Annotated in this window: 58 protein-coding genes, 10 tRNA genes, 2 rRNA genes and 1 riboswitch (1 of these 71 running past the window's edge); of the genes, 10 read left to right on the top strand and 60 right to left on the bottom strand. The window is 34.2% G+C overall.

Annotation, left to right across the window (positions count from 1 at the left end; translation table 11 throughout):
• From BLP68_RS18035 to BLP68_RS18020, 4 genes are all read right to left on the bottom strand, one after another.
• Nucleotides 1-94: part of a transposase coding region (locus tag BLP68_RS18035; RefSeq protein WP_176759101.1), annotated on the bottom strand (this coding region is incomplete at its 3' end). Its footprint begins 134 nt before the window's first position; the window shows 94 of its 228 annotated nt.
• A 320-nt stretch (nucleotides 95-414) separates the two neighbouring features.
• On the bottom strand, nucleotides 415-1,122 hold the full coding sequence (locus BLP68_RS18030) for a hypothetical protein (protein ID WP_091546634.1): 708 nt from the start codon (nucleotides 1,120-1,122) through the stop codon (nucleotides 415-417).
• A gap of 32 nt (nucleotides 1,123-1,154) precedes the next feature.
• Nucleotides 1,155-1,421 carry a hypothetical protein gene (locus tag BLP68_RS18025; protein WP_091546633.1) on the bottom strand — a complete coding sequence of 89 codons (267 nt, stop codon included), beginning with the start codon at nucleotides 1,419-1,421 and terminating at the stop codon, nucleotides 1,155-1,157.
• A 27-nt stretch (nucleotides 1,422-1,448) separates the two neighbouring features.
• Nucleotides 1,449-2,822 carry an MATE family efflux transporter gene (locus BLP68_RS18020; RefSeq protein WP_091546630.1) on the bottom strand — a complete coding sequence of 458 codons (1,374 nt, stop codon included), beginning with the start codon at nucleotides 2,820-2,822 and terminating at the stop codon, nucleotides 1,449-1,451.
• Nucleotides 2,823-3,140: 318 nt separating this feature from the next.
• Between BLP68_RS18020 and BLP68_RS18015 the strand changes: the two genes are divergently transcribed.
• From BLP68_RS18015 to BLP68_RS18000, 4 genes are read left to right on the top strand one after another with little or no spacing between them, the layout of a single operon-like run.
• Complete coding sequence (locus BLP68_RS18015; RefSeq protein WP_091546627.1) at nucleotides 3,141-3,788, top strand: accessory gene regulator ArgB-like protein; 648 nt, start codon at nucleotides 3,141-3,143, stop codon at nucleotides 3,786-3,788.
• On the top strand, nucleotides 3,788-3,910 hold the full coding sequence (locus BLP68_RS18010) for a cyclic lactone autoinducer peptide (protein WP_091546626.1): 123 nt from the start codon (nucleotides 3,788-3,790) through the stop codon (nucleotides 3,908-3,910). Before BLP68_RS18015 ends, BLP68_RS18010 begins: the two co-directional genes overlap by 1 nt.
• A gap of 41 nt (nucleotides 3,911-3,951) precedes the next feature.
• Complete coding sequence (locus tag BLP68_RS18005) at nucleotides 3,952-4,461, top strand: hypothetical protein (protein WP_091546623.1); 510 nt, start codon at nucleotides 3,952-3,954, stop codon at nucleotides 4,459-4,461.
• Entirely contained in the window at nucleotides 4,445-5,290 is an 846-nt protein-coding gene (locus BLP68_RS18000; protein ID WP_091546622.1) for a sensor histidine kinase, read from the top strand. The genes BLP68_RS18005 and BLP68_RS18000 overlap by 17 nt, the downstream gene beginning before the upstream one ends.
• 470 nt (nucleotides 5,291-5,760) lie before the next feature.
• Here BLP68_RS18000 and manA read toward each other — a convergent pair whose 3' ends face one another.
• The 3 genes from manA to chrA all read right to left on the bottom strand — a co-directional run bounded on the left by manA (nucleotide 5,761) and on the right by chrA (nucleotide 8,975).
• Complete coding sequence (gene manA / locus BLP68_RS17990) at nucleotides 5,761-6,648, bottom strand: mannose-6-phosphate isomerase, class I (RefSeq protein ID WP_091546618.1); 888 nt, start codon at nucleotides 6,646-6,648, stop codon at nucleotides 5,761-5,763.
• Complete coding sequence (locus BLP68_RS17985) at nucleotides 6,649-7,575, bottom strand: ROK family protein (protein ID WP_091546614.1); 927 nt, start codon at nucleotides 7,573-7,575, stop codon at nucleotides 6,649-6,651.
• A gap of 305 nt (nucleotides 7,576-7,880) precedes the next feature.
• Nucleotides 7,881-8,975, bottom strand: a complete 1,095-nt coding sequence (chrA, locus tag BLP68_RS17980) for a chromate efflux transporter (RefSeq protein ID WP_091546611.1) — start codon at nucleotides 8,973-8,975, stop codon at nucleotides 7,881-7,883.
• Between the two features lie 220 nt (nucleotides 8,976-9,195).
• Here chrA and BLP68_RS17975 point away from each other — a divergent pair, with 220 nt between their 5' ends.
• From BLP68_RS17975 to BLP68_RS17965, 3 genes are read left to right on the top strand one after another with little or no spacing between them, the layout of a single operon-like run.
• A complete protein-coding gene (locus BLP68_RS17975) occupies nucleotides 9,196-9,891 on the top strand; it encodes a Crp/Fnr family transcriptional regulator (protein WP_176759100.1) in 696 nt (231 codons plus the stop codon).
• Nucleotides 9,884-10,333 carry a DMT family transporter gene (locus BLP68_RS17970; protein WP_091546607.1) on the top strand — a complete coding sequence of 150 codons (450 nt, stop codon included), beginning with the start codon at nucleotides 9,884-9,886 and terminating at the stop codon, nucleotides 10,331-10,333. The genes BLP68_RS17975 and BLP68_RS17970 overlap by 8 nt, the downstream gene beginning before the upstream one ends.
• Before the next feature lie 10 nt (nucleotides 10,334-10,343).
• Nucleotides 10,344-10,820: a DMT family transporter gene (locus BLP68_RS17965; protein WP_091546605.1), complete on the top strand. Its 477-nt coding sequence runs from the start codon at nucleotides 10,344-10,346 to the stop codon at nucleotides 10,818-10,820.
• 44 nt (nucleotides 10,821-10,864) lie between these two features.
• Here BLP68_RS17965 and BLP68_RS17960 read toward each other — a convergent pair whose 3' ends face one another.
• From BLP68_RS17960 to BLP68_RS17910, 11 genes are all read right to left on the bottom strand, one after another.
• Complete coding sequence (locus tag BLP68_RS17960) at nucleotides 10,865-11,314, bottom strand: GyrI-like domain-containing protein (RefSeq protein ID WP_091546602.1); 450 nt, start codon at nucleotides 11,312-11,314, stop codon at nucleotides 10,865-10,867.
• A gap of 70 nt (nucleotides 11,315-11,384) precedes the next feature.
• The gene (locus BLP68_RS17955; RefSeq protein ID WP_091546599.1) at nucleotides 11,385-12,356 is read right to left on the bottom strand and encodes a helix-turn-helix transcriptional regulator; all 972 of its coding nucleotides are present in this window, start codon (nucleotides 12,354-12,356) and stop codon (nucleotides 11,385-11,387) included.
• A gap of 252 nt (nucleotides 12,357-12,608) precedes the next feature.
• Nucleotides 12,609-13,631 (bottom strand): SIS domain-containing protein, encoded by a 1,023-nt coding sequence (locus BLP68_RS17950; protein ID WP_091546597.1) that lies wholly within the window; start codon nucleotides 13,629-13,631, stop codon nucleotides 12,609-12,611.
• Between the two features lie 39 nt (nucleotides 13,632-13,670).
• Nucleotides 13,671-14,453, bottom strand: a complete 783-nt coding sequence (gene frlD, locus BLP68_RS17945) for a fructoselysine 6-kinase (RefSeq protein WP_207647941.1) — start codon at nucleotides 14,451-14,453, stop codon at nucleotides 13,671-13,673.
• Nucleotides 14,450-15,667 carry a M20 metallopeptidase family protein gene (locus BLP68_RS17940; protein ID WP_091546595.1) on the bottom strand — a complete coding sequence of 406 codons (1,218 nt, stop codon included), beginning with the start codon at nucleotides 15,665-15,667 and terminating at the stop codon, nucleotides 14,450-14,452. The genes frlD and BLP68_RS17940 overlap by 4 nt, the downstream gene beginning before the upstream one ends.
• 107 nt (nucleotides 15,668-15,774) lie before the next feature.
• Complete coding sequence (locus BLP68_RS17935; RefSeq protein WP_207647940.1) at nucleotides 15,775-16,611, bottom strand: carbohydrate ABC transporter permease; 837 nt, start codon at nucleotides 16,609-16,611, stop codon at nucleotides 15,775-15,777.
• A 13-nt stretch (nucleotides 16,612-16,624) separates the two neighbouring features.
• Nucleotides 16,625-17,509: a carbohydrate ABC transporter permease gene (locus BLP68_RS17930; protein WP_091546592.1), complete on the bottom strand. Its 885-nt coding sequence runs from the start codon at nucleotides 17,507-17,509 to the stop codon at nucleotides 16,625-16,627.
• A gap of 45 nt (nucleotides 17,510-17,554) precedes the next feature.
• Complete coding sequence (locus BLP68_RS17925) at nucleotides 17,555-18,877, bottom strand: ABC transporter substrate-binding protein (RefSeq protein ID WP_176759099.1); 1,323 nt, start codon at nucleotides 18,875-18,877, stop codon at nucleotides 17,555-17,557.
• Nucleotides 18,878-19,282: 405 nt separating this feature from the next.
• Nucleotides 19,283-20,017 carry a GntR family transcriptional regulator gene (locus BLP68_RS17920; RefSeq protein ID WP_091546587.1) on the bottom strand — a complete coding sequence of 245 codons (735 nt, stop codon included), beginning with the start codon at nucleotides 20,015-20,017 and terminating at the stop codon, nucleotides 19,283-19,285.
• Nucleotides 20,018-20,331: 314 nt separating this feature from the next.
• Nucleotides 20,332-21,093, bottom strand: coding sequence for a dihydrofolate reductase family protein (locus BLP68_RS17915; protein ID WP_091546584.1), 762 nt, complete (start codon nucleotides 21,091-21,093; stop codon nucleotides 20,332-20,334).
• Nucleotides 21,094-21,166: 73 nt separating this feature from the next.
• Nucleotides 21,167-21,922, bottom strand: coding sequence for a MerR family transcriptional regulator (locus BLP68_RS17910; RefSeq protein WP_091546582.1), 756 nt, complete (start codon nucleotides 21,920-21,922; stop codon nucleotides 21,167-21,169).
• A gap of 485 nt (nucleotides 21,923-22,407) precedes the next feature.
• Here BLP68_RS17910 and BLP68_RS17905 point away from each other — a divergent pair, with 485 nt between their 5' ends.
• Nucleotides 22,408-22,719: a hypothetical protein gene (locus tag BLP68_RS17905; RefSeq protein ID WP_091546579.1), complete on the top strand. Its 312-nt coding sequence runs from the start codon at nucleotides 22,408-22,410 to the stop codon at nucleotides 22,717-22,719.
• A 218-nt stretch (nucleotides 22,720-22,937) separates the two neighbouring features.
• Here BLP68_RS17905 and BLP68_RS17900 read toward each other — a convergent pair whose 3' ends face one another.
• The 28 genes from BLP68_RS17900 to cdaA form a co-directional block, all read right to left on the bottom strand.
• A complete protein-coding gene (locus BLP68_RS17900; protein ID WP_091546577.1) occupies nucleotides 22,938-23,504 on the bottom strand; it encodes a TetR/AcrR family transcriptional regulator in 567 nt (188 codons plus the stop codon).
• Nucleotides 23,505-23,513: 9 nt separating this feature from the next.
• Nucleotides 23,514-24,488 carry an alpha/beta fold hydrolase gene (locus tag BLP68_RS17895; RefSeq protein WP_176759098.1) on the bottom strand — a complete coding sequence of 325 codons (975 nt, stop codon included), beginning with the start codon at nucleotides 24,486-24,488 and terminating at the stop codon, nucleotides 23,514-23,516.
• Nucleotides 24,489-24,726: 238 nt separating this feature from the next.
• Nucleotides 24,727-25,092, bottom strand: coding sequence for a DUF4180 domain-containing protein (locus tag BLP68_RS17890; protein ID WP_091546570.1), 366 nt, complete (start codon nucleotides 25,090-25,092; stop codon nucleotides 24,727-24,729).
• Nucleotides 25,093-25,125: 33 nt separating this feature from the next.
• On the bottom strand, nucleotides 25,126-25,806 hold the full coding sequence (locus tag BLP68_RS17885) for a formylglycine-generating enzyme family protein (protein ID WP_091546569.1): 681 nt from the start codon (nucleotides 25,804-25,806) through the stop codon (nucleotides 25,126-25,128).
• Nucleotides 25,807-25,854: 48 nt separating this feature from the next.
• Nucleotides 25,855-26,331, bottom strand: coding sequence for a helix-turn-helix domain-containing protein (locus BLP68_RS17880; RefSeq protein ID WP_091546565.1), 477 nt, complete (start codon nucleotides 26,329-26,331; stop codon nucleotides 25,855-25,857).
• Nucleotides 26,332-26,589: 258 nt separating this feature from the next.
• Nucleotides 26,590-27,711 (bottom strand): gluzincin family metallopeptidase, encoded by a 1,122-nt coding sequence (locus tag BLP68_RS17875; protein WP_143003121.1) that lies wholly within the window; start codon nucleotides 27,709-27,711, stop codon nucleotides 26,590-26,592.
• A gap of 195 nt (nucleotides 27,712-27,906) precedes the next feature.
• Nucleotides 27,907-28,449 carry a GNAT family N-acetyltransferase gene (locus tag BLP68_RS17870; RefSeq protein ID WP_091546560.1) on the bottom strand — a complete coding sequence of 181 codons (543 nt, stop codon included), beginning with the start codon at nucleotides 28,447-28,449 and terminating at the stop codon, nucleotides 27,907-27,909.
• Between the two features lie 165 nt (nucleotides 28,450-28,614).
• Nucleotides 28,615-30,114, bottom strand: a complete 1,500-nt coding sequence (locus BLP68_RS17865; protein WP_091546558.1) for a hypothetical protein — start codon at nucleotides 30,112-30,114, stop codon at nucleotides 28,615-28,617.
• A 95-nt stretch (nucleotides 30,115-30,209) separates the two neighbouring features.
• Nucleotides 30,210-30,647 (bottom strand): hypothetical protein, encoded by a 438-nt coding sequence (locus tag BLP68_RS17860; protein WP_091546557.1) that lies wholly within the window; start codon nucleotides 30,645-30,647, stop codon nucleotides 30,210-30,212.
• Between the two features lie 152 nt (nucleotides 30,648-30,799).
• Nucleotides 30,800-31,084: a hypothetical protein gene (locus BLP68_RS17855; protein ID WP_091546554.1), complete on the bottom strand. Its 285-nt coding sequence runs from the start codon at nucleotides 31,082-31,084 to the stop codon at nucleotides 30,800-30,802.
• 724 nt (nucleotides 31,085-31,808) lie between these two features.
• Entirely contained in the window at nucleotides 31,809-32,057 is a 249-nt protein-coding gene (locus tag BLP68_RS17850; protein WP_091546551.1) for a hypothetical protein, read from the bottom strand.
• 164 nt (nucleotides 32,058-32,221) lie between these two features.
• On the bottom strand, nucleotides 32,222-33,304 hold the full coding sequence (locus BLP68_RS17845) for a DUF1848 domain-containing protein (protein ID WP_091546548.1): 1,083 nt from the start codon (nucleotides 33,302-33,304) through the stop codon (nucleotides 32,222-32,224).
• A gap of 39 nt (nucleotides 33,305-33,343) precedes the next feature.
• On the bottom strand, nucleotides 33,344-33,472 hold the full coding sequence (locus BLP68_RS22290; protein WP_278278251.1) for a hypothetical protein: 129 nt from the start codon (nucleotides 33,470-33,472) through the stop codon (nucleotides 33,344-33,346).
• 176 nt (nucleotides 33,473-33,648) lie between these two features.
• Nucleotides 33,649-33,981 (bottom strand): hypothetical protein, encoded by a 333-nt coding sequence (locus tag BLP68_RS17840; RefSeq protein ID WP_091546545.1) that lies wholly within the window; start codon nucleotides 33,979-33,981, stop codon nucleotides 33,649-33,651.
• A gap of 759 nt (nucleotides 33,982-34,740) precedes the next feature.
• A complete protein-coding gene (locus BLP68_RS17835; RefSeq protein ID WP_176759097.1) occupies nucleotides 34,741-35,403 on the bottom strand; it encodes a sensor domain-containing diguanylate cyclase in 663 nt (220 codons plus the stop codon).
• Nucleotides 35,404-35,462: 59 nt separating this feature from the next.
• Nucleotides 35,463-35,550, bottom strand: a riboswitch (cyclic di-GMP riboswitch).
• Between the two features lie 825 nt (nucleotides 35,551-36,375).
• On the bottom strand, nucleotides 36,376-38,205 hold the full coding sequence (gene glmS / locus BLP68_RS17830; protein WP_091546539.1) for a glutamine--fructose-6-phosphate transaminase (isomerizing): 1,830 nt from the start codon (nucleotides 38,203-38,205) through the stop codon (nucleotides 36,376-36,378).
• Between the two features lie 412 nt (nucleotides 38,206-38,617).
• Nucleotides 38,618-39,964, bottom strand: a complete 1,347-nt coding sequence (gene glmM / locus BLP68_RS17825) for a phosphoglucosamine mutase (protein WP_091546536.1) — start codon at nucleotides 39,962-39,964, stop codon at nucleotides 38,618-38,620.
• A 200-nt stretch (nucleotides 39,965-40,164) separates the two neighbouring features.
• Nucleotides 40,165-40,707, bottom strand: coding sequence for a 2-oxoacid:acceptor oxidoreductase family protein (locus BLP68_RS17820; RefSeq protein WP_091546533.1), 543 nt, complete (start codon nucleotides 40,705-40,707; stop codon nucleotides 40,165-40,167).
• Nucleotide 40,708: 1 nt separating this feature from the next.
• Entirely contained in the window at nucleotides 40,709-41,455 is a 747-nt protein-coding gene (locus BLP68_RS17815) for a thiamine pyrophosphate-dependent enzyme (RefSeq protein WP_091546531.1), read from the bottom strand.
• Nucleotides 41,455-42,516: a 3-methyl-2-oxobutanoate dehydrogenase subunit VorB gene (locus BLP68_RS17810; RefSeq protein ID WP_091546528.1), complete on the bottom strand. Its 1,062-nt coding sequence runs from the start codon at nucleotides 42,514-42,516 to the stop codon at nucleotides 41,455-41,457. Before BLP68_RS17810 ends, BLP68_RS17815 begins: the two co-directional genes overlap by 1 nt.
• A 25-nt stretch (nucleotides 42,517-42,541) precedes the next feature.
• Nucleotides 42,542-42,775 (bottom strand): 4Fe-4S dicluster domain-containing protein, encoded by a 234-nt coding sequence (locus tag BLP68_RS17805; protein WP_091546526.1) that lies wholly within the window; start codon nucleotides 42,773-42,775, stop codon nucleotides 42,542-42,544.
• A 72-nt stretch (nucleotides 42,776-42,847) separates the two neighbouring features.
• The gene (locus BLP68_RS17800) at nucleotides 42,848-43,537 is read right to left on the bottom strand and encodes a nucleotide-binding protein (RefSeq protein WP_242877029.1); all 690 of its coding nucleotides are present in this window, start codon (nucleotides 43,535-43,537) and stop codon (nucleotides 42,848-42,850) included.
• Nucleotides 43,530-44,606 carry a butyrate kinase gene (buk, locus tag BLP68_RS17795; protein ID WP_091546523.1) on the bottom strand — a complete coding sequence of 359 codons (1,077 nt, stop codon included), beginning with the start codon at nucleotides 44,604-44,606 and terminating at the stop codon, nucleotides 43,530-43,532. Before buk (BLP68_RS17795) ends, BLP68_RS17800 begins: the two co-directional genes overlap by 8 nt.
• 24 nt (nucleotides 44,607-44,630) lie before the next feature.
• A complete protein-coding gene (ptb, locus tag BLP68_RS17790) occupies nucleotides 44,631-45,539 on the bottom strand; it encodes a phosphate butyryltransferase (RefSeq protein ID WP_176759096.1) in 909 nt (302 codons plus the stop codon).
• Nucleotides 45,532-46,620: a butyrate kinase gene (gene buk, locus BLP68_RS17785; RefSeq protein ID WP_091546520.1), complete on the bottom strand. Its 1,089-nt coding sequence runs from the start codon at nucleotides 46,618-46,620 to the stop codon at nucleotides 45,532-45,534. The genes ptb and buk (BLP68_RS17785) overlap by 8 nt, the downstream gene beginning before the upstream one ends.
• 388 nt (nucleotides 46,621-47,008) lie before the next feature.
• Complete coding sequence (locus tag BLP68_RS17780; protein ID WP_091546518.1) at nucleotides 47,009-48,736, bottom strand: sigma-54 interaction domain-containing protein; 1,728 nt, start codon at nucleotides 48,734-48,736, stop codon at nucleotides 47,009-47,011.
• A 57-nt stretch (nucleotides 48,737-48,793) separates the two neighbouring features.
• Nucleotides 48,794-50,014: a CdaR family protein gene (locus tag BLP68_RS17775; protein WP_091546515.1), complete on the bottom strand. Its 1,221-nt coding sequence runs from the start codon at nucleotides 50,012-50,014 to the stop codon at nucleotides 48,794-48,796.
• Nucleotides 50,007-50,834 (bottom strand): diadenylate cyclase CdaA, encoded by an 828-nt coding sequence (cdaA, locus tag BLP68_RS17770; protein ID WP_091546512.1) that lies wholly within the window; start codon nucleotides 50,832-50,834, stop codon nucleotides 50,007-50,009. Before cdaA ends, BLP68_RS17775 begins: the two co-directional genes overlap by 8 nt.
• A gap of 358 nt (nucleotides 50,835-51,192) precedes the next feature.
• Here cdaA and BLP68_RS17765 point away from each other — a divergent pair, with 358 nt between their 5' ends.
• The gene (locus tag BLP68_RS17765) at nucleotides 51,193-51,900 is read left to right on the top strand and encodes a BON domain-containing protein (RefSeq protein WP_176759095.1); all 708 of its coding nucleotides are present in this window, start codon (nucleotides 51,193-51,195) and stop codon (nucleotides 51,898-51,900) included.
• Nucleotides 51,901-52,208: 308 nt separating this feature from the next.
• Nucleotides 52,209-53,447 (top strand): argininosuccinate synthase, encoded by a 1,239-nt coding sequence (locus tag BLP68_RS17760; protein WP_091546506.1) that lies wholly within the window; start codon nucleotides 52,209-52,211, stop codon nucleotides 53,445-53,447.
• A 51-nt stretch (nucleotides 53,448-53,498) separates the two neighbouring features.
• On the opposite strand, the gene BLP68_RS17755 is transcribed toward BLP68_RS17760, so the two are convergent.
• The 14 genes from BLP68_RS17755 to BLP68_RS17690 all read right to left on the bottom strand — a co-directional run.
• Complete coding sequence (locus tag BLP68_RS17755; RefSeq protein ID WP_091546503.1) at nucleotides 53,499-54,587, bottom strand: polysaccharide biosynthesis protein; 1,089 nt, start codon at nucleotides 54,585-54,587, stop codon at nucleotides 53,499-53,501.
• Nucleotide 54,588: 1 nt separating this feature from the next.
• Entirely contained in the window at nucleotides 54,589-56,007 is a 1,419-nt protein-coding gene (locus BLP68_RS17750) for an aspartate aminotransferase family protein (protein WP_091546500.1), read from the bottom strand.
• A 181-nt stretch (nucleotides 56,008-56,188) separates the two neighbouring features.
• A tRNA-Phe gene (locus tag BLP68_RS17745) sits at nucleotides 56,189-56,264 on the bottom strand.
• A gap of 9 nt (nucleotides 56,265-56,273) precedes the next feature.
• Nucleotides 56,274-56,349, bottom strand: a tRNA-Lys gene (locus BLP68_RS17740).
• A gap of 11 nt (nucleotides 56,350-56,360) precedes the next feature.
• Nucleotides 56,361-56,435 (bottom strand) — tRNA-Gly (locus BLP68_RS17735).
• An 8-nt stretch (nucleotides 56,436-56,443) separates the two neighbouring features.
• Nucleotides 56,444-56,527, bottom strand: a tRNA-Leu gene (locus BLP68_RS17730).
• Between the two features lie 11 nt (nucleotides 56,528-56,538).
• Nucleotides 56,539-56,623: transfer RNA gene (locus tag BLP68_RS17725), tRNA-Tyr, on the bottom strand.
• A 9-nt stretch (nucleotides 56,624-56,632) separates the two neighbouring features.
• Nucleotides 56,633-56,708 (bottom strand) — tRNA-Thr (locus tag BLP68_RS17720).
• 26 nt (nucleotides 56,709-56,734) lie between these two features.
• Nucleotides 56,735-56,811, bottom strand: a tRNA-Asp gene (locus BLP68_RS17715).
• Nucleotides 56,812-56,859: 48 nt separating this feature from the next.
• Nucleotides 56,860-56,935, bottom strand: a tRNA-Val gene (locus tag BLP68_RS17710).
• Between the two features lie 14 nt (nucleotides 56,936-56,949).
• A tRNA-Glu gene (locus tag BLP68_RS17705) sits at nucleotides 56,950-57,024 on the bottom strand.
• A gap of 7 nt (nucleotides 57,025-57,031) precedes the next feature.
• Nucleotides 57,032-57,106, bottom strand: a tRNA-Asn gene (locus tag BLP68_RS17700).
• 5 nt (nucleotides 57,107-57,111) lie between these two features.
• Nucleotides 57,112-57,228: ribosomal RNA gene (rrf, locus tag BLP68_RS17695) — 5S ribosomal RNA — on the bottom strand.
• Nucleotides 57,229-57,438: 210 nt separating this feature from the next.
• Nucleotides 57,439-57,671: ribosomal RNA gene (locus BLP68_RS17690) — 23S ribosomal RNA — on the bottom strand; the annotation flags it as partial.

Below are 57,671 nucleotides of genomic sequence, written 5' to 3'. Positions count from 1 at the left end.
TATCTATTTTTCTTAGTAAATGGTCTTCTTTAACTAGCTCTTCGAGCATAACAAACTCATAAGAAGTTTGCTTATCTTTAGCTTTAGTAAGCATAATTCATCACCTCATTATACATATTCGACATCGATTGGATAAATCCTTTTTGAATAAAAAAAAATCCACCCTTTTCAGGTGGACTTTGTCAACAGTCTCGAGCGTCTACGACGCTTTCGCTAGGAAACCTAGGGTTTCCTTCGACAACAGCAAAGCTGTCTGAGCACCTTCCTGAAGGCGGGCAGAGGATTTCATCCCCTACAACCCCTTTTTTTATATAATAGGAAAGTAGAACTTTCCTATTATATAAAAAAGTTAGAAAATAGTTGCCAGCAGGCTATTTTCTAACTTTCTTTATTGAATAATAATCTTTCTATTACTTAATCACGATAATGTGTAGAAAATAAGTTTCCTACATGATCAAATTCTCTTGATGGGGTATTATTATAGAGAAGTTTGACACCATCCACCCACTGGCCTTCATATTCACGTTGTAGAAATGTTTCTATTAATCTTGTTGCGGTCATAGTTCCACCTGATGTCCCTTGGAAATAATGCCTGTCCCATGCAACAGTGCTGGATTCATCCTCAGGTTCTTGAATATTAACTACCACTATACTTTTATTATCAATTGTTTCAATTCCCTTAATTTCAATTGGTAAACTTCTGAAGCTAAATTTAGATAGCTTTTCTGCCAAAACGGTAATTTTTTCTTCAAGACTAATTTGTGAAGGAAGATAAATATAGTAGCTAATTTCCCTGTCATAGGTGTCCATATTGGCATTATAAATTGGAAGTATTATATATTCCTTGTTTTCTTCCTTTAATATGTTAAAAATATACACCTGCTCTTGAATAATTTCCTCCTTACTGATATTGGTTTCAGTGAACTGCTTAATTTGGAAAATTGCAAACTCCTTTTCCTGCTCTAATTGCATGATCTCCTTTCTAAGCTCAACAAGCTCAACAAGCTCAACTCTTAGTGTGCTCTTCTCTTCTTCTGGGGGTTCATTCTGATTTGAGCATCCAAAACCCACTATGGAAAATAATAAAATTAAAAACAAAAGCATCACTCGTCTTATCGTCATTTTAGTCCTCCTCAATCTCAATACATATATAATTAATTCATGAAAAATTCAATAATGGATTTAACAATGGCAAACTCCATTGATATTACAGCAATACAAGTAATTATGAAGAAGCTTAGCTTCATTTGGGCAAGTCTGTCTTTCCAATATTCACCCCTAAATAATGATATTATATCGGGGGTGAAGGTATACCTTACCGCCTCATTAAAATCCTCTCTGTTTGGAAAGAAGCCGTTGAATAGAAATTTGAATATTGGTATATTTAATAGAATTAAGACTACAATAATTATTGCTTCCATAAGATCCCCTCCCTATGTTGATTAATTCTATACTCTATTTGTCTCCCATTTTCCCATCCGATAGTTAATAATCATCACTAACATTTCTACAAATTCAGCAATCAAAAATGTCAACCATACCCACTCCACAGATACCTTTAATATTTTTACAATTAAAAACATTAGAGGTATCTGAACTGCCCACCTAGCTATTACACTTGCATATAGGTAGGGTCTGTTGTATCCTGACCCTGAAAACACGCTACCATATCCCATCACAACACCAGCTAAAATTAGACAAGGGAATATAATTCTTAACATAGGTACACCAATCTCTACTACAGTAGGGTCATTAATAAAAATTTTCATTATAGACTCAGGGAATATAAAGGTGATAACACAAACCAGTACCATTATAACAGAACCGAAAATTGCAGCAGTTCTTGCGGTGGCTTTGGCTCTATTCAGATTTTCAAAGCCTAAGCTTTGCCCTACAATAGTGCTACTTGCCATCGACAAGCCTAGTAAAGGCATAAAGGCGAATCCTATTAACCTATTTCCAATTCCCATAGCTGCAACAGTTTCAGTTCCATAATAGGTGATAAACTTGAGGGTGAAGATTCCCACAAGGTTCCTTAAAAAAGCTTCTATTCCATTGGGAAGTCCAATTGTAATCAATTTTTTATCAATCTCAAAATTTAGTTTAAGTAATCTTTTCAGCTTGATTTTTACCTTGGTTTTATTGGATAGTACATAGGCAAATCCGATTATAAATGTGACTGAGATTGAAATTACTGTTGCCAAAGCAGCTCCGAAAACGCCTAACCCAAGACCTGGAATTGATGTGCCTGGAATAGTATCAAATATAAAAATTGGATCTAAAACAATATTTAATATAGCAGCAGTAACCATTATGATCATTGGTCTTTTAGCATCACCAACACACCTAAAGGCTGTATTTACAGTATATGATGAAAACATAATGGGCAGAAAGAAAATTCTAATATATCCATAGCTGAGGGCAGCCTCAGAAACTACAGGATCCTGTGTAAAGAATCCTAATAAGGGTCTTAAAATAATGGAAAAAATAACCCCTGCAAGTACAGCAACCATTGCTTTAAAGGTTAAGGTTTGTTCTATACATAGGCTTGTTCTGTCCTGGTCACCTTTTCCATAGCTTTGAGATATCAAAGATATAGAGCTGGTGCCAATGATTTCATTAAGAATGTTGACAATCCAAAACATAGTAGAAAAAATTGTAATACCCGCTACAGCCTCTGCTGATATCCTTCCTATCCACATCATATCAACCAAATCATAGAACATTTGAAAGGTAAACCCTAGCATTGTTGGTGTTGCAATGGAGAGTAGATTCTTACTTATGCTCCCCTCCTGTAGGTCTAACGCAATATCCTTTTGCATATATTTCCCCCTTGTACTATAAGTATTAGGTATAGGTTGTCATCTTTACATTTAGATTATATATCAATTTTTCTTTAGTGAATATTGTTTTTATTGGTATTTATTAAAATACATATCTTGAAGGAATTTGCAATAAAATGTAGAAATAATACTAATTAGAAATATTACTCCGAAAGCACACACAAGTATGTTAAATAATATTGCATATGAATTCTCCCTACAAAACTAATCAAACACTAGAAAATTGAACTCTAGTGTTGAATTAAAAGCATTATATTATCAAACTATACTCAATTTATGTGAGAGGAGGGTTTAATAGTGAACAAAGCTTTTACCATCGATTATTACATTAATAAAGTCCTGGATTTTTTTAAAGGCTACATGGATATTGACAAAAAACAAAATGCTGTACTTTCATATGCTATACGCTTGGTAATTAACAGTATAATTGCATATTCCATGGCTTTAATACCAGCTTTGATTTTCGGCAACTTTAACAATGTACTGATTATCACGCTAACCTTTGCAGCTCTTCGTGTCTTTTCTGGAGGTGCCCACAATTCTTCCATACTAAATTGTTCTATTAATGGTGCTATAATTTCCAATATTCTGGGCTTTTTACCCAAATACTTGGTTTTAAATAAATCTATCATGTTTAGCATTATTATTTTCACTTTTTTATTTTCTCTATGGGCTATAGGCAAATATGCTCCTGCCGACACCCCTAGTAAACCAATCACAACAAAAGCAAAAAGGCAAGTATTACGAAGAAATTCCTTTGTTGTAGTTTGCATCTGGTGTTTCATAAGCATTGTTTGGTTTATAAAGGCTTCACATGTCACTACATATATTTATGCCTCAACACTGGGCATACTTTGGCAGTCCTTTACAGTGACAACATCTGGCTATAAGCTTTATAGCGTAGCAGATAAAGCCTTACTATACTTTAGAAGGGAGGAAATCTGATGAAAAAAAGATTATTGCAAGCAGCCATCACTTTACTTACATTCTTAGCCCTTTCAAATATTGCTTCTGCTACAAGTGTAATGGGTTATCAGCCTGAAATACCTCAGGAGCTGCTAGATTAATATTAAGTAAAAAAGGTAGTTATGATTAGGGGTGTATCTTATTGAAGATTATTGAAAGCTTAATTGCTTATTCATATGAAGGTTTCTTTATGGCAGGAGCAGGTCTTAGTTTACTAGGAATAAAGTTAAAGATTAACAAGCTATTATCGATTGCTTTTATATATGGCTTTTTTGTTTTTTCTATACGAAATATGTATTTTATATTGGGGATACCTTTAGGTACTCATGTATTTATTCTAATGACGGTTTTTACACTATTACTAAGAGGAATTGCAAAAACCAACCTTCTAACATCAATTATTGCTACTCTAATGTCCACGCTTCTTATTTTCTGGGGTGAAGGTGTATTTCTTTTTCCGGCAGTAATGATTTTAAAAATTGATCCTATTGTTTTTTCCAGTGCAAGACTTGGATATACTCTTTTGGGAATTGTACTTTCTGATATACTTTTAATTATAGCCTTTATTATTGGGTATTGCCTTAATAAACCCTTAATTAACTTAAGCGGTGATAAAAGTGATATAGGAGATAAACATGAAGCTACAAAATAAGGCCTATGTTTTAATATTATTAGTGCTTTTACAGAGCATTTCAATTTTTTTTATAATAACTAATGGATTTATTCAATCATATGCAAGCTCATTTATATATACTTATCCTTTATTGCTTATATTATTTCTTAATGTTTTAGGAGTTGCTGCAATTATAAATGTTTTCTATTTGTTTAGTTTCTTAAAAAAGGAAGAAGAGTCTATAAGAAAGCTTAATCATTCCATTGAAGTTATTGAGGCCTTAAGGGGACAAAAGCACGATTTTAATAATCATTTAAATGTTGTTGCCGGTATGATTAAATTAGATAAGTATGTTAAGGCCCTTGAATACATTTATGATATATGCGGCAAAACAGATGAGACATTTTCAATTTCTAAAATTGAAAATGTTGAAGTGGCGGCTATACTATATAGAAAAGCGGCTATTGCAGAAAATAAGGGGATTACAGTTGAGTTTGATATAAGCACTGATTTAAACTATTTGACAATTGAGCCCATCGAGTTGTCAAAGGTATTCTTCAATTTACTGGATAATGCAATTTATGAGTTGGATGCAGCTTTAGAGGAAGAGAAAATACTTACAATTGATATCAAAGAAGATAAGGAAAAGTATATTATAATGATTGGAAACTCTTATCCAGTTTTATCACCTGAATTATTTGATAGGATTTTTGAAGCAGGGTACACTACTAAGGCTGGGCCAGATCATGGTTTTGGACTGGATATAGTAAATAGAATTGTTAAAAAGAATAATGGTACAGTATCTGTTGAGAGCTATGAAAGTATAGGTACCTTATTTACAGTTTTTCTACCTAAATCTAAAAAGTAGTAAAGGATTATTCTATATTACAAGTTATAGAGTAGTCCTTTTTTATGCAGATATTATTTTTAGATTATTTTAAGAATCTAAAATAATATGACTATTACTACTTATAAAATGCTTATATTCAGGCCTTTAATAATCAGTACTCCAAAAATAATCGCTGGAACACCAAGTATGATCATTAGTACTAACCATAAAGCTGTAGGGATCAGATTTTTATAAGATTATAAAAGTCTGATCCCTTATGATTGGATTTTTTATATCTGTTTTAAATTATATATGTCTGCAAACTCAAAATGTATTTTCTCTACATTAGTTTGCTGTTTGAATTCTTTTTTTATTATTTCCTCTTCGGCAACCTTGTTTACAGGAATTTCGATAATAAATTCAGTTCCGTTACCATATTCGCTCTCAACAGAAATATTAAAAGAAACCACAAGTTTTGAACTGTGGTTTCGCCTTGAATTGACATTTTTTTATACAGTAGAAATGATAAGGTCAAGCTTTCCTTCTAATTGGAACTCTTTATAGCTGGCGGGTATTATAAAATGAAGTCCTTCTTCTATTTTTATACCATCGATTGTTCCTTCACCTTTTATAACACTAACCATCATAAAACTCCTGTCATTTTCAAACTGTTGGATGCCTTTTATTGTTATTTTATAAAGGGTAAAGTATTTATCTTTTACTAAAAGCTCTTTTTTAGCATTTTTAAATTCTTCTATTTTATTGCTAATTTTATAATCTACATGGGGAATAGTGGTTACATCAATACTCTCTTTTATATGTAGGTCCCTTAATCTACCTTTATCCAGTCTTCCATAATCATATAATCTGTAGGTAACATCACTGGACTGTTGGATTTCTAAAATCACTGTGCCCTTTTTAATTCCATGGATTGTTCCAGCAGGAATATAAAAAAAATCACCGGGATTTATTTTTACTCTTCGCAATAGATTCTCCCATTTTTCATCTTCAATCATATTCTTCATTTCTTCTTTAGTTTCAGCATTATGTCCCAATATTAGTTCTGCATCAGAATCACAGTCGATGATATACCAGCATTCAGTCTTTCCCAGCTCACCATTGGCATTTTCCTTTGCGTAAGTATCGTCAGGGTGTACTTGTATACTTAAGTCATCCTTAGCATTAATTATTTTTGTAAGAAGTGGAAATACCTCCCCTTCTAAATTACCAAACAATTCTCGTTTATTATGCCAAAGCCAGCTTAATGTCATCCCATAGTATCTTCCATTGCTTATTTTACAATCTCCATTACTGTGGGCACTTATAACCCAATCTTCACTTCCCCATATTTTAGGGTAGTGTAGTTTATTAAGAAATATCAATTCTTTTTCTTTCATTTATAATACCTCTTTGCTGTTAATATTTTTTACTTTTTGTTTTACTAAATACATGGCTCCTAACATTCCTGGCTCTGATAATTGTGAGGCCTTTACTTGAATTTTACCCCTCATTGTTGGGTAGATATATTGTTCAAATCTCTCCTTCATATTAGGAGCAAAGTTAGCCACAGAATTAGATACCCCTCCGCCTAATATAAATATATTAGGATCTATCACATGGGCAATGGCTGCCATTCCTCTAGCCAAATGGTCCATAACAGAGTCTATTATCTCTTTTGCTGCTTTGTTGTTTTCATCTGCCAGTCTAAATACTTCATGGGCGTGGTTTACATTTAACCCTTCTTTTTTAGCTAATTTTATAATACTTGTGCCACTAGCCATTCCTTCTAATGAGCCAGGGTTTAGGAAGCTATGTTTCACTGGCTTATCGCTGACTATGATGTTTGCTATTTCTCCAGCACTTCCTGATGCACCTGAAACTATTTCACCATTGATACACAACCCTCCACCTACACCAGTACTTACTGTAATATAAAACACTATATTAAGGCCCTTTCCTGCTCCTTCTAAGCTTTCTGCCAATGCAGCCACATTGCAGTCATTTTCAATATAGCATGGTACCTCAAAATATTTAGTTAGTATATCAGTCAATGGAATAGAATCCCAGCCTGGAAGATTAACTGGACTAAGGACTACCCCTTTATTTGGATCTATAGGCCCTGGCATACCAATACCAATGCCTTCTATATCATGTACTCCTTTAATGATCTGTATATTCTTTTTTATATTTTCTATAATATAATCAGGTCCCCTATCTGCTTCAGTCAAGAACTTATTCTCATGGATAAGCTTATCTTCTTTAAATAACCCTACCCGTATATTGGTTCCACCAAAATCTATGCCAATCCAGTATTTATTCTCCATAAGCTTTACTCCTCTCGGTTATAAATATTCATTTTAAATTTAACGGTCAATAGATGTATTGTCAAGTATTTTTATTAATTTATATATCTATCCCTTAATCTAAAAATGCTTGCTGCCCCAACAATAATCTTCTTAACTCTTTCCAATAAGCTCATTTGTTAGTCCTTCAATAACCTGAATTTCTCCTGCATACAATGTCATCATAGACCCAACTCCTAAAGCCGTTAGCATTCCGCCAGAAAACCATCTTTATCTATAACCAGTGCATTTACTCCATTTCTTGCAGCTTCTACAACTGCTTAACATTATATTAGATTAGTGATAATTATCCCTAAAGCTCCAGCAGCTCCCACACAATATAATGCATTGACTTTAAACCTCCACAAAGCAACAAATCCACCTAAAGCTATTAAAATAGTCCATATATCTGTTAAAGCATTTGGAATTAATGCCAGTATAGAAGCTAAAACACTTCCAATTACTGCTGCGTTAGTCCCCTTTAAAAATGCCTTTATCCAGGTTATATTCTTAACTCTATTTAGATAAGGTGCTGCAATCAAAATAAGAGCAAACGATGGAAGAAAAATGGCAAATGCTGCAATAAAGGCACCTAAAAGACCATACACCTTATATCCGATAAAAGCTGAAGTAATTACCACTGGCCCCGGTGTAATTTGACCGAAGGAGATCCCTGTTAGAAATTCTTGTTGAGTCATCCAGCCTAATCTCTCCACCACTTCCTGTTCAATGAAGGGTATAATTACTAAGCCACCTCCATAAATGAATGACCCTACCTTGAGAAAAAAGCCAAATAATTTTATAACAATTGTATCTGCTAAAAACAAAGGAATAACCATCATGTAATATTTTTTAGCTTTCTGCCATTTATAATAAATGAAAACTCCCAGTATTCCTCCTGTTATCAAAACTATTACTAGATTTACATTAAGTAGATATACTGCTATTGTGCTTGACCCAAGTATTAGTATTCCTTTAATATCAGCTATAGATTTCTTGCTCATTTTGTAAAGAGATGAACCAATAAGAGCTATCACCACTGCATTAACTCCATACAGTATTCCCTTCACCTGTGGTATTGCTCCATAATTAAAATATAAGTAGCTCAATAAAGTAATTAGTAGAAATGCTGGTAGAATGAATGCTATCCCTGCAAGAATCCCACCTTTGATCCCTCCCCTAATAAATCCCATATAGATACCTAATTGGGTAGATGCTGGTCCTGGTAGCATGTTACATACCGCTAAACCATCTAAGAACTCTTCCTTAGTTGCCCACTTTCTTTTCTCCACAAGCTCATTATCCATCATGGCAATATGGGCCATTGGCCCACCAAAACCTAGTAATCCTATTTTAAGAAAATATAAAATTATCTCCTTCATAAATACCTCCCTACAATTTGTATTTTTACTAATATGTTTTTATTTTACCTTGAAATATCTCTTATAATCACATGATGTGAAGTTTTAATTTGTTATCAATATTACTTCTATACGATTTACGCATTATTTTAATTATATTACCTTTTATTTTATTTTTAGACATATGTCCTATTCTTCATCTTCTCTCTAAGCTATACTACAAGTAGAGGTGATGTTATATATGAAGAAAATAAATGATAAGGAATTGCTGAATTATTATAAGGAAAAGTTCAATATAGATTCGATTTTCAGTGTTGATATGAATAAACATATGGAGCTTTTTAAATTTGAACGTGGTGAGTGTATTTGTAAGACCAATGATGAAATGAAATATTTCTATTTACATGTGAAGGGTAAATTGAAGGTATATACAATGTCCGATAGTGGCAAATCAGTGTTACTTAGATTTAATAAGCCATTAAGTATTTTAGGCGATGTAGAGCTATTAAATGAGCAACTGGTAAAGTGCTATGTAGATTCCTTAGATGAGTCCCTTCTTATAGGAATAAAGTTTGAGTATATACGTGAATATGCATATAATGACCCGGTTTTTTTGCGCTTCATTATTAGGAACCTAAGCTTTAAGCTATATACAGTGTCAAATGCCAGCTCAATTAATCTACTTTATCCTTTAGAAAATAGATTCGCAAGCTATCTATTATCGATATCCAGTGATGAGAATAATAGTAGAGTTAGTGAGATTAAGACAAACAACCTAGGCGAAATGGCTAATCTATTGGGGAGTAGTTATAGACATCTAAGCAGGGTAATTAAAAATTTAGAGATGGCAGGCATAATTAAAAATGATAAAAAGAGAATAGCAATACTAGATTTTGAAAAATTAAAGAAATTGGCGGGTGAGAATTTATATGAATAAAGGTAATTCGAAGCTTTTAATACTTTTGCTTTTTATGGGATTTATGAATAGTGGAATTGTACTGATAAATGGTTTACTGGCTCAATATACAGATTTGTATTTGGCAGGTCTTATAGTACATATAGTAGGTTTTTTTCCAGCCCTTATTTTCTTTCTTGCCTTCGATAAAGATAAACTTATATATTGGAGAAGCACTTTCAAGTCAGATAAAAAAATATTTTTTGCTGGTTTTATCGGCTCGTTAATTCTAGTAATCTCAGCATTTTGCATGGCGAGAATTGGAGTTTTTCTTACATCTATTGCTATGGTGGCAGGTCAATTTGTTTTATCTGTAATTGTTGATATAAATGGCTTTTTTGGATTTAAAAAGGTTAAGCTTGAATTAAGAAAAGTTAGTGCCATCTTTATTATTTTACTTGGCGTTATACTAATATCTGTTTAGGGGTGAGGTTATGGAGTTAATAGCAATAATACTTGCAGTTATAATGGGTGGTTTATTTATTATAATAAAATCTTTAAATATGATGCTGGGCAATAAAATAGGTATCTATGGATCAAATCTCGTTAACCACTTAACTGGAATAATAGGAAGCTCAATTATTTACTTTACAGTAACAATAATCGGTTTTCAAAAACTTTCATTTTACAATAACGTTCCACTTTATGCCTTTATTGGAGGCATTATAGGGTCAACCTTTGTCATATTGTCAAATTACTCGTTTTCTAAAACCACGGTTGTTACTTCTACAATTTTAATACTCTGTGGTCAATTTATTAGCTCAATAGTAATTGATATTTTTATCCTAAACCTACAAATAAAGCCCACAGCTATTGCAGGGGCAGTATTGATAGTTATTGGCACTATCTTGTACAGCGCTAAAAGCAGTGGGACAAGGAACAATTCCCAGTTGTCACATGAAAAAATTTAAAAGAAACCACGAGTTTATCCCGTGGTTTCAGCCTTCTTAATCTACTACTTTATTGGAATATATATGTCCAATTCTCCATTCTGCATAAATCTTTCATCGTATAATTCTAGCTGTGGCCTGTATTCTACTTCATGCCCTGAAGCGGGAATCCACTTTGCATATATGTCATTGTAAAAAAGACCCAAATCTTGTATTGACCCTCCATATGTATACACTATGTATTTTCCTGCAGGTACAACCTTTGTAATCATACCCTCAGGTACATCCTCAAAACTATCTACCTCTGCACATGCAGTATAGTGAAATCTTCCCTCAGAATCCATATCACCATCACATATACCGTAGAATAGCATAGATTTGCTTTTTTGCTTTATGTCTCTGTAGCGATTATTGAATGCCTCCCAAAGGTTAGGAATTTCTCCCTTTTCATTGTTGCCAAAATAAGTTAACCCAACGCCCTTGAAGCCTTCAATGTTTACTATTTTTCCTTCCATATAATTATCTCCCTTCATCATTTGATATCTGTATTATATCAAGTAATCCTTGCCAATATTATGTCAGGAATTATTGGACTTTATATAAATTTGATATTTTTTTTATTTTTTTTATTATATACTCTCTAAGTTCTTCTGGCTCCAAAACCTCAATTCTGTCACTCAAAGGAAAGATTACATTACAGGCTGTTTCAAAACTTATCATATCAATATCATATATCCATTTATCTTTTAGATTGATAGAAGAATGAATATGAAAGTCATCAAGAAGTCGTCCCTTTTCTTCATTCATTTCAATTTTTACAGGATATGCATTTTGAGCAGACTTAAGGGTCGCCTGTTTTGCAAACTGCTGTTTGCTATTGCTCCAGAACTCCTCCAAACAAAAACTCTCTGGCATGCTGAAGCCTTCATTCAAGACTTCGATATTTGCAATTCTACTACACTTGAAAATCCTAATATTTTTTTTCCCTTCGCACAAGGCTGCAACATACCATTCCGAATTTTTCACCACTGCACCATAGGGATTTATAATTCTTTCTGATACTTCCCCTGAATATTTTTTATAACCTATTTTTAACTTTTTCAAGTTAAATACAGATTTTTTAATTATATCTATATTTTGATTCTGTATTCTTTTCCCCCACCAAGGATCTGAGTCTATAAAAAATCTTTCCTTAGCCTTAATTATTTCTTCTCTATGCTCTGTAGAAACACTGTTTTCAAGCTTAATAACAGCATTGGTTAATTGTTGTGCCATTTCAGTGTTCTTTTCTGGCTTGATACCCATGCTGGAAAGTAAAAGATGAACAATATCGCCACTTCCAAGGGTATTTGAATTGATTCTATATCCCTCCATGAAGGAGTATCCTCCAGTAGGACCTGGAATCGACATAATAGGAATACCTGCCTCACATAATATATCAATATCTCTGTAAATGGTTCTTTCAGAGATTTCAAGTATTTTAGCTAAAGCACCAGCCTTCATTACCCCTCGTGAATCAAGCAGCATTATAATTCCTAAAAGTCTGTGAAGTCTCATACGTTCACACTCCTATCCCATAATACTTTATCTGATAATGTAATTGTTAGTACTATGAAAAAAACACTTCATAAAACTATTATAAAGAATTAAATTAGTAAATTGAAGAATTATTTCTTAGTATCATAGTAGTTTCACTCAAAGAACAAAAGCATTTCATTCTTTAACATAATGAAAAAATCGAGGAAGATTGATAAAATTATCTTCCTCGATTATACGATCCTACACCAATTTGCTATTAAATATCTTATTCTAGTATTTCACTATATTATAATACCTTCTATCATCAGGATTATGATCCCTCACTAAAGCAAAATAAAAACTAAACCATTCTAAGGGCACAAACATAATCATAGGTGCTAAATCGGCATGAAGTCCCATAGAAAAATCTTTATAATCAAAGACAATGCAGTCACCTTTATACCTTCGTACAAAATCTAATGCTCTTTCTGTAGTATGTCTTGATGCATCAGATCCCACTAGAAATATAAATGGCACATCTTCCTCTGTTATTTCAAGTGGCCCGTGCCTGAATTCGCCACTTTCAATGACTGACCCATGCCCCCACATAAATTCCATGTTTGTAATGATCCCTTCTTTATAAGCAAGTGACCTTAATGGACCTGCAGAAATTGTATAAAAGCCCTTCCAGTTTTTAGCTTTATTGGCTAATTCTATTGCCTTTTGTTCAAAGCTATCTATATGATGTCCAAGTACTTTTGAAATTTTAGGAATATCATTTAGAATTAATTCTATTTCGCTTTCCCATCCTGTTTTTTGTATATAATTGCAGGCTAATAAATATACTGCTAATAAATGACATTCCCACATTGCATGGGCATTATAATCTATACTCATCTTTGCTTGTTCCCCTAATGGATTGCCTTCCTTTTTGTCTACAATTCCAATTGTCAATGCTTCTAACTTATTAGCTATTTTAAGAGCCTCTACGATTTCTTCAGTTTTTCCAGAATGGGAGATTAAAACAACTGCAGCTTTCTTATTGACTGACTTTGGTGTATTATCTATGAATTCCCATCCAGTATATACATTAGTATCCATTTCACTATATTTATCAAATAGATATTTACCTGCATTACCTACTGCCATTGAACTACCGCATCCTACGAAATATATTTTCTTTATGCCATTCTTAATTATCTCATCAACAATTTCCATTATATTTTCGTTACTTTCATTTAAGAATTTATCCACTTCTCCTACCATACTTGATGTTACTAAAAAATCCACTTTGTTTTTATCTACATTTAACATTTTTTGTTCCTCCTTAAGTTATGTATTCAATCTATTTTTTCACCATGCACCGAAATATGTTATAGTTTTAGAAGCATATTCTGTTCCTATTTTTAAACATTCCTCAATACTATTATCTTTTAATATTCCATACATAAATCCAGCTATAAATGAATCTCCTGCTCCTAATGTATCTATAACCTTTGTTGGAATACTTGGGATATAGTACATTTTATTGCCGTCATAAGCAATACTACCATTTCTATTTAGTGTTGCAACAACAACTTTAGGTCCTTTGCTCTTTACTTTTTGTATGTAATCCCTAATGTACTCATCATGCCTCTGATAAGAAAAAAATGCATAGTCTACAAATGGCAAGGAGTCCTCAACTATTTGTGAATCTAACTTATCTGCATAATCAAAGGAAGTTATCATGCCACCAAACTTATGAAAATATTTATCTACCTTCCCCCAAATAGCTGAATGAATTAAGTCATGCTTTTGTATGTATGAAATATCTTCTTCACTTAAAGTAAATTCTTTAAAAACCCCTTCATCATACTCTCCTAATATTCTATCGTTATTAATTAATTCCACCTGTGTTATAGCTGTTCTGCCTTCCTTTCTATGAACTCTAGAAATATTTACACCCTGATTTTTCATTGAATCAATTATTATATCTCCATTATCATCATTTCCAACGACACCAACATAAGAAGAAGCTATCCCAAGCTTTTGCATATACACAGCAAAATTTACAGCATTTCCTCCTGGATACCCTTTATTGAGGATATTATAGAAATCTATACAATTATCTCCTACAGCAACCACCTTCATAGTCATTGTTCAACTCCCTCATTTAAACTGTTTTTCATTTTGTTTAGATATTGTAGCACACATCCAGCAAATACTGCAGAAGCTATAGGCAATATATCTTCATCAATATCAAAATAAGGGCTATGTAAAGGTTTATCTATACCTTTATGAGGATTATTTGTTCCAACTACAAAGAAAGCACCAGGTACCTTTTGCTGAAAATATGCAAAATCCTCTCCACCCATGGTTGGTTCTTGAATGTTTAGTACATTCTTCTCACCCAAAATACTTATACCAACCTCTTCAACAAGTTTTGTAATCTCTTCATCATTAATTACTGGTGAATAATCCTCATTATATTCCAAGCTATAACTTGCTCCATGGGCTTCTGTTATTCCTTTTATAATAGTCTCAATCATCTGGTGTATTTTTTTTCTTGACTCTTCTGTAGTTGTCCGAACAGTTCCCTCCATTATAACTTTATCTGGTATGACATTATGGGCTGCCCCTCCATGAAATTCACCAATGCTAATTACTGCTGGCTCAACAGGATTAATTCTTCTACTTATGATAGTCTGTAATGCCATATATATTTGACAAGAAACTGAGATAGGGTCTATACAAAAATGGGGTTCAGCCCCATGTCCGCCTTTTCCATAGACAGTAACTTTAAAATTATTAAGGGCTGCCATCATTGTCCCTGTTTTAATCCCTATTTTGCCCGATTCAATAGAAGGCCACACATGAGCTGCCAAAGCTATATCTACATCTGGATTTTTCAGAACTCCATCAGCAATCATTCTTTTGGCTCCACCATCGGTTTCTTCTGCCGGTTGAAATACAAACTTTACATTTCCATACAATTGATCTTTATATGATGCTAAAATCATTGCTGCACCTATGAGCCATGCTGTATGTGCATCATGACCACATGCATGCATTAGTCCATCATGTTTTGATTTGTATATATGCTGATTAAGTTCCATCATTTTCAAACAGTCCATATCTGCCCTTAATAATATAGTTTTTCCTGGATATCTTCCCTCCAATAGGCCTACTACACCTGTTATACCGACCTTTGTTTGCACTTTATAACCAAGTTGTCTTAATTTTTGTGCTACTATCTTTGATGTTCTTTCCTCCTGTAGCCCGACCTCTGGATATGCGTGGATATCTCTCCTTATTGAGATTAGCTCTTCCTTTAACTCTTCTGCTCTTTCTAATATTTTTTCTCTATCCATCAGATACTCCTTTCTCTTAGGTTACTTATATCTATGCTGACACAGAGCATTTTTTAACGATACTGGTATATACCAGTAGTTCCCTAAAAAATTCAGTTTATTAACACCTACCCTTTCACACTTCCAGAAGTCAGACCTCTAACAAACTGTTTTTGGAATACAATAAAAAGTATAATCATTGGTATTACAGAAATCGTTAGCCCAGCTAATAAGACCGTCCAATCTGTACTTAATGTACTTCTTAAGCTCATAAGTCCTATTGGAATAGTTTTATACTTACTGTCTTCTATAAATACTAAAGCGAACATGAACTCATTCCATACCTGCATGGCAGTCAGAAGGGATGCTGTAGAAATAATAGGTTTACTCATGGGCAATATAATCTGCCAAAATACTCCCCAACTGTTACATCCGTCAATATATGCTGCATCTTCTACTTCGCGTGGTAAATCTATAAGATAAGATCTTATTAGAAAAGTAGTGAAGGGTATTCTAAAGGCAACATAAGGTATAATTAATGCTAAGTATGTATTATAAATATTTAGTTTCTGTAGGAGTTTATAAAGAGAAATTAGACTTACCTGTGGTGATAACATTAAACCTCCAATTACAATAAGTAATATAATTTTTTCTCCTTTAAACCTAAACCTACTTAAGGCAAAAGCACAGCCTGCACTGATGATTACGGATAAAGCTACAGAAATCGATGTTACAAAAACACTATTGAAAAAATATCGACCCACCCCTACATCCCATGCAGTTTTATAATTTCCCCAAACCCATTCTTGTGGCAATGCCCATGTATTCAAAAATAACTCGGATTTTGTTTTGAATCCACTTATTACCATCCATAATAGCGGATATATTATACAAATTGCATAAGTAATAAACCATATGAAAATAAGACTTCTTGCTATCCTTGACATTGTTGATGTTTTATTCAACTCTATCCCCCCCCTATACTTCGTCTTTTTTATGTGAAATTTTTAATTCCAACAATGTCAATAAGAATGTAATGACAAATATAATTGTTGCAATTGCAGCTGCATATCCCATTTCGTCATTTCTGAAGCCCGACCGGTACATAAAGGATGAAAGAACCTCTGTAGATCGTCCTGGCCCTCCCCCTGTCATTACATAAACTTCATCAAATACCTTAAAACCTCCAATTATAGTTATGGTAACTGATACAATTATCATTTCTTTAACTTGAGGTACTGTAATGGTCCAAAATTTTTGTATACTATTTGCCCCGTCAATCATAGCAGATTCATATAGTTCTTGTGGTATTTTATGAATTCCTACTATGAATAACAGTACAATATATCCAGTATATTGCCATTGAGACATAACGATGACAGAAAAAATAGCTGTTTTACCATCTGCTAGCCAAGGATGGGCAAGGTTATCTAATCCGATAGCCCTAAGACCTTCATTTATAATTCCTATATTAGGATTATAGATAAGTTGCCACAATAGTCCTGCGACTGTTATGGAAATTATGGCTGGTATAAAGAATACTGTACGGAAAAAAGGTTGATACTTACGCAAAAATTTCTCTTCAAGTATTGCAGCAATAATTAAACCCAAACCTACTTGAAAAAAAATTGAGAAGGAGGCATAGAGTAAGTTGTTTTTTAGTGCAATATAAAATACAGGATCTTTGAATAGTCTTAAATAGTTATCTATACCTATAAATATTTTTTCCGAAGAAAAAGCGCTCCATCGAAACATACTGTAAATAAAATTTTGAAAAATAGGATAGTAAATAAATACTAGCATAAGTAGCAACGCTGGAAAAATAAAGAGAAAAGCAATCTTTTTATTATGGTACAAACCCATCCAATACTTACTCCCTTCATTAAGAGAGGGGGTTTCCCCTCTCTTCTAATATATCTCTTCTTTAACCTTTTTTGCTATTTCTTGAACCTCTTTCATGAGTGCCTCTGGTGTTTTCCTGCCATTTAGAACCTCTTGTAGCCCTGGTAAATATACATCAGAAATCTTTATATGTATATCTGTATCTAACCAAAGTGCCATATCATCAGCCTCTTCCAATGCCTTCATTCCTTTAATTAAATATGGCTCTGCATTGTTTTCATTAAGTGCTCCAATGACTGCACTAGGCCAGCCTAAGGTGGTTACTAACTTTTCCCCCATTTCCTGGCTTGTTAAAAATTTTAAGAACGCTATCGCTTCATCAGGATACTTAGTTTTTGACGAAATCATAAATCCATCTGGTGCGCCAGTAATATGGTTTTGATTTCCTTTCCCGTCTTCTATTGCTGGTAGTGGAAAGAATCCCCATTCATTGCCTTTAAAATCTTTATCAACTTCTCCAAACTCAATTAATTCTAAATACATCATAGCTGTTTCTCCACTATAGAACATTTCAATTGCCATATTGTGTTCTATAGAGTTAAATCCATTATTAAAATAACCTTTGTCTACTAAATCCTTCAAATATTCAATGGCTTCTATATATCCATAATGACTAAATTCTCCTCCTGCAGGGTCATAGTCCTTTTCACGTATATTTTCAGGTACTAGTTTTTGATTTAATCCTGTAATATAGTGACAACCAGCCCAAGGATAAATGTTGCCAAATGAAATAGGTGTTACCCCACTTTGTTTCAATTCTTCTAATACATACAGAAACTCATCCCAAGTTCTTGGTTCTGATAAATTATTCTTTTCAAAAATATCCTTATTGTAGACAAAGAACTTTGCATTTGTCCGTAATGGTACTCCATATATTTTGCCATCATAGGTAAATGGTTCTATTGCTGATCTTGTGATTCTATTTTTCCAGTCGGTATCCTTTTCAAAAGCTTCGGTCAAATCAAGAGAATTGTTGGATTGTATAAAGTTATTAGCAAATTCTCCACTCCACGAAAAGAAAATATCGGGCTGTGAGTTTGTTCCCATCATGACTCTTAGTTTGTCTTTTATAGCTTCATCCCCAACAGCTTCCATTTTCACTTTTATATTTGGATGATCTTTTTCAAATGCTGTTATCACCTCTTGGAAGTAAGCATTTGCTTCTGGTCTTGGCCATGAATGCAAGAATTTAATCTCTACTTTATCAGATGTTCCTGCTTGACCCTCAGCAATATTGTGTGCAGGTTCTTTACTCCCACATCCAACTAAAGAAGTTACTAATAGTAATACGATTAGACAAACTGTAAATGCTGCTCTACACATTTTCATTTCTTTCTCCCTCCTTAATTTTATATAAGATCCTATTGAAGGATCTCCACAGAAATACATACAAAGCCACCTAGCTCCTCTTTTGTCTTAACATATTTTGATGTTTTTTATAAAGGTTTCTGGTATATACCACTATGGTTAATTACTAATTCTATGTAAAATCTAATATTCCTTCTTTAACTGAATATTTTTTTCAATAATTTATTTGTATTAGTATAGTGGTATAATATTTGTCTTCAGCTACCATCAATAGTTTTTAAATTTCAAAATGTCAAAGATGAGCATAAATAGCATACAAGCAAAAAAAATCAGCATCAATAGCTGATTTTTTCACAAAAGGAAGTTTTCCATAATTAGAACTAATATTTTTATTATTTATGTTATTTCTGTATCCATACATAGATTTTATGTATTAGATGGATACCACAATTCTGTGTAAAACACAGAATTATCTCCTCTAGTTAAAGACTTGGTAAACTCAATTGGTTCGTCATCTATATTATAGGTAAGGGTTTCTAGTAAAAGAATTGGTTCCTTATATTCAACATTTAATATTTTGGCTTCATAACTATTTACTCTAGCTAGACTAAGGTTTTGCTCAGCATACTTTAATTTTAAATTATAATGATATTCTAAAACTTCATACAGAGATTCTTTTTCAAAATCATATTTTTCTAAGTTGGGGAATTTATTTTCAGGCAAATATGTATATTCTAATGCAATAGGTATCTTATTTCCATATCTAAGTCTTATAATTTCATAAACTTTCTCTCCAATATCCAACATTAGCTTAGTTGCGATAATTCTATTGGCCTCTCTAATCTCAATGGCTAGTAGTAGATTACTAGGTTCTATACCTTTTTCCTTTAGCATCTGAGAAAAGCCTGATAACTTTATTAAATCTCTTTCAATCTTTGGCTTTGCCACAAAGGTCCCTTTCCCTGGTTCTCTAAAGGCCCATCCTTCATCTACCAAAGCAGTTATAGCATTACGAGCAGTCATTCTGCTGACTTTATACTGCTTACTTAGTTCTCTTTCTGATGGCAGCTGTTGTTCGTATGAATAAATATTGGATTTAATTTTATTAAGTAATAGTTCTTTTATTTGTATATACATTGGGGCTGGATAGTGTTTATTCATTATATCACCGCGCTTTCTAAAAATGGAATCTTATAGTTATTACATTTATAACATAATAGATGTTTGCTATTACCTATATTTACAATCACTATATAATTATAAAACATTTTCACATATACATCAAATAAGTGTACTTGATGTATAAAATTTCAATTTGCCCCTCCTGCAAATCAAGCCAAATAATTTTTTTCAATAAGAAATCCACCAATAAAATAGGTGGATTTTTACGTTAAACTATTCTAGTCTAATATTTTTATCCTCTTTGGAATCCATATCTACAATTATAAACAAGTAGCTTATATCCTTAGTATTCCCTAAAGATGAATTACCTTGTATCTCAACCACACGTGTCCATTTGCTTCAATAGTTGAGGTAATTAATTGAAGTTTAGTAGGTAATTCATCTGCAGTTAGATCTTCTGAATCAAATAAACAAGGTGTTTCAAACCCTCCATATAATAGTGGTTTTAGTACAATATTTACTTCATCCACCATTCCAGCTCTTAGAAGGGCTCCGCTTAGTTTTCCGCCAGCTGAGGTCACTAGACAGCTAATATCTAACTTGTTTTTTAATTTTTTCATTGCATCTTTAAGGTCAACTTGTTTTTTTCCTGAGATTATATATGGAATTTTATTTTTCTGAAGAAAGTTGAGATATTCAGCCGGAGCTCCAGCAGACACTAGGTGAAGCATATACTTTCCACTACTTTCATCTCCTTTATAGCCACTCCTTAAACGTCCTCTACCATCGACAGCAACTAGCCAGCCTTTATGATTAGGTCTCTTTACAATCTCTTCTGGTAAAAAATCTTGATATAAATAACTCTTATCTCCTTTAAAGGTTGGAAGTTCTTTAAGAGGCTCACCTTCCTTTACGATGGAATTACTTCCTAACATATCAGCTTGGGGATTATATATGAAGTTTATTTTGTTTTCAACTTCCTTCCATATTTCAGTTCCTCCCAGGGTTTGTGTTCGAGAATCATCCATCTCCTCCCACATTGTGATGTTAGAACTAATGGCGATTCTCCCATCTGCAGAAGTCATCACCATTACTACAATATACGGTCTATCCATTTAACTCCCTCCTAGTTCCTTAATTTAATTAAAGTATACTAGATAATATAGAGGGTGGTGTATAAGTGGAGGGTTATATATTTTTCTCCTTTGCTTCCTGAATTAAAAATAAGATTTCTTCTGCTCCTTTTGTTGCATCTTCTAGTCCTTTGATCCACCGATCCCCTACACATACCCAAGACTGGTATTCTTCGTATTTGGGCGTGTTTAACGAGTTAATTACCTCTTCGATATTTCCCTTATCATATTGATTTAGACTTTGCAGTATTGACGAAATGCTGTATTTTGCTTGCCTAAGCATATAGATTATTCTTAGTCGTTCTATTTGAGAAACACTATATGCACGACTATTGTTACTTCCAACCCTTGGAACCTTAATAAGTCCATTTCTATCCCAGTTTCGAAGTGTTTCTTCCGTTACACCTATTAGTTGAGCGGTCTCTTTTCTTGTATGTATTTTCCCAGTTGAATGGATCTCATCTTTGTGTGTCCATTTTTCTAATATATTGGCGGTTTCCATTGCTGATAAATAATCCTTATTGATCATCTGCAAGTATAGGTGAGTAAATTCAATTGCATTATCTAAATCCCATGTAGCTACTAATTCAATTACTTTTAAGGATGCAGCTCTTATTTCTCTCCCCAGCCAACCATAATCAAAAATACACCTAATAATCTTAATTTGACAAAGGTGACGTTCATTATATATCCTATAACCATTTTCTCCTCTTGGTACTGGTGATAGAAAACCCATTTTTTCATACAGCCTAACTGTATTAGGGTGTATGTTGCCTTGCCGAGCAAGGTCTATTGTTTTGTATTGAGGCATACAATCATCCCTCTCCTGGTCTCTCTAATTACATCTATTGCTTAAACACCTTACTACTAATTAATAGTTATCAGTTATAAAATGCTGTTACTAAAAAGTTCTGTAATAAACATATTTTCTAATTTTCTAAAATAGCTCCATTATCCATATTTGAAGACATCTATATAAATAACATTTCTTTATTACCTCACCATAATTATACCATATTTGCAGAGAAACAATGTACTTGCCCCCCTTGACCCATATGGATAAAATTAATTTGTTTTCCATATAACTCATTTGGTTCTTTAACATTCAAAATCTACTATTTAATTAAATAAAATTCAAAGTCTTATGCCCATAATTTAATTATTATGTAAATCACTATTGAAATTGTAAAATCACCATGGTATAATTATAAATCATAATGTATATTTATTCGCAAATGTGCATAAACACTTATTACAAATTTGTAGAGTTTAACAAATATAAGGAGGTATACTGAAATGAAAGGATACTTGTTATTAAGGGATGGAAGCATATTCTTTGGTGAAACTGTTAGTAAAGAGAATATTTTTGGAAATATGCGTATTGATGAAAAGGGATTAATTAAAGTTGAGTGCCCAGCAACAGGGAAGTTTGGAATAGTTGGAAGTACATCACTTAATGAGAATGATAGTATGATGCTGTCTAATACAGATTTTCAGATTCTTAAGCTTAAAATTGGAAATAAAGCTCTAGAAGGAAAAATCGTTGCAGATAATTTACCCATAGACTTTCATGTATACGATATAAAAACCTATATACCGACGATATAAATGATAATAGGTGTAGTTTTTACTACACCTCAGACTGTTGAAAACCATCCATCTTCCTCGTTGCTGCAAAAAACCAGCACCCTTACGTATTACACGCTGCGTTGGCTGGTTTTTTTTGCGCCTCGAATCTGAATAATTTTGAACAGTCTGGATATTGTTGACTTTTTCAACAACCTCGCTAAATATATTGAAATCCCTTACAAATATGCATTAGACTGTTAGATACCTAATGTCTTTAGAAAAACCTCCATTATTTCCTCGTAATCGTCTAATGCAATAGTATGAGGAATATCTTTTTCCTCGCCCAAGTAGTTTCTTAATCCACCTTCTTTCAAAAAGACATATTGAATTGGTGCAACCACTTGAATAGCAAGATATTTGATCTCTTTTTCTAATAAATCTGGCTTTATTTCTTTTAACAGACCCACAATTGTTTTTGGTGTACTGAAACGATTACTAAGCATCTCATCTCTAATAAGTACACTTGTATACTTTTGGTACTTACATACCACCATAGCCATAGCCTTCAAAAATGTCCTCAGTTGCTGCTTTGGAGAGTCGTTAAGATTTGACAATGTCTGAAAAGCTTCAGTAGCAGCGTCATCGACTATTGAAGAAATGGCTGCCACAATCAAGTTCCATTTACTACCAAAATGATAATTAATCAAACCAGTAGATATATGTGCTTCGTATGCAATCTGTCTAATAGTTAACTCTTCAATTTCAAACCCGTCATCAAGCAGGGCTATGACCGATCTAATTAATTGTTCTTTTATTTCTGACATATAACCTCCTTAAAACCCGTTGCTAAAAAAACGCTTTATAGCTTCGGAAATTTCATCATGATGGCTAAAAAACATATGTCCACCTTCTTTAAAAGAGAGCAAAATAGAATTTGGAATCTTTTCATGGGTGTATTCAGCATAATAAAAGGGCTGTAGTGTATCATCTTCAGCATGGACCACCAATGTTGGAGCTTTTATCTCCCAAATTGGATAATCTTCAGGTGACAATTCTATAAATTGAACATTTGCATTGAAAATCCCTTTTTTTCTCAAGGAAATAGGATTCATAATTTCAAAAAACTCTCTAGCCATCTCTATTTCATCTACGGTCATTTTTTCTTGAACTTCTTTAGATACCCCCAATACATTCAACAGATCTGATTGGATATACTCTGTAATCATCCAGAAAAGAAAATCATTATCAAATATCCTTCCAAAAACTACTGACTGAACAGTTGTTAACTTTGGTGGGGTTTTACTTTTTGCACACATCATGGTAAGTGATTTCACACGTTCAGGATACTTTATGCTGAATTTCAAGCCAGATGGCCCCCCATCAGATACAGCTACCACATGAACTTCGTTTATTCCCAATTTATCGAGTAAACCCCTATACAGAGCCGCTTGATTATCCGGGGTAGGATCTTCTGGCAATGGGGTGTTTAGATATCCGAATCTAGACACTGCAATTACCATGCAATCCTTTGGCAGTAATCTGTCTGCCAGCAGCAAACCTTGGTCATATCCACCTCCAGCCCCATGTATCATTAAAACAGGATCTCCTTTACCAGAGATTGAATATTCAATAATTCCCTGATCGGTTTCAACTACGACACTTTTTGAGTTAACTTTCTCAATCTGATCCAATTTCACTTTTGAAAATCGTTTATACTGAATCCCAAGAAAAAGAACAGCTATACTTATTAATAGAAAAACCATGACCACTGCTATTTTTTTTATGGTACTCTTATTTATTGTATTCATTTTCATTTTCCTCCCTTGAACGTGTTCAATTGTTATAAGTATAACTTGGAAAATGAACAAAATCAATCAATGTAAGTTCAAATCGAATCCATTGAAAATACTACAGTATAATCAATTGTTCAATACATTCTAAAACTCGTTCTTCAAAAGGACTTTGACTAGTTAATCGTTTTTTTGACTAGCTATCCATTAGCAGTATTTTCAAAAATAAGCAATCTCAAAGCTATACTAGCCTACTTTATCCAATGGACAATTTCTCCATGGCTTGTTTTACATTCGATACGAATAATATATCATTTCCTTTATTACTCTCATATATGAAATCCTTCAAGCTCTTACTCGAATAGGCAGAAAAATCTCCGACTATTGCAATTTTCATCTTATAACTGACAAACTTCTGTAAAATTTCCCCTGCAATTCCTGTCCTTAAATTGAAAAAGTCCTTACATATGGCTGATTCATTTAAAATTACTCGATCACATCCTACTTCATAGTATATTGTCGCCATAACATCTAATGCCGATTGAACATCAGTTATAAGTATATCTTTACTATTTATTACAGCAATCTCTATATCATTTTCTTTAATGGTTGTTATTTCCATAACTGCCCTCCAATACATAACTAACACTATAATTTAAATAGACTTAGCAAGTCGAAATCCAAGGTCGTCGATGGCGAAAGTTGGGTGACTCCGCCTACGATTCGTAGCTAGACAACCCCTAGCAGGATCACACCAACCTCCCCCGCGAAACACTCTATAGGATCCGTATACCTGCTGATCATATACATCCCAACACCACTCCCAGACATTTCCTAACATGTCATATAGCCCCCATGCATTTGGTTCCTTTTTCCCTACTTCATGGGTTTTGCCACCTGAGTTTTCTTTATACCAAGCAATATTATCAATATCTCCGTATCTAACTCCTAATGTACCAGCTCGACAAGCATACTCCCACTCTGCTTCCGTAGGGAGACGATAGCCGTCAGATTCCAAATCACAGATGACATCTTCACCATTACTACCTATAGCATAGTATTCCTTTAATCCTGCTTTCTGCGAAAGCAAGTTACAGAAAACAATTGCTTCCTTCCATGAAATGTTCTCAACTGGGTTTCGATTTCCTTTGAAAGAAAAAGGTGCTTTTTGTGTAATGGCAAAATACAAATCCTGTGTTACAGGATATTTAGCAAGAAAAAAAGGTTTTATTTCCACCTTCCATTTATGCTTTATTCTATCGTCCCTTAATACTATCTCACCGGCTGAAATTTTAATCAAAATATCATCGACACGGCTTTTTATTATATTAGACACTCTTTAGCTACCTCCTAATTTATACAGGTACTATAAACCTCTGTCTTCTTAATCTACTATCATTGAAATTGTACTTAGCATATTTTCTATAAATTCTATACTCCCCCATAGAATCACTCTTACTCTTTTATCCTTCTCATCAAATTTTACATTTATTGTTGATTTACTTATCTCGGGGTCTTTGCAATTGGCTACAGCAATAAGTGTATTTGATACTCTCATATACTGGTCTTTTTCGATTTCATTAATGTCTATCACAGTTGAAACATTTACCCGTCGTTGTATTGTTTCTTTCTCATTGCCTACAGTAGAGTAATCAATATTTAATTCTTCTTCTATCTCTTCATTGCAAATATTATCATTGTTTTTTTCCATAAAGACACTTAAATCATGTCCTGAAATTCTCCATTGTTTTCCAACTTTGCTTGCTCCAAGCTTACCTTCCGTTATGAATTTTCTTATAGTTTTATGATGCATTCCCAACAGTGCCGCTATTTGATCTATAGTATAAAATTTATGCTCCATTACATTTTCATCCTTTCTTTATTACTCTATAACCAAATTATATTGAATTTTTGCTAAACCGTCAATATTTTTATTGTATTTTGTTTAACTTCATTGTATTTTGTTTAACTTTATTGTGCCTTTCTATAAAAAAATGCACCTCCACATTGGGGTGCACTTCACTATTTAGGTTTTTTATATGGTTTTAATCTTCTGAATCGATTATGTCTTTGAAGGATTCCTTAATCATTTCATCGGTTACTTCTCTATCTTCAACCTTTAACCCCTTATCCATTCAAGCCATTCACTATTTAATTCATCCATTTCTTTGCCTAAAACTTTGTATATAACCTGGTGAAGTTTTTCTTGACTCTCCTTTTCACCTGCAACTTCAGAATTATTATTATAGGGGTATTCTCCTAAGCCTGCTACTATCTCTTTCACCTTATCATGACCATACTCCTCAACCATAAATTTAACTATCATACCAGAGGCATAATAAAACTGGCTTATTATAAACTGATCAGTAGCCTCATAGAGATTTGTTTCCTCTAATTTTGTAATGGATACGGCAAGAGAATTTCTATCAAAGAAGCCGCTTTCAATGGGATCACCGGAATTGCTGAAATCTGCATAATATACAGCCAGGCCTTCGGCAAACCAACTACAAATATTCCTTTTACTAATTTCCACTGTTATTCTATGGACCAATTCATGCTCTAGAATATGCTGATAGGGTCTTGTGGCAACCTCTCCGAAATACAATCGAATAGATGAAGGATAGTCATACCATCCACCTATCTGCCAGGCCAAGGATGGAGCGGCAAATTGTCTTAGAGACTCCCTATCATCGAATAGTTTTATTTCTGTTATTGAATCAGGTTCTTCTCCATATATTTCAGTTATTTTTGTATAGGCATCCTCAGCATTTTTTGCTAATCTCTGGACTCTTTTTTCATCGGCATTTAAATACTTTACAATAAAATTTTCCGTTTCCATTATTTTAAAATTAAGGTCAGAATCCTTCCACCCATCATCTGTTTTATAAAACAATGCATTATACTGGAGTTCATAGCTAGTACCATTATGATTATATGTTTGTAATAGTTTTACAATTGCGGTTTCATCATCTATCAAGCTTATATCTTCAATTTTTAATAAGTAGTCTTCTATATCATTCTCTATAACGTCCTTAATCCACATCATCTGTTCATAGTAATATACTTCATTATTGGTATTCAGCGTTGTAATATATTTTTCTTCATTGTTGTCCTTAATAGCCTGCTGTTTTGTATTGATAACCTTTGTAATCTGTCTTTCATAATTCGGTCGAGAACTACATGAAGTTAAGATTAGAACTGATAAAATTATAAGAGTTAGCAATTTCAGTCGTCTTTTCAAAATATCATCCCTTCCTAGTAAAATATTTAAAAGTACTTGCGCTAAACTATACTGTGCATTGTAATTAAAATTATTATAGATTTTATTCACTATAATCTTAAATACTCCTGCAATGCATTGTAGTACTTTTTTTATATATAACTATTTTTTAGGAATGGATATATGATAAAACTATTGGAAAACAACGCAATTAATTCATTTTTTGAAAAACTTGGAAAATATTAAATTATCGTAATACACTCCCTCTATGTAATAAAAGTCCTTCAATCTGCCCTCCATCACAAAACCGTTTTTTTCCAGTACTCCAACAGAGCCTGGATTCCCTGATATTACACGGGCATGTAGCTTTCTAAGATTCAGGATATCGAATGAGAAATTTGTCATTAATGTAACTGCTTCAGTACCATAACCCTTACCCCAATAGTCATTATGAAAAACATAGCCAACCTCAGCATGTTTTGCTCCATGATCAAAATTAAAAATCATAGCTGTGCCAATTACTATATCAGATTCTTTATGAACAATAGAGGCATATAAATGTGTATCCGCTTCTTCACGTCTCAGCATCTCTTCAATATATGCTTGGGTGTCATTTATTGTTTGTTTTAATTGCCAGCCAATAAATCTAGAAACATCCTCATTTGAAGCATAGCTATGTACCTCTTTAGTATCCTTTGTTGAAAGCTGCTTAAAATATATGTCTTTGCCCTGCAATTCGTGAAACATACTTTTATTCATTTTGTTTCCCCCTCGATTTCTTAAGTTTTACTTCAACTATGTTAATAGAATAGCAGATGTGGTGTAACTTTCGATAAAAATTACCCCCAATCGTATTTTGATTATTATACGAATTTAGGGGTATTCTAGTTTTTCTAATTTATTGTATATTTGGTGTTTACTTCTTTATTTAAATGAAATCTGAATATCATACAGTAATACTATAGTCATAAAATCATTTGGATAATCATCATATAGCTGCTGTAATAGTTTTAAATTAGCATCTGATTTATTTGCTATTTTCCACATTTCATCATATGCTTCAGATTGATATTTGTATATAAGTGAAGCCAAGTAGCTATCAATTGAATAAACATCGGCTAGATCTTCTTTTACTTTTTCCATGTAAAAATTTTTATCATGATTTTGACCATTTTGGCCATTACTGAAATCGATTCTCTCATTAAGCCATTGTTCATGAATAGCTAGCAGCATTTCTTGATATTCTCTTTGGAGTTGTTCCTTTTCTTCACATAACTTTTCATATTCTTTTAAAATTTTATCTAGATGTTCCAGTTCTTCTTGTTTCTTTAAAGCAGCATTATATTCTTCAACTGAAGAATAACCATTTTCTTGAGCTTTTTTTAAATCTTCATTTTCTATCTCTGCCACTTTCTCCGAAACATTATCAGCTATGCTATCTACCTTAGCTTCAATAGCTTTAAAATCACTGTTTATATCATCTATTTCGGTCTTTAATTCCTTAAATGTTGAAATAAATTTGCTATCATTACCTTTTCCTTCAGTCATAACATCGAAGGAATAATAGTCTAATTCTTCTGTAGCTGTTTTAAGCAGTTCTAGTATATTATTAGCTTTAACAATTGTTTGTTTATTTTCTATGGTTTTTACATTTAAAAAGCTTACACTTCTATTATTTTTTTCAACTTTTTTAATTAACTCAGCTGCATTTTTCTTCTCTTTAATAAGTCCATGAGCTTCTTCTAGCATAGCATAGGAGGAGTTAATAACATCCAAATTTTCTTTTAATTTCTTAAAGAAAGTATCTTCTGTCTGATTAAGTGAACTGGTGATAACTTCTCCGGTTTGGGTTATTACATAGTAATTATATGCTTTACCAAAGGCTTCAATAAATATATTTGATTCTTCTTCAATATTATTTAAAACTTCATTAGCAGATTTACTATCATTGGTGGCTATGTATAAATCATAGGTATCAAGGTAATTCACAATTTTTTTTAGGCTTCTAAAGCTATTTACCAGATACTCCTTACTATATTGGTATTTACTCTCCGTTGTAAGATTAGATGCTTCTGTTGTCATTGTGTTGATTTTAGTCATAAGACTGTAGCATTTACCTGAAATGCTTTCCCCAGAAGAATCTGAAATACTTCTCTTTAAGATTCTAAATTCATTATAATAGGTCATCAATATCTGAGTATAATCCATATACAGCTTATTATATTTTTCTTCCTGCGATAAAAGCTCCCACTCAGCACGTGCTTTTTCTGCCTCGGCCGCTTCCACATTCATAATAGCTTCATTCCACAATGCCTTATCAATTTCCACTTCAGCATTACTCTCCTGTGCATATGAAGTAGAGAACAGTGTAAGCATACATGAAATTACAATAAATACTACTAATTTTTTTGACTTTACCTTCATTTTTATCACCTCATATTTTAATATATAATATCTTATAAATCTATATTTTGATTTTTAATAACTAATTCTCCTCCCCTGCTAAGCCTTTCTCATCCTTATGGATGACTTATATAAATATGTGAGATTCTATCATAATAATCGCTTAGTTTTACAATAGTTACATTAGTGGGAAATTCTACATTTTCTGTTTCCTCACTGGTATATTTAATCCACATTCCATAACCATACGCTTTGTCTGGTCCAACTTCAATAATTTTAGGTATTTCATTGTTTATTATAAAATACGCATACCTCTCTTTACCTAAATCAATATTACCACTAGAGCTTATTGTCTCTTTATGATCATTATTTATGACCGATCCTCTTATTCTTTTATCTACTTTGTTTATTTCATCCTGAACTTCTTTCGGAGCATTTTCAAAGGTAATTATCTCATAACTTATTTCATTATTTTCTTCTCTATTGCAACCTACCAAAAATAAACTGCTACAAACAACTAACATAATGCCTAAAATGATATATTTACTCTTCATAATATCACTCCTGTTCATTATATGTGTAATTTATATCACTCTACACAAACCCATAGAAACCCTTTCAAGCTTTATATGGTTAACTGATGCTAAGCTTAATAGTCCTAATAGAATGTTATGTATCATGTGAAGGTTAATATTAAAACTAAAAGTTAAAGCTGGCTTTTTTTAGTTTGGACATTTAATTCAATAATTTTCTTTTTCAAATTTATTATTTTTATAAAACGAGGAACGACGCTAATAATACACATAAAAATTGTTCCCATAATATAAGGCAAATACACAGGAGAACTTAATACAGCTTTATAATTACCACCTTCAAAACCAAATATCACAGCAAGAATAAAAAAATACAAAATAAAAAATAAAAATATTGTGCCCTTAGTTTCTTTAATATCTTTCTCAAATTTTATAATGTCTTGGTTTTTTTCATTCATTTTACTCTCCTTTTAAACTCCAACCTCTACAAATTATGTATATTGATTAATTTCTGATATAAAATTCGTTTTGGGTATTCTTTTCTAGTGGTATTTGAAACCATATTTTTAAATTTTACTACAATGATAATTTTACTGTATCACAGCTTGAAATATTTTACAATTTTTTTAGTTTATTATTTACATTAATTTTTTGATAATAGATAGATTAAGCAGGCTTTTTCTTAGCTATAAAAAAAACACCTCTTTATAATATATTTTATAAAGAGGTGTTTTTAATTGGACTTCTTTTAATCTAACTTATTTTAAACCTACAATTACTGTAGGTTTAAAATAAAGTTTGATAAAAATTATCACTAAGATGCTTGAAATCTTTTTTTGTATTGAAGGTAGTTTAGCATAATAATATAGGGATTACACGACGGTAATATATCTCTCATATTCCGCTGAATACAATAGAAAAATCTCATATTTTCTTTTGTTGAAGAAAATTGAGATTTATTGAAGTACAAGATCCAAAATTTTAATAAAACCAAATGAAATCCTCGCTTTTTTTCAAATATTTGTTGAAAATATTGTATCATAATGTGACTTTCATTAAAACAATTATTTTTAGATTTAGTTCAGCAGAATATGAGATATCTATCGCTTACCAAATATGGACGTCTCAAAAACAGCGCGGACACAAGAAAGCAGAAAAAGTTCTATATGCTATTAAATATTCTTATACTTCTTCAAAATCCTTAAACTCATTTCCTACAGTAAACGTTATTTCTCCTTTATCTCCATAACCTTTCCAAAAAGTTGATTTTTCAAAACTACTGGGAGTAAACCCCCATTCAAACTTCTTTAGACACTTTTCTATAGTAGACTCATCATTATCTATCATTGCAGCCATTAAAAAGTAATCATTTTTTCCAATGTTATTTAAATTAACTTCCTTATAAAATATGTCTATCCACTCTACTAGCAAAATTTGTGCAATACTCTATATAGTCTTTAAATTCTAAAAACATACTCCACCTCTTTTTCCTAATAATTCTACTAGATATTTAGTTATTAGTATCCTATTTAAAATCTGATTGTACCTTCAGTGAGAACACTACCTAACTCTGATACCTACTAAAAAACATAAAATTATAAAATCGACTCTCCATTTCTACTAGTTTTTAGATACTTTAAATAATTACTATTAGCCATCGTAGGTGAACTATTAGCATAGCAATATATACACTGATTGCTACAAGTATCATATTGTCCTATATCTTTACTCACTATGCATCCACAAGACTCACGTTGACCTTTATCCTTTAACTTTTTACTTTTATCAACGTTATTATCCATCATACTTTCAAAAATAGGTTTATTATTACTATCTACTAGATCAAACAGGGTAATTTCCTCAAATTGTGAATTTTTACTATAGTAATCATAACCTAAAAAGCGCATCAGTTCTTTGTCTTGAGAAAATACTTTAATCATTAAATCATCATCTATACATTTATTCCTTTTAATATTGTATGTACTTAAATCAATTCCTTCTGAGCAAGTTGCTATATCCAATCCCCAATTTTTATTTATTTCGTTCAATCCTTTTGCCACTGCTTCCATCGTTTCAGGATTAAACTCTTTGTAATTGATATTGTGTTGTTTTAAATTTTTCTGTACCTTTTGATAGGTAGAAATATCTGCAAAACTTATTACAATTTTATTTGTATAGTCTGAAATCTGATTTCCCACCTTCAATATCTTATCCAATAAACCTTCCACAGTAATTTTATCAGTCATTATTAAAGGATCAAATCTCCAAATCACTTTATCTTTCCCTATCTTTTCTGACAGCCTCTTAAATGTATCGATTCTTTTATCAAGTTTTCTTACTCTTATCTCAAATCCTTCTTCTTCATAGTCATTTACTGTGAATGAAAAATAATAACTGATTCCTTTGTTATCAATCTCTTTAAGGTGTGGAATTATAGGTTGAGCATCTTTGGTCCAGAATACAATTACACGAGTCTTATCAAAAGAAATATACTGTGGTCTTCTATTAAAGGGATTTACCCACTTAACATATCCTTCCCGCAACCTATTAATGAACCATTCAGAATAAAATGCAGGTATATCAGTAGACCGGCTTGCAGAGATAATAATAGGTGCAACCCCTTTTATTCTCCCTTCATTTGTATCAATATCTATTGTATCCCACTTATTTGAGGCCATTGAAAACACTCCTAATCTAAATTTTTAGGTCGTCTTTATTTATCTTAAAGAAAACGCATCATATACAGTATCATTAGTAACATTAAAGTCTTTATAGTGGTATGAACCATTGATACAATATCTTCCGGGAGCAATTTGATAGCGTTCTTGATTATCTATTCGCTCCATTACTTTGTCCACATAATCAGTATGAGCCAAAACCTTATATGTGATTTTGGATATATCTTTATGATTCATTCTATGGTTTATAGTAAAAATCTTTTGATGAAAACACTCTGAATTATCCTGACATTCTTCATGCCAATGGTAGCAGCAAATTGGAATTAAACAGCCGCATTATCTCACTAAACCCCCGTGATGAAAATATCCACCTCCATAATCCCGGCCTTGTCCTCATCTTTTCCATAGTAAAAAGGGAAATAAATAAAATCAATCTTAGTTTTGGCTTTCTTCTCTAATAACTCGTCCACATAATCCCCTATTTTAGATAGCCAGAATAATCCCCCATCTTCTTCAGTTCCATACCTTAATGCTAATAATGCTATACTATTATTTGTAACCTCAGTGTTATCAACAAACTCTCTTATGTTTTTAAAATATTCATCTTCAGTGTTGAACTGGAAATACTTATGTTTTATATTAGGTTGTCTAAAAACATATATTAGGTGTCCTTCCATCTCTATACCTATTGGATCATCAAATGTTTCACTTACTGACTCTGGTACCCACTCTCCTATTCCATGAGGTGCAGTATAAACCTTGCTTTCTTTTTAAAATATTAGATCTCCTTCTAGTGTTGCAAATACAAAGATATTACCATTTAAATCATACTCAACTTGCAGACTATCCGATTCCTCCAAAAGGTATAATTTTACTGAGCATAAGACTTCCAGAACAACCTCTAGTAACTATTTTATATTAAATCTTCTCTTCATTTCTTCCATTGCATTAATTACCTTTGTCAAGTCACTCACACCTAATCGATCTGGCTCAATCATATAATGAGGCGGATTTGTATGCATTTCCAAATGCCCTTTATACTCCATTAAAATATAAATCACTGGTTTGTAATTTCCATTTTTAGATCAACTTACATTGCCACATCTAATAACATATTTAGTCGTGGGGCTATGCATAGACTGAACTTTTATTTCATCAAATACTTCTCCATAAACATTAACACTTAAACTATTCATGAGTTCAACACCCTCTCTTAACTTTATAAATACATTCTATAGTCTATTTTGTAAAAGAGCAAAGTCTGAGAGGACTTATATCTCCTATGTCTTTCTTATAAAGATCCTATATAAAGCATACATTTATCTTGTATTATCTTAATTTTTTAACATTTAACATAGATCCTTTTTTCCTACAATTTTTTTAATTTATTAAACTCCTCAAGGGTTCTCTTGATACGTTTCTACGAGTCCTTCAAGTCATTTTATTATCTGGTCTCCCTCATAATGCCCTAGTTTATCATTAATATATTTTAAATTGTCTAAGTCACAAATAACAATTCCTGCTTGAACATCTCTTCCTTCATCTAGTTCTTTTATTCTTTCTTCAAAATATGTTCTATTATAGAGCCCTGTTAGGGTGTCATGATAACTTAAATACCACAACTTTTCTTCCAACTGTTTTCTTTCGTGTATATTTCTACATATTCCATCAATTCTTCGCAGTTCCCCATACTCATCATAAATAGGAATACATTGATCTTCGAACCAAATATATTCTCCACTTGTTTTATGCTTATACCTCGTAATAAAACTCTGATTACTATCTATATCTATTTCGCCTCTTATCTTACTCACTTGAACATCATAATAATCAGGATGTACAACATCACATGCAAGGAATGGATTTTTCTTGTTCTCATCCAGACTGTAGCCCAAACATTTTTCAATGGCCGGGCTTAAGTAAATATAGTTGGGCTCAGGTTTTAAATCAAAAGAGTATATAATATCATCTGACTTCTCAAATATCTGTAATACTCTATTTAATTTTTCTTGTCTTAAAATATACTTAGTAACATCAAACATAGAGAAAATTATGGTACATGAATTATTATCTTGCTGTAGACTACACTCCACATCCATATATACCACTTCCCCCCTTGAATTATTCAAAGGGAGGTAGTTCATTTTTTCACTCTAATAATGGTAACCTGTCATTCATAGGATTTTTAACCCCTTAGATACATGGTTTTGCGCCCTTATCTTTCAATAAGTTTGCCATTTACATTACTTTATATGGTTGAAAATTTCATTTAATATAGGTATTATGTACTATTCAAGAGTATTCAACATTTCCCCACTATATCCTTCTAATAGTTTGTAAAATTTTGTATTGCCAAGCCAACTCTATTATCACTAGAAACTAAATAATCCATTAGATACCTATAAAATTTAACTTCCTTAAGATTAATAAAAGCCATACAATTTCCACCATTGTAAGGCTTTTGCTTTTATACAATTTTTTTATTATTCTACTGCCTTTCCAACTCAAATGTAATTCCAGCAACATTCCATGTCATATTTTCAGGATCTACTATAGTATATGAAATATAAGTAGGATTATAGCCATAATAATATAATTAATTATTTATTGTAGTAATAATAAAGTTTGGTGAAAAATACGGAGTTTCGAGCCTATACAAAGGCTAAAAATGTAAAAATAAGTAAGAAAAAATAATAATAAAGTGTGGTGAAAAGTCCTAGTTTTTGCAGGGAGTTCAGAGGATTTCTTGCATATTTAATTATTTATTTATTGATATTATGGGCGGATAGAACTCTCTTCCGAGGGCTTCAGAAGTCTTTCCGTATGAAATATAGAGCAAAATTTAATTATTTATTTATATATTTATTTACTTTTTTTATACCTATGCTTCGCCTTTCCTCCGTACCTCGGAATTTCCACATAACAAAAGCCCAGCGTGGCCTGGCAGCACCTTTTCCTGCCAAGTCCCTCTGGGCTTTCACTAATCTTTATTATTTTTTATCAATCTTTATTCTTATTCACCAGTCTTTATTTTGATTCGACAACAACAACTTGTTTTTCTTTTTTATACTCTACTCAACCGTTACCGATTTTGCTAAATTTTTTGGTTTATCTACATCGCATCCCCTTGCTACTGCAATATAATATGCCAATAGCTGTAGTGGAATAACGCTTAGTATTGGTGTTAATTCGTCCATTGTGTCTGGTACATATAAAACTACATCTGCTGTTTTTTCTATTTCTTTATTACCTTCCTTTGCCACCCCAACAACAAATGCACCTCTTGCCCTTACCTCTTGAATATTTGAGAGCATTTTATCATATAGACGGTCTTGGGTTGCTAGGGCAACAACAAGGGTTCCATCTTCAATTAATGCTATTGTTCCATGCTTTAACTCCCCTGCTGCTATGGCAAAGGAATTGATATAGGAAATTTCCTTTAGCTTTAATGATCCTTCGTGGGCAACATGAACATCCAGGCCTCTTCCCATAAAGAATACGCTTTCGTTGTTAAATTGTCCATCGGCAAGGTGTTGAATTCTTGTATGGTTATCTAGTATATTTTTAACCTTTTCTGGCATTGTCTTTAACTCTTTTATTATACCGTCGTATTGGTCTTTTGTTAAGGTTCCCTTTACTGAAGACATATGAAGGGCAACTAAATACATTGCCACCAGCTGTGTTGTATATGCCTTTGTTGAGGCTACAGCAATTTCTGGCCCTGCCCAGGTATAAAACACATCATCAGATTCACGGGCTACGGAGCTACCAACTACATTTACAATTGAAAGGATTCTTGCACCCTTTCTTTTTGCTTCCCTTAAGGCTGCCAGTGTGTCTAAGGTTTCGCCAGACTGGCTTACTGCGATAAATAGGGTCTTATCATCTACAAAGGGATCACGATAACGGAATTCTGATGCTACATCAACTTCTACTGGAATTTTAGCAAACTTTTCAATAGCATATCTTCCAACCAACCCTGCATGGTAGGCTGTACCGCATGCAACAATATATACCTTATTGATATTTTCTAGGTCTTCTTTTGTTAGCTTAATTCCGTCTAAAACAATATTTTCATCTGTGTCTAATCTTCTTAACAGAGTTTCTGATACTCCCTTTGGCTGTTCATGGATTTCCTTAATCATGAAGTGCTCATAGCCTTCCTTTTCTGCTGACTCTGCATCCCATGTTACGTGGAAAATCTCTCTATCCATCTGTTGTCCAAGCTCATTAAAAATCTTTACATCATCTTTAGTTAATAGAACAACTTCGTCATTTTCTACTAGATACATTTCTCTTGTGTATTTCAATAGAGCAGGTATATCTGAGGCGATGAAGTTTTCACCTTTTCCAAGGCCTACTATAAGCGGGCTATCCTTTCTTACTGCTACAATTTTGTCTGGCTCATCTTTACAAATTACACCTATTGCATAGGCACCCTCCATTTTTCTAATGGCTTTATAAACCGCATCTAAAAGATCCCCCTCATAAAAATGATCAACTAAATGGGCAATTACCTCAGTATCGGTGTCAGATTTGAATTCTATCCCTTTTTCTTCCATTAACCATTCTTTAATCTTCATGTAGTTCTCTATAATTCCGTTATGGATAACGGCTATATTACCGGCAACATTTGTATGGGGGTGGGCATTTCTATCGGATGGCTCGCCGTGGGTTGCCCATCTGGTGTGTCCTATTCCCACTACACCTGTTAAGGTTTCTTCCTTTAAATGATCTGCTAAAACGCTGAGTCTTCCCTTATACTTTCTTACATGAATATCTTTATTATCATAAACTGCAATACCTGCTGAATCGTATCCTCTATATTCTAATCTTGATAATCCTTCAATCAATACTGATGTTACCTCTTTATCTCCAATATATCCAACTATTCCACACATGTTTATTTCTCCTCTCGGATAATTTTTCTATTATTAGTTTCTGCTAAATTCATAATCACAACTCATTTTTTTTATATTTTTGACATTCCATGTTGAACAACCACAAAAACAGGCACTACAAAAAAGCCTCTGAAAAATGCCTATAGCAATTCACAGACTTATCAACTAAAGCCTTTTTGTCCCATCGATTTCTCCATGGTTTTGTAGACTTCTTACGGTGGTGACTCACCGCAGGGCATCCGCCGAAAAAATTCGATAAACCCTGTCCTCGTCAGCTCAGAAACACTTCATTTCTAAGCTCTGGCGCTTTTATTACTTATTCAATTTTCTTTTCTCTTCTCATGGACAACCCTCCCTTCAGTATTCATGGGGTTAACCTTCACCAGTCAACCCCTATTTATTTATATTAATGCTACCCCAGCCTTGTTTCTATCATTTTTGCTAGATTTTTTGCCAGGGTATTTAATTCTACTTGATTTTGCCCCTCCAGCATTACCCTTACTAGGGGTTCTGTTCCTGAAGGACGAATTAATACTCTTCCCTGTCCATGCATAAGCTCTTCTATTCTATTTATTTCATTGACTATGGCCTCATCATGTAGATAAGCCTCTTTATTCTCATTTTTAACCTTTGCGTTAACTAAAACCTGTGGATATGAGGTCATCATTCCAGATAGCTCTGAAAAAGCTTTTCTCTCTTCTACTATAGTATCAACCAATTGAAGAGCTGTCAACAATCCATCTCCTGTTGTATTATGCTCTAGAAAAATAATATGTCCGGATTGCTCTCCACCTAGGGAGAATCCTTCTTTAATCATTTCTTCCAATACGTACCTATCTCCAACCTTAGTCTTAGCAACTGATAAACCTCTTTCCTTCATGGCAATATCCAGGCCAATATTACTCATGACAGTAGCCACAATGGTGTCCTTCTTTAAGGCGTTATGCTTTTTAAGCTTTGTTCCACATATAGCCATTATATGGTCGCCATCAACTATTTGACACTTCTCATCCACTGCTATAGCTCGATCTGCATCTCCATCAAAGGTAATTCCTACATCTGCCCCTATTTCCTTCACTAAATCTTGAAGTACCTCTGGGTGAGTAGAACCACAATGATAATTTATGTTTAATCCATCTGGTGAATTATTAACTACAAACACCTCTGCACCTAACTCCTTAAATAGCTTTGGTGCAACATTATATGCTGCCCCATTTCCAACATCAAGGGCTACCTTTACTCCTGTAAAGTCATGCTTTATAGTTGATTTTAAATAATTTGAATATAATTCGGAGGCTTCTGCTAAAAATGAGAGCTTTCCTACCTTCTCCTTTACAGCTCGATATGTTACATCCTTATCATTAAGAATGTATTCCTCAATTTGGTCTTCAACTTCGTCTGGAAGTTTAAATCCTCTATAATCAAAAAATTTAATACCGTTATATTCTGCCGGATTATGTGAGGCTGAAATTACAACTCCACAATCGGCCTCTAAATGTCTTGTTAAATAAGCCACTGCTGGTGTTGGTATTACACCAAGGCTAATAACATCAACCCCCATAGATAGAAATCCTGATACCATTGCGGATTCCAGCAAATCACCGGAAAGCCTTGTATCCTTTCCTATTACTACCTTGCTTTTATCTTTGTTTTTTAATAGTATAAAGGCACCAATTCTTCCAAGTTTATAAGCTAATTCTGGGGTCAAATCCTTATTGGCTATCCCCCTGACGCCATCTGTTCCGAACAGTTTTCCCATTTAATAATGCTCCCTTCTGTCTAGCTTATCTTATACATTTTATCATAATAGTGTAATAAACTCAATTATTTGGTAATTAAGGAGTTTTACTATTATGCCCAATCTCTAATAACATTATATGATACAGTGATACATTGGGGAATTATCAAAAAAGAAAACACTCTCCTGCATTTAAACAGAAGAGTGTTTCTGTACCTATTTTATCTTACGCTATTGGCTCCACGTTCTAATGCTTCCTTGTTTAATGGTACTAGATCCTGCTTACTTGGACCAAATACCTTCTTTAATGCTTCAACAACTGTATCTATTGAAACAACCTTTGTAAGCTCTAAATATGCACCAAGCATAATCATATTTGCTACCTTATTATTACCAATTTCATTAGCAATTTCATTGGCAGGAACATAGTATGCATTTACATCTGTTCTTGAAGCCTTTTTCTCAATTAAGGAGCTATTTATTATTATGTTTCCACCTGATTTTAAGTTTCCTTCAAACTTAGTTAAGGAAGGAAGATTCATAACAATTGCTGCAGTAGCATCTTCTGTTATTATTGGCGAACCAACTGGAGTATCAGATACTATTACGGAACAGTTAGCTGTACCTCCACGCATTTCAGGACCATAGGAAGGTAACCATGATACCTGCTTATTTTCAATCATACCAGCATAGGTTAATAGCTGTCCCATGGACATAACCCCTTGTCCACCGAAGCCTGCCATAATTATTTTTTCAGTAGCCATATTATTTTCCCTCCTCTGGTGTTCGGAAGTTTCCTAATGGATAGTAGGGAATCATGTTTTCCTCTAGCCATTTTAATGATTCAACCGGTGTAATACCCCAGTTGGTTGGACATGTTGAAAGAACTTCTACTATACCAAAGCCTAATCCAGCCAATTGAACCTCAAAGGCTTTTTTGATTGCTTTTTTAGTTTTTCTTATACCAGCTACATTGTGGACTGTTGTTCTTTCAACAAAAACTGCTCCATCAATAGTTGCAAGCATTTCTGACATTCTTAAGGGCATTCCTGTTTGGGCAGCATCTCTACCATAGGGAGCAGTTGTAGCTTTTTGGCCTATTAAAGTAGTTGGTGCCATTTGTCCACCAGTCATACCATAAATTGCATTGTTTACAAATATAGTTGTAATTTTTTCACCTCTGTGGGCTGCATGGATAATTTCAGCAGTACCTATTGAAGCAAGGTCTCCGTCTCCTTGATATGTGAAAACAACATTTTCTGGTAATACCCTCTTAATTCCTGTTGCAACTGCTGGAGCTCTACCATGGGCAGCTTCATGCATGTCGCAGTTAAAGTAATCATAAGCCAGTACTGAACATCCTACAGGGGCAACTCCAATAGTTTCTCCTAAAACACCTAGTTCTTCTAATACTTCACCCACTAGTCTATGAATAATACCATGGGTACATCCTGGACAATAGTGGAATTGTTTATCTGTTAAGCCTTCTGTCTTTTTGAAAACAACAGCCATTATTTTCCACCCCCTATAATTTCCTTTACCTTATCCATGATTGCCTCTGGTGTTGGAATCATTCCACCAGCTCTTCCATAGAAATGAACAGGAAGTCTTCCTTCATTGGCAATTTTTACGTCATCTATCATTTGTCCCATACTCATTTCTACACTTAGAAGTGCTTTAGCTGTATCAGGAATTTCATTAAAGGCTTTATTAGGGAATGGCCATAAAGTAATAGGTCTTATCAGCCCTGCATTTATTCCTTCTTCTCTTAATGCATCAATAGCATTTTTTACTATTCTTGCAGTTGTACCATAAGCAACCATTACAACCTCTGCTTTATCCATTTTATACATTTCATATCTAACTTCATTCTTTTCGATTTCTTTATACTTTTTATCCAATTTTATATTATGCTTTTCTAGCTCTGCTGGGTCCAGGGCCAAGGAGTTGATGATATTTGGTCTTCTTTCTCCTTTTGTGCCAGTGGTAGCCCAATCTTTGTTAGGTAATTCTCTCTTCTTGGGTTCTTTAAACTCAACAGGCTCCATCATTTGACCAATCATACCGTCTCCTATAACAATAACTGGATTTCGATAGTAATCGGCAACGTCAAAGGCCTCTATTGTTAGATCTACAGCCTCTTGAAGGGAAGCAGGTGCATAAACTAGATGTCTATAGTCACCATTACCTCCACCTCTTGTAGATTGGAAATAATCTGCTTGAGAAGGTTGAATCCCACCTAAGCCAGGACCACCTCTACTTATATTTACGATAACACATGGCAGCTCTGCTCCAGCTATATATGATATACCTTCTTGCTTTAGTGCAACTCCTGGTGATGATGAAGATGTCATAACCCTTGCGCCAGTCCCTGCAGCACCATAAATCATATTAATAGCAGCAACCTCAGATTCTGCTTGAACGAAAACTCCATCTATCTTTGGTAACTCTCTTGACATAAATTCAGGTAATTCATTTTGTGGTGTAATTGGGTATCCGAAAAAATATTTACATCCTGCTTTTATTGCAGCAGCACCTATGGCTTCGTTCCCCTTCATTAATACCTTATCCATCTATATCCCTCCTAACAATTTATAATTATTCTTCATCTTCGATTGTTTCAATCCTAATAACAACATCTGGACAAATAGTTGCACAGTTACCACATGCAATACACTTTTCCATTTCGTCAACCGTAGCAGGGTGATACCCCTTAACGTTAATTTGACTTTTATTCATTTTAACAATATCAACAGGACAAACAGTTGTACAAAGCTCACATCCTTTACAGCGATCCTCTGTAAAAATTACTCTTCCTCTTCTTTTAGCCATTTTACAACCCTCCTTATGGTGTTTATATATTAAATATATTAAAAGCCTTCATTGGCTATTGCCTCCAGCAAATTACATCCAAGCTTCTCTCATAATCATTTTTATAGGCATAATGGTTCCTTCTATATCCTGTGGAAGCTGATTAACCAGCGATTCAATTACGCCAGTGTATTTTATCGGTATATTCAATGCTTCACTTACCTCCTTACATAGCCTTTGACCCTTTAGTACTTCATCTACTGTTGTAGTACGTAGAAGATGTGTATTGTTGATAAGACCTGTAACTTTAGCCCTTGACGCTCCTTCAATTGAAGAAATATGATGTAAAACGCCCTCTACAGTCTGGGTCTCAATACGATTAGCATTGATAATACAGAACATATCATAATCTCCCTCAACAAAATACTCTCTGTATCTTCCTAGGGTTCTGGCACCCATAGAATCGCCACCTACATCCAAAACAACATTACTGCTTTTATCCTGTAGTGGGCCCAGTACATCGGCAGAGACTGCTGGTAAATCAGAGCCTGATCCCTTCACATAGCTGGACATTATTTTAACTCCATGCTCTTCTAATAGTCCATGCTTTTCTCTACTACGGAAGTACGGATTTACTACGTCGAGATCTGCTAGAGCAACTTTTTTTTCTTCTTTGGCCAGTTGAATTGCATAGTTTATTGAAAACTCTGTCTTGCCACTACCATAATGACCTATAATTACACGGATTCTATTATCATTAAGCATTTTATCACCTTTATTCATATCTCTTAGCTTCTTCTTCTCCTCGAAGCACCCTTAATCCGCCTTCAGCCAAAGCTATCATTTCATCTTCTCCTGGATAAATCATTACTTCAGAAATGAATTCCACACTGTCTTTAATCCAGCCTGTAAAGATTTTGTCGTAGGCAATTCCGCCAGTCAATAAAATTGCATCTACTTTACCCTTTAATACAGCTGCACAGCTACCGATTTCCTTTGACACCTGATATGCCATTGCCTTGTATACCAGCTCTGCATTTTTGTCTCCCTCTTCCATCATCTTTACTACATCTCGACCATCATTGGTTCCCAAGTAAGCAACCAGGCCGCCTTTACCGGTGATTTTCTTCTTGATTTCTGCATGGGTGTATTTTCCAGAGAAGCATAGCTTTGCTAAATCTCCTACTGGTAATCCGCCTGTTCTTTCTGGAGAAAAAGGTCCCTCTCCATCTAATGCATTGTTAACATCAATTACTCTACCTTTTTCATGGGCTCCAACAGAGATTCCTCCACCAAGGTGTGCAACAATAAGGTTAATTTCATCATATCTCTTACCTAAATCTTTAGCTGCCCTTCTGGCTACAGCCTTTTGGTTTAAGGCATGAAGTATACTTTTTCTTTCAATCTCTGGCATACCAGAAATTCTAGCAACCTCATCCATTTCATCTACTACAACTGGGTCAACTATGAAGGACGGGATATTTAATTGTGTTGCGATCTCATAGGCAAGTACTCCACCCAGGTTAGACGCATGCTCTCCTAAAACCCCAACCTTCAGATCCTTAAGCATATTGTCATCTACCTGATAGGTTCCACCTGTTATCGGCTTTAATAGACCACCACGACCAACAACCGCCGCCAGCTTTGTTAGGTTAATTCCCTTTTCATTTAAAGTCTCTAGAATTACATTTTTTCTAAATTCATACTGTCCAAAAATGTTACTGTATTTGCCTATCTCTTCTGAGGAGTGACGTAGCACCTCTTCAAATACTGGCTTTTCATTGTCAAATATTGCAATTTTTGTTGAAGTTGAACCTGGGTTAATAGTTAAAATTCTATATATATCACTCAAATTATTTCACCTCACTGTATTTAATTAAAACATCTTTGCTGCACATAATACTCCTAAAGCAATTGAGTATAGCTTAGCTTCTTCACTATCAGCTCTTGAAGTTAAAACAACAGGTGCCTTAGCTCCTACAATTACTCCAGCATTTTTAGCATTTGCAAAATAAACCATTGATTTGTAAAGAACATTTCCAGCCTCAATATCTGGCGCCATAAGTATATCTGCATAGCCTGCAACTGGATGATTAATACCCTTGTGTTTAGCTGCCTCCACCGATACTGCGTTATCCAGGGCAAATGGGCCTCCAACAATACATCCTTTTATCTCACCCTTTTCATTCATTTCAGCTAGGGCTTGTGCATCCATTGTGTCTGGCATTTTAGGGTTAGCCTTTTCTTTTGCACAAATAACTCCTACCTTTGGTACTTCTATATCTAATGCATAGGCAACCTCTACTGCATTCTCAATAATTTGCTTTTTCGTTGGAAGGTCAGGAGCTATATTCATTGCAGCATCTGTTACGATAAATAATCTATCATAGCCAGGGACATCGAAAACTGCAACGTGACTCAATACATTTCCTGTTCTTAAGCCAACCTCAGCATTCAAAACAGCCTTAAGTATAACCGAGGTGTCTACCATTCCCTTCATTACCATATGGGCCTTACCGGTAGAAACCAATTCAACAGCTTTTAAAGAAGCTTCTGCTGGGTCCTTTATATCTATTAATTGAAATTTAGCAATATCTATATTTTCCTGCTTAGCTAATGCTTCTATTTCTTCTTTGTTTCCAACCAGTATGGCATCTGCTATACCTTCTTTTTTAGCAGCATCCACCGCCATAAGCACTTCAATATCTTGAGCGCATGCAACAGAGATAACCTTTGGTCCCCTCTCCTTTGCTATTTTCATTACATCTTGAAAGCTTCTAATCATTTATCTCCACCTCATTTTCATAGATTTTAGCCTTCTCTAAGCCCTTAATAACCCTTTGAGCCCCTTCATTTAATGCCTTCATTTCATCTTCACCAGGATGAACTCTAAATGGTGCGATGAATCCAATTCGTTCTTCTATATAGGCTGTAAGATTCTTTGAATAGGCCAGTCCACCGGTTAAAACAACTGCATCTACTTTGCCCTGAAGAACAGTTGCCATAGCTCCAATTTCCTTTGCTATTTGATATGCCATTGCATCATATATTTGAGTAGCTTTCTTGTCACCAGCATCAACCATCTTTTCTACTTCCCTAGCATCATTGGTTCCAAGGTAAGCTGTAAGTCCACCTTTTCCCCTCATTTTGGCTTTTAGCTCAGTCGCAGTATACTCTCCTGAAAAACAAAGCTTTGCCACATCACCTACTGGCAGGCCTCCAACTCTTTCTGGAGAAAATGGTCCCATTTCATTTGCATTGTTATAGTCAATGATTCTCCCATTTCTAACTGGGGCAACTGAAATTCCACCACCTAAATGGGCAATAACAAAATTTACTTCTTCAAACTTCTTATTAAACTCTGCTGCCACCCTATGTCCTACTGCCTTAATATTTAAAGCATGTCCCAAGGATCTTCTTTCAATTTCTGGCATCCCTGAAATTCTTGCCACATCTTCAAACTCGTCTACAGCTACAGGATCTACAATATAGGCTTCAATTCCTTCAATATCAGCTATGGCCTTAGCAATAATACCGCCTAGGTTGGAAGCATGCTCACCTTGGTATCCTATATTTAAGTCCTTTATCATTGGCTCACTTACTTCATAGGTACCTCCCGGCATAGGCCTCAATAGCCCACCTCTTCCAACAACTGCTATAAGCTCATTCAGTTGAATATTGTTTTCCTTTAGCCACTCAAGGATAATATCCTTTCTATAACCATATTGATCTGTGATTTTCTGATACTTTTCCAGCTCCTGTGGTGAATGACTAAGATTAGTTTGTAAAACGTTTTCCTCGCCATTGAATAACGCAACCTTTGTTGACGTTGAGCCTGGATTAATCGTTAAGACATATCTTCTCATTGAATCACCCCTACTTTTTTTAAAATACTTTCTATGTACTAGTACCGCATCGCAATTAAATTCATAGGCTTTCCCTGGTTAAATTTCCATATAGCATCGTTGTCGTCAATCGGAATACGTTAACGGTATTCCTCATTCCTCCGCCTTACTCTATGAAAATTTTCCTCAGGGAATAACCCAAGTTTTAATTGCGATGAGATACTAGAAACTATTTTTTGTATCTTTTACAATATTCATACTGTATTATTTCCATTATTATATTAAGCAAGTGCCATGCCAACTTTATTTTTTTTTATAAAGCCTTGGGGTTAGGTGTTTTTCTTATTATTCACAATAGGTTGTGAAATAATTTGCATGAAAAAAATTGCACAGTAGTGTGCAATTTTTTTCATGATTCTTCATCTTCTATTTTAAATTTTTCTATTTTATAATATAGATTTCTTACGGAAACATTCAAATCTTTAGCAGTTGCTGTTCTATTCCCGTTGTTGGCCGCTAATCTTTGTTTAATTATTTCCTCCTCGTATTCCTCCAATGCTTCCTTTAGCCCCTTTGCTTTCTTGCTTACTATCCTTTTTTCTTCAGTTTCCTTTAATAGTAACTTATCGTTATCGAAAAACTTTGGTAAGCGATCGACAGTTATTATAGTTTCATTATATTTCATATTTACTATTGCTCTACTAATGTAGTTTTGTAGCTCCCTTACATTACCAGGCCAATCATATGTCATCAATTTATTTAAGGCTTCATTAGAAATGTCCTCTACATTCCTTCCATATTCTTGGTTGTATTTTTCTATTATATGAATAACTAAAGGGTATATTTCTTTTTTCCTTCTTCGTAGGGGAGGAATTAAAATCGGGATAACATTTAATCGATAATACAAATCCTCTCTAAATGTTCCTAATTCTATTGCCTTTTCTAGGTAGATATTTGTAGCAGCTATAACACGTACATCTATATTTATAGGATTTGTACCGCCTACCCTAACTATTTCTTTTTCCTGCAACACTCGTAGTAGCTTTGCCTGAGTGCTTATTGGGATTTCACCAATTTCATCCAGAAAAATTGTTCCTCCATGGGCCTCTTCAAACAATCCAATTTTCCCACCCTTTCTGGCTCCAGTAAAGGCTCCCTCTTCATATCCAAAAAGTTCACTTTCCAATAAGCTTTCACTTATGGCTGCACAATTTACTCTAACAAATTGGCTATACTTTCTATTGGATAGATTGTGGATAGCATGGGCAAATAGTTCTTTTCCAGTACCACTTTCTCCCCTTAGAAGGACAGTGGCAGGTGTAACCGCTGCTTGCTTTGCTTTTTCCAAAGCTGATGTCATACCTTCATCCATAGCAATGATATCTTCAAAGGTATATCGTGCTTCTAGCTTTCTAATAATCTGCTTTGCCTGCATTAATTCTCTATTTAACTTTTTAATCTCAGTCAAATCGTGGAGAACTCCAACACTTCCCTTTAACTCTCCATCAACAATGATGGGAGCAGCATCTGCGACTACTTCTCGGCCATGGGGACCCACCTTAAGCCTAGCACTTTTTACAGGTTTTTTAGTCTTTAACACCTGCATGTGTATACTATTTCCCTCATATATATCTGCTGCAGCATCTTTTCCAATAATTCTGTTTTGATCTAAGCCTGTTAATCTTGTGTAGGCAGGGTTTATAAGAACATGTATACCCTTTTCATCACATACAGTTATAGCATCCTGGGTGGAGTTAAATATTGCCTCCAATAGACTTTGAAATTCCTTTAGCTTATATATTTCATGGGTTAGATCAATTATTTCGCTAATGTCTCTAAATACTGCTACAGCACCTATTACATTTCCTTGTTCATCCTTGACTGGCATTCTACTAGTAATAATTTCTGTATTGTTTATAGTTTGCTTTTGATTTAGCTCCGATTCACCAGTTTTTAAAATAAATGGAAGTCTTGTGCTTGTAATATACTCTTTAACAGGCTGTCCTAAAACATCTGCTTTTCTTAAACCTGTGATTCTTTCTGCAGCACGGTTGAAAAGAGTTATTTTTTCTTCAATATCAACAGCTATCATAGCATCATGAGTACTGCTTAATATCACATCCAGTTCCTTTTTCACACTTTCACCTCTATTTATTTAGTTGTTACTGCTCTTATATAGTGTTGAATTAACATTCTATTCTTCAATTATTTTAATTGAGAAGGTAGGTGGTACTAGTTCCATGCTACTAATTCTGTCTAAAAATGGTCTAAGGAGACTAACCTCTGGTTCTACTGTATGAGTTCCGACCTCTAAATCTTCTAAGTCCACCAAAAGGTTGAAATTTTTTGCCTCTAATACTTCAATAATTCCTTCTGTTGCAGTCACCTTAACTTCGAAGGTTGCTGGAATACTTTCCCGGTCAACCTTTAATCCATTAGTTAAGTTGTTGAAGGTAATATTATCAGTAGGTATTGTATAGGTTTCTTCTATTACATTTTCAACTGTAATATTTACAGTTACTTCTGATTCATCCAACGGTGAAGCCCCTTCAGGTATTATAATTGGCAGATTTATTTCAATGGATTCCGTTAAGTTATCCAACTGTAATATTTCTGTTTCAAGTATTACTATTGAATTTACGATATTTTCTTCTCCTCGTATGGCAATATGCTCAGGAAAAACTTCAATTCCAGTAATCTGATATCCATCAGCTACTGTTGCTTCTACATTGGGTTCTATCTTAATTGTTCTTAACCGGTCTATTTGCAAGAATGTATCAATATAAGGAGTTTGAATATTAACATCTATTACTTCAACCCCTCTACTATTAAGGGCTTTTAAAGGAAGACTAGCCGTAATGTCTTGGAATGCATCATCAGCGTCAAGCTTTGTCACAATTTGATTAACCATACTAACACGGCTCTCTGGACCTTCAATCCAAACTGATGTTGGCTTGTAATCTGGCTTTCCAAAAATATAGCCTGTCCTAGGGCTACCCTCAACAACTAATGTTACTTCCTTCTGCTGGCGAACAATTTCTTCAAGCTCAATTCTGATAAACTTAGGTGAGTGATCTAATGCTACATTAGCTTGGGTATTTATTTCAACTGGAACACTATTAATACCAGCACCGTAGCCCCTTACGTCTGCAACTGGACGCAAATCTCCCTGTGTAATTTTACTGATTTCGTCCCTTCTTCCCCTTACTCTAATATTAACTGTTGGTGTAGCTTCTCCCATAATAACAAGACCCTGCTGTCTTATATCTTCAATTCCCACAAGCTGAACAGATATATTAGTATAGCTGGTGGTGATTTCTGGATTAATTTCACTCATTACATAAATCCACATAACTAAGGCAAACAAGATTGAGAGTACTTTAGCCATAACATTTTTGGTAAAAAACTTATTCATCCTTCTGCCTCCATTTCAACTTCAGGAATTGCCATTGTCTGTTTTCGTCTGACTTAAATGCATCCATTAACAATGCCTTTAATGAATCTATATCAAGAAACCGTTTCAAATTTCCCTTTTCTGCCATAGAAATAGCCCCTGTTTCTTCGGATACTATTACAACTATAGAGTCAGATCTTTCTGTTATCCCGATGGCTGCCCTATGTCTTGTCCCTAGTTCTTTGCTTAAATTTTGGTTGTCAGTTAAAGGTAATAGGCAGCCTGCTGCCATTATTTCTGTTTTTCTAACAACTACCGCTCCGTCATGCAGTGGTGTATTAGGCATAAAAATATTAATCAAAAGACCTCTAGAAATTTTCCCGTTAATTGCTGTCCCGGTTTCAACAACTTCATTAAGGCCTGTTTCTCTTTCTATTACCACCAATGCACCTATCTTTTGCCTAGATAATGACCCAGCAGCCTCTATAATTTCATCTACTGTCATTCTAATTTCTTCATCCTGTATATCTACTATCGATTTAGTTAAAAATTTAGTTCTACCTATGTACTCCAATGCCCTTCTCAACTCCGGTTGAAAAACAATTAGTAGGGCAATTAGTCCAACTGTCATTGTATTTCTTAAAATCCAATTTATTACATGCAGCTGCAGCCAGTCACTAATTTGAGTTGCAATTAAAAGCACCAATATGCCCTTAATTAATTGCTCAGCTCTAGTCTCTCTTATGAGCATATATAATTTATAGAAGACAAATGCAACAATTGCCATATCTGCAATATCTCTAACTCCTATATTTCTAATCAATTCCATAAACTGCTGCATTCAAATACACCTCTTATCTTGTAGAATAAATTATTCTTTATGATTTCAATAAAAAAGTGATAAAACCCTTTTTCTCAAACTAAATATTAGTAGGTATCTAATACTATTTTATATGGTTTTTGCTTAATTCTATTGTACTACATCTATTTAAGGACTGTCATACAAAAATAATATTATTTAATATTAATAAATCAATGTTGTTAAATTTTTCCTACAAATCTGATTATACTCATTCAAGTAGTAATAGTCAATATTCACGTAAAACTAGTCTTCCTTATACATATTTATTCCCTTATAAAACATATTTATTTTAATTTGAGATAAACTAATTGTAAATTCAATGGAAAGGAAGACCTGTATGAGTAAAAAAAATAAGCACTTTGCAAATCATATACCTTCAGAGGAGTTATCACAACCAGATCATAATTTAGCAGGTGAAATAAAGAATAGACTGCATGAAGAAATGCAGGCCAGCGCAATGGATATTAATTTATTTTGTAGAAATGGACATGTGCATCTATCTGGTATTGTTGACCTTTATGCAGAAAAAAAGACAGCTGAGTCAATTATTAAGCAAATTGATGGAGTAAAAAGCATTGAAAATAAAATTACTATCGCTATGGATAGCAACATCACAGATAAGCATATTGAAAAAGAAGTCACAGATAAGCTTTTACATCAGGAGAAGGATTCGGTAAAGGGAGTTGGTATTAAGGTTAATGACGGTGTAGTTAGTTTAATTGGTAGTGTTAATACATTAAAGGAAGTAGATTTAGCAATGAAAGCTGCTGCAGAAAATCGAGGTGTTAAGGACGTAGTAAACAACTTAAGTATTGCCTCCTCTGGTGAGTTTACTGATACTGCCATAAGCGATAAAATTATACAGGAATTAAGTCAGACTAATCTAAGTTTTAGAGATGTCCATAGGGAGGTTTCAGGAGGTGTTGTATCTCTGTTTGGCTATTTAGACAATCAACAGGAGGTTGAATTGGCAAAGGAAATCACTATGGGTATTGAAGGAGTAAAGAAGGTGATTAATCATATTAAGGTTAGAGATAATAAGTAAATCTGAAAGGGAGCCTTTAGGCTTCCTTCCTTTTTCCTTTCAATATTTATACTTTCGTTTTCTTATTCATATGTAACAATATACATTCTCTTAGTATTCTCTTTTTCCTTTCTAACATTATATAAAACCACAAATAATGCAGTTTTCCTTTATAACCTACAAGTACATACTATACTATCTTTGCATACTATTTATGCTTTATTTCAATAGCTATAATTTTTTTTGTATTTTTAAAAATAATACTTGCATATTTATTCATTTTTTTTTATAATTATATTTATAAGAATGAAAACTATGGAGGGATTACTATGAATAAAAAAGAAAAGGTTGTATTAGCATATTCTGGTGGGCTAGATACTTCTGTAATATTAAAGTGGTTAGAAAACACATATGATTATGATGTAATTGCTGTTTGTGTAGATGTTGGTCAAGGCGAGGATCTTTCAGCAGTTAAGAAGAAGGCTCTTTCTACTGGAGCAATAAAGGCCTATGTTGTCGATGTTAAGGAAGAATTTGTTACTGATTATATTTACCCTACATTAAAAGCAAGTGCCATATATGAAGATGATTACTTACTAGGTACCTCTTTCGCTCGTCCCCTAATTGCTAAGAAATTGGTTGAAATAGCAGAAAAAGAAGGAGCTGTTGCTATTTCCCACGGAGCAACTGGCAAAGGCAATGATCAGGTTCGTTTCGAAGCCACAATAAAAGCTTTGAATCCTCTTATTAAAGTAATTGCTCCATGGAGAATCTGGAACTTAAAATCTCGTGAAGACTGTATTGATTATGCATTACAAAACAACATACCAATTCCTGTAACTAAAAAGGATATTTACAGCAGAGATCAAAACATATGGCATTTAAGCCATGAAGGTGGAAATCTTGAAGAACCTTGGAATGAGCATGATCAATCGATTTTAAAAATGACTGTTGCACCTGAGAAAGCCCCTGATAAGCCTGCCTTTGTTGAAATACAGTTTGAAAAGGGCATACCAGTAGCTGTAGATGGTATTAAATATAATCCAGTTGATATGATTTATAAGCTTAACGAAATAGGAGGCTCTCATGGGGTTGGAATTATAGATATAGTTGAAAATAGACTTGTTGGTATGAAATCCAGAGGTGTATACGAAACTCCAGGTGGAACAATTTTATTCGAAGCTCATAAAGCATTGGAAAAATTAACCCTCGATAGATCTACATTAAGCTTCAAAAAAACCATATCTGAAAAATATGCTCAGCTTGTGTATGATGGACTATGGTTTACACCCTTAAAGGAAGCCTTAGATGGATTTGTCGACAGTACTCAAGAATATGTAACGGGGGTTGTTAAACTAAAGCTCTATAAGGGTTCATGTTCAGCGGTTGCTTCTGCTTCTCCATATTCATTATATAATGAAGCCTTTGTTACCTTCGGTGAAGATGATGTGTATAACCAGAAGGATGCTGAAGGATTCATTAACCTCTTCACTCTTCCTTTAACCATTCGTGCCATCATGAAGCTAAAGGAAAATAGTGAAATCAATGTTAAAAAACAAGTTATATAAGGACTTTAAATAACTCAAAAACCGTAGATTTGAAATCTACGGTTTTATTTCTTAATTTTGGCTTAAGTAACCTCTATTTTCTGTTGCTGCCATTACACTTTGGATATACTCTTCATCTATAACCCTTTCAAAGCTTCTTAGTCCAGCTAATCTAAACCCATGTTTATCGGCAAGTCTTCTAATTTCATCTACCTTCTTAATCTCTATCTCTCGTCCAAGGCTATAGTTTTCATACTTACCTTCAAGGGCTAGAATCATTGTTTCTGCCATACATGCATATGATAACCCTGGAGGAAATCCAAAGTTGAAATTAAAGTTTGTTCCCTCTGGTACTTCTATTACTCCTCCTTCTATCACTAGTACATCCCTTCTCTTTTCCTGGACATCCTTTGAAACATCTCGTGGCCTTGCTACATCACAAACCACTGCTCCAGTTTTTATAAACTCTGGTCTTACTATATCACTCGTACTACTGGTGACTGTAATGACAGCATCTGCATCCTTTATACCATCCTCTACGCTTATGGTTATTTCTATAGATTTATTTTGATATTTCTTATTTAAACCATCCTGCACTTCTTTAAGCTTCACTGGATCTCTTGCCACAAGTGTAATTTTTGATGCCTCTCGACAGGTAAGCTCAGCGCATACTTTACCTACAGAACCTGTTGCCCCTACTATTGCCACATGACAGTCTTCAAGCTTCTTGCCCAACAGCTTTAAAGCTTCCCTTGTTGCATCGAAGGCAGCCGCAACTGTATATGTATTTCCTGTTGTCACTGAAATATCAAGGTTTTTTGCAACAGTTATTCCTGCGTCTCCAACTACAGAGGTAAATGCTCCAAGCCCTAAAATCTTGGCTCCAGTTCTTTCAGCTATTTTACCAGCTTCTATAATTTTTTTAATAACCTTTTCTTCTGGTAGCTCCATAATTAGTTTTGAAGTAAGTGGCAAACCTATAAACATTCCCTCTGCTACTGATGAGTTTCCTTTAATATTAGTTATTTCTGAAACTATAGAGGGCTTAATCTTTGTCACTAATTTTTCTACAAACTTATCTGGTAAAAATTTTAATGACTTATATTTACGATAAATGTCATTCAATTCTATTGGATGTATAATAAATGCAAATTTATCCATTTTAAGCCTCCCTATCTATTTTTGCAAAAAGATTTTTTGCCGTTTGAATTGTCATACCCGATAGTCCTTTGAAATTTTTTAAAACCGACTCTAGAGATTCAACAAAGTAATCTATTTCAGAGTACGTAAGGGTTAAAGGTGGTTCAACACGTATTACATTAGGATTGTTTAATGTATATGCAGTAATTATTCTATATTTATTTGCCAGTTCGGAAGCTATCATTCCACCAAAGTACTCATTTAGCATCTCGTTATGACTTCCTAAAAGATTATTAATAAGTCTATTACTGGTACTAGCGTTTCGAAATTCAAGACCTATCATCAAGCCCTGTCCTCTCACGTCTACAAGTATATTATGCTTCTCCATAAGGCTCTTAAGCTGAGATATAAAATACTCTCCCTTTTCCATTGCAGCAAGTTCTAATTCTTCCTCCTGAATCACTTCTATTGTTGCAATTGCAGCTGCACATCCCCATGCATTACCGCCAAAGGTCGATGTATGTAAAAGACATTTATCCAATGATCCATAGCCTTTTTTCCAAACCTGTTTATTTGCAATGTAGGCCCCCATAGGCATGATACCTCCACCTAATGATTTTGCCATACAAAGTATATCTGGCACTATGTTTTCCTTCTCACAGGCGAACCAGTAACCCGTTCTACCAAACCCTGTTTGAACCTCATCCGCAATAAGTATAATTTTCTTATCTCTACAGAGTTCACTGGCTTCCTTTAAATATCCTTCGGGAGGTGTAATTATCCCACCTTCTCCTTGTATTGGCTCAAATATAAACGCCGCAATATCATCATAATAATTAATAGCATTTCTGAGCTCTGTTATATCTCCATATTCAACCTCAGTATTCATGGGCACCATAGGTCCATAGTGCTTTTTGTATTTTTCTCTCCCTGTTACAGAAAGAGCACCCAACGATTTTCCATGGAATGACCCCTTACAGTAAATAATTCTATGCTTTCCTGTTGCAATTTTAGCTAGCTTTAGTGCTCCTTCTACTGCTTCTGCACCACTGTTACAAAAAAAAGTATACTTCAGATCTCCCGGAGTTATCATAGCTAGGTTTTCTGCTAAGATTGCAGCCAATGGTTGTATAGCTGTTTGTATTAGATTTGGGGTTTCCCTTATCATGTTAACTTTTCTTATTACATCTTCATTGTTGTGGCCTAAATTGATAGCTCCGTAAGCACCTAAGAAATCAAAATATTCTTCTCCATTGGTATCCCACAGCTTTATTCCTTTGGCTTTCTTAAATCGTTTATTAAGTTTTAATAGCTTTAATAATTGTAAAAAATATGGATTAATGAATTCTTTGTAATTTCTTTCAAGTTCTTTATCACTCATTTCTAAAGCATCTTCAATACCCTTTAGTTTGAAATTTTTTCTAGCTGCTACTGTCCCCATGGTCTCACTCCTATTGTGTTAGTATATCAATAATAATTTCCATATTTTACAGTATTTATGCAAGATCAATTGCATTTCATGCTTAAATAAAGTCAGGGCAGGTAATCAAAAGAGAATACCCACCCCAACTATTGACATAGAGCCAAAAAAAAATCAGATGATATTATCATCTGATTTTAAATGGTGCCCAGAGGCGGAATCGAACCACCGACACGGAGATTTTCAGTCTCCTGCTCTACCGACTGAGCTATCTGGGCTTGTTAAGTTGGTGACCCATCCGCGACTCGAACGCGGGACACCCTGATTAAAAGTCAGGTGCTCTACCGACTGAGCTAATGGGTCCTACAAATAAATGGAGCGGAAGACGGGACTCGAACCCGCGACCCTCGCCTTGGCAAGGCGATGCTCTACCACTGAGCCACTTCCGCTAATTAAATGGTGCGGGTGGAGGGACTTGAACCCCCACGGATAAACCGCTAGATCCTAAGTCTAGTGCGTCTGCCAATTCCGCCACACCCGCAAAATTTAGTTTGGTGGAGGGAGAAGGATTCGAACCTTCGAAGTCGTCGACAACAGATTTACAGTCTGCCCCCTTTGGCCACTCGGGAACCCCTCCAGATTTGGTTGGAGCTGGTGATGGGACTCGAACCCGCAACCTGCTGATTACAAATCAGCTGCTCTGCCAATTGAGCTACACCAGCGTATCAATTAAAAATTAAAATTAAAGTGGCGACCCGGAAGGGACTCGAACCCTCGACCTCCAGCGTGACAGGCTGGCATTCTAACCAACTGAACTACCGGGCCAATCTTAAATTGAAAATTAAAAGTGAAAAATTGAAAATTGAAAACAAATGGTGGGCACAACAGGGATCGAACCTGTGACCCCCTGCTTGTAAGGCAGGTGCTCTCCCAGCTGAGCTATGCGCCCTAATAAAAATTAAATGGTGACCCCTAGGGGAATCGAACCCCTGTTACCGCCGTGAAAGGGCGGTGTCTTAACCGCTTGACCAAGGGGCCTAATCCTTGGCTCCAGAGAGAGGACTCGAACCTCCAACCTACCGGTTAACAGCCGGGTGCTCCACCATTGAGCTACTCTGGAACATCATATCGCAACGTCCTACTCTCCCAGGCAGCTTCCCGCCAAGTACCATCAGCGCTGAAGGGCTTAACTTCTGTGTTCGGGATGGGAACAGGTGTGACCCCTTCGCTATTGTCACGATATTACAATCTCTATGAGATTGAATGGGTAATGTTTAATGTTGAATGTGTAATTGTTGTTGAAATTTGCTGTGCAAATTTCTTCTTTAATTACTAATTACTCATTATTAATTACTCATTTTTTTTCAGGTGTTTTAAGCGAGAATATTATTATACCCTCAAAACTACACAATGTCAAATGGTAAATACTAAGAAAATATTTTGTTGTTTTTTTTGGTCAAGCCCTCGACCTATTAGTATCGGTCAGCTTAGTACATTACTGCACTTACACCTCCGACCTATCAACCAGATAGTCTTTCTGGGGTCTTACTCTCTTTCGAGATGGGAAATCTTATCTTGAGGGGGGCTTCGTGCTTAGATGCCTTCAGCACTTATCCCTGCCATACATAGCTACCCAGCGATGCTCTTGGCAGAACAACTGGTACACCAGTGGTATGTCCATCCCG

This window comes from Alkaliphilus peptidifermentans DSM 18978 (genome assembly GCF_900101495.1).
GTDB lineage: Bacteria > Bacillota > Clostridia > Peptostreptococcales > Natronincolaceae > Alkaliphilus_C > Alkaliphilus_C peptidifermentans.
The sequence above is the reverse complement of the archived record's forward strand: the minus strand, read 5'-3'. Positions and strand labels throughout refer to the sequence as shown.

Bases quoted from the DNA above. Each gene is read 5' to 3' on its own strand.
- BLP68_RS18030 (WP_091546634.1), bottom strand. From the start codon at position 1,122: ATGACGATAAGACGAGTGATGCTTTTGTTTTTAATTTTATTATTTTCC.
- BLP68_RS18025 (WP_091546633.1), bottom strand. From the start codon at position 1,421: ATGGAAGCAATAATTATTGTAGTCTTAATTCTATTAAATATACCAATA.
- BLP68_RS18020 (WP_091546630.1), bottom strand. From the start codon at position 2,822: ATGCAAAAGGATATTGCGTTAGACCTACAGGAGGGGAGCATAAGTAAG.
- BLP68_RS18010 (WP_091546626.1), top strand. From the start codon at position 3,788: ATGAAAAAAAGATTATTGCAAGCAGCCATCACTTTACTTACATTCTTA.
- BLP68_RS18000 (WP_091546622.1), top strand. From the start codon at position 4,445: ATGAAGCTACAAAATAAGGCCTATGTTTTAATATTATTAGTGCTTTTA.
- manA (WP_091546618.1), bottom strand. From the start codon at position 6,648: ATGAAAGAAAAAGAATTGATATTTCTTAATAAACTACACTACCCTAAA.
- BLP68_RS17985 (WP_091546614.1), bottom strand. From the start codon at position 7,575: ATGGAGAATAAATACTGGATTGGCATAGATTTTGGTGGAACCAATATA.
- chrA (WP_091546611.1), bottom strand. From the start codon at position 8,975: ATGAAGGAGATAATTTTATATTTTCTTAAAATAGGATTACTAGGTTTT.
- BLP68_RS17975 (WP_176759100.1), top strand. From the start codon at position 9,196: ATGAAGAAAATAAATGATAAGGAATTGCTGAATTATTATAAGGAAAAG.
- BLP68_RS17970 (WP_091546607.1), top strand. From the start codon at position 9,884: ATGAATAAAGGTAATTCGAAGCTTTTAATACTTTTGCTTTTTATGGGA.
- BLP68_RS17965 (WP_091546605.1), top strand. From the start codon at position 10,344: ATGGAGTTAATAGCAATAATACTTGCAGTTATAATGGGTGGTTTATTT.
- BLP68_RS17960 (WP_091546602.1), bottom strand. From the start codon at position 11,314: ATGGAAGGAAAAATAGTAAACATTGAAGGCTTCAAGGGCGTTGGGTTA.
- BLP68_RS17955 (WP_091546599.1), bottom strand. From the start codon at position 12,356: ATGAGACTTCACAGACTTTTAGGAATTATAATGCTGCTTGATTCACGA.
- BLP68_RS17950 (WP_091546597.1), bottom strand. From the start codon at position 13,631: ATGTTAAATGTAGATAAAAACAAAGTGGATTTTTTAGTAACATCAAGT.
- frlD (WP_207647941.1), bottom strand. From the start codon at position 14,453: ATGACTATGAAGGTGGTTGCTGTAGGAGATAATTGTATAGATTTCTAT.
- BLP68_RS17940 (WP_091546595.1), bottom strand. From the start codon at position 15,667: ATGGATAGAGAAAAAATATTAGAAAGAGCAGAAGAGTTAAAGGAAGAG.
- BLP68_RS17930 (WP_091546592.1), bottom strand. From the start codon at position 17,509: ATGGGTTTGTACCATAATAAAAAGATTGCTTTTCTCTTTATTTTTCCA.
- BLP68_RS17925 (WP_176759099.1), bottom strand. From the start codon at position 18,877: ATGAAAATGTGTAGAGCAGCATTTACAGTTTGTCTAATCGTATTACTA.
- BLP68_RS17920 (WP_091546587.1), bottom strand. From the start codon at position 20,017: ATGAATAAACACTATCCAGCCCCAATGTATATACAAATAAAAGAACTA.
- BLP68_RS17915 (WP_091546584.1), bottom strand. From the start codon at position 21,093: ATGGATAGACCGTATATTGTAGTAATGGTGATGACTTCTGCAGATGGG.
- BLP68_RS17910 (WP_091546582.1), bottom strand. From the start codon at position 21,922: ATGCCTCAATACAAAACAATAGACCTTGCTCGGCAAGGCAACATACAC.
- BLP68_RS17905 (WP_091546579.1), top strand. From the start codon at position 22,408: ATGAAAGGATACTTGTTATTAAGGGATGGAAGCATATTCTTTGGTGAA.
- BLP68_RS17900 (WP_091546577.1), bottom strand. From the start codon at position 23,504: ATGTCAGAAATAAAAGAACAATTAATTAGATCGGTCATAGCCCTGCTT.
- BLP68_RS17895 (WP_176759098.1), bottom strand. From the start codon at position 24,488: ATGAATACAATAAATAAGAGTACCATAAAAAAAATAGCAGTGGTCATG.
- BLP68_RS17890 (WP_091546570.1), bottom strand. From the start codon at position 25,092: ATGGAAATAACAACCATTAAAGAAAATGATATAGAGATTGCTGTAATA.
- BLP68_RS17880 (WP_091546565.1), bottom strand. From the start codon at position 26,331: ATGGAGCATAAATTTTATACTATAGATCAAATAGCGGCACTGTTGGGA.
- BLP68_RS17870 (WP_091546560.1), bottom strand. From the start codon at position 28,449: ATGAATAAAAGTATGTTTCACGAATTGCAGGGCAAAGACATATATTTT.
- BLP68_RS17865 (WP_091546558.1), bottom strand. From the start codon at position 30,114: ATGAAGGTAAAGTCAAAAAAATTAGTAGTATTTATTGTAATTTCATGT.
- BLP68_RS17860 (WP_091546557.1), bottom strand. From the start codon at position 30,647: ATGAAGAGTAAATATATCATTTTAGGCATTATGTTAGTTGTTTGTAGC.
- BLP68_RS17855 (WP_091546554.1), bottom strand. From the start codon at position 31,084: ATGAATGAAAAAAACCAAGACATTATAAAATTTGAGAAAGATATTAAA.
- BLP68_RS17845 (WP_091546548.1), bottom strand. From the start codon at position 33,304: ATGGCCTCAAATAAGTGGGATACAATAGATATTGATACAAATGAAGGG.
- BLP68_RS22290 (WP_278278251.1), bottom strand. From the start codon at position 33,472: ATGGAGCGAATAGATAATCAAGAACGCTATCAAATTGCTCCCGGAAGA.
- BLP68_RS17840 (WP_091546545.1), bottom strand. From the start codon at position 33,981: ATGGAAGGACACCTAATATATGTTTTTAGACAACCTAATATAAAACAT.
- BLP68_RS17835 (WP_176759097.1), bottom strand. From the start codon at position 35,403: ATGGATGTGGAGTGTAGTCTACAGCAAGATAATAATTCATGTACCATA.
- glmS (WP_091546539.1), bottom strand. From the start codon at position 38,205: ATGTGTGGAATAGTTGGATATATTGGAGATAAAGAGGTAACATCAGTA.
- glmM (WP_091546536.1), bottom strand. From the start codon at position 39,964: ATGGGAAAACTGTTCGGAACAGATGGCGTCAGGGGGATAGCCAATAAG.
- BLP68_RS17820 (WP_091546533.1), bottom strand. From the start codon at position 40,707: ATGGCTACTGAAAAAATAATTATGGCAGGCTTCGGTGGACAAGGGGTT.
- BLP68_RS17815 (WP_091546531.1), bottom strand. From the start codon at position 41,455: ATGGCTGTTGTTTTCAAAAAGACAGAAGGCTTAACAGATAAACAATTC.
- BLP68_RS17810 (WP_091546528.1), bottom strand. From the start codon at position 42,516: ATGGATAAGGTATTAATGAAGGGGAACGAAGCCATAGGTGCTGCTGCA.
- BLP68_RS17805 (WP_091546526.1), bottom strand. From the start codon at position 42,775: ATGGCTAAAAGAAGAGGAAGAGTAATTTTTACAGAGGATCGCTGTAAA.
- BLP68_RS17800 (WP_242877029.1), bottom strand. From the start codon at position 43,537: ATGAATAAAGGTGATAAAATGCTTAATGATAATAGAATCCGTGTAATT.
- ptb (WP_176759096.1), bottom strand. From the start codon at position 45,539: ATGATTAGAAGCTTTCAAGATGTAATGAAAATAGCAAAGGAGAGGGGA.
- buk (WP_091546520.1), bottom strand. From the start codon at position 46,620: ATGAGAAGATATGTCTTAACGATTAATCCAGGCTCAACGTCAACAAAG.
- BLP68_RS17775 (WP_091546515.1), bottom strand. From the start codon at position 50,014: ATGAATAAGTTTTTTACCAAAAATGTTATGGCTAAAGTACTCTCAATC.
- cdaA (WP_091546512.1), bottom strand. From the start codon at position 50,834: ATGCAGCAGTTTATGGAATTGATTAGAAATATAGGAGTTAGAGATATT.
- BLP68_RS17765 (WP_176759095.1), top strand. From the start codon at position 51,193: ATGAGTAAAAAAAATAAGCACTTTGCAAATCATATACCTTCAGAGGAG.
- BLP68_RS17760 (WP_091546506.1), top strand. From the start codon at position 52,209: ATGAATAAAAAAGAAAAGGTTGTATTAGCATATTCTGGTGGGCTAGAT.
- BLP68_RS17755 (WP_091546503.1), bottom strand. From the start codon at position 54,587: ATGGATAAATTTGCATTTATTATACATCCAATAGAATTGAATGACATT.
- BLP68_RS17750 (WP_091546500.1), bottom strand. From the start codon at position 56,007: ATGGGGACAGTAGCAGCTAGAAAAAATTTCAAACTAAAGGGTATTGAA.